The 57,671-nt window shown below is 46.0% G+C and carries 55 protein-coding genes and 1 pseudogene (1 of these 56 running past the window's edge); 22 read left to right on the top strand and 34 right to left on the bottom strand.

The genetic code is table 11. From position 1 onward, the window contains the following. Positions 1-441: 441 nt before the first annotated feature. Positions 442-1,041, bottom strand: a complete 600-nt coding sequence (locus ABLV17_RS15820; RefSeq protein WP_348854359.1) for a hypothetical protein — start codon at positions 1,039-1,041, stop codon at positions 442-444. Positions 1,042-1,640: 599 nt separating this feature from the next. Between ABLV17_RS15820 and ABLV17_RS15825 the strand changes: the two genes are divergently transcribed. The 3 genes from ABLV17_RS15825 (at position 1,641) to ABLV17_RS15835 (ending at position 3,866) form a co-directional block, all read left to right on the top strand. Continuing rightward, complete coding sequence (locus tag ABLV17_RS15825; protein ID WP_053065117.1) at positions 1,641-1,982, top strand: hypothetical protein; 342 nt, start codon at positions 1,641-1,643, stop codon at positions 1,980-1,982. 132 nt (positions 1,983-2,114) lie between these two features. Further along, complete coding sequence (locus ABLV17_RS15830) at positions 2,115-2,654, top strand: type II toxin-antitoxin system RelB/DinJ family antitoxin (protein WP_053065116.1); 540 nt, start codon at positions 2,115-2,117, stop codon at positions 2,652-2,654. Between the two features lie 294 nt (positions 2,655-2,948). After that, positions 2,949-3,866, top strand: coding sequence for a hypothetical protein (locus ABLV17_RS15835; protein ID WP_053065115.1), 918 nt, complete (start codon positions 2,949-2,951; stop codon positions 3,864-3,866). A 58-nt stretch (positions 3,867-3,924) separates the two neighbouring features. On the opposite strand, the gene ABLV17_RS15840 is transcribed toward ABLV17_RS15835, so the two are convergent. From ABLV17_RS15840 to ABLV17_RS15860, 5 genes are all read right to left on the bottom strand, one after another. After that, a complete protein-coding gene (locus tag ABLV17_RS15840; protein ID WP_053065114.1) occupies positions 3,925-4,671 on the bottom strand; it encodes a hypothetical protein in 747 nt (248 codons plus the stop codon). Positions 4,672-4,736: 65 nt separating this feature from the next. Beyond that, a complete protein-coding gene (locus tag ABLV17_RS15845) occupies positions 4,737-5,495 on the bottom strand; it encodes a hypothetical protein (protein ID WP_053065113.1) in 759 nt (252 codons plus the stop codon). 243 nt (positions 5,496-5,738) lie between these two features. Further along, on the bottom strand, positions 5,739-6,467 hold the full coding sequence (locus ABLV17_RS15850) for a plasmid SOS inhibition protein A (RefSeq protein WP_053065112.1): 729 nt from the start codon (positions 6,465-6,467) through the stop codon (positions 5,739-5,741). Between the two features lie 508 nt (positions 6,468-6,975). Beyond that, positions 6,976-7,845, bottom strand: a complete 870-nt coding sequence (locus ABLV17_RS15855) for a hypothetical protein (RefSeq protein WP_148674114.1) — start codon at positions 7,843-7,845, stop codon at positions 6,976-6,978. Positions 7,846-8,659: 814 nt separating this feature from the next. Continuing rightward, positions 8,660-9,931 carry a DUF1173 family protein gene (locus ABLV17_RS15860; RefSeq protein WP_348854361.1) on the bottom strand — a complete coding sequence of 424 codons (1,272 nt, stop codon included), beginning with the start codon at positions 9,929-9,931 and terminating at the stop codon, positions 8,660-8,662. A 169-nt stretch (positions 9,932-10,100) separates the two neighbouring features. On the opposite strand from ABLV17_RS15860, the gene ABLV17_RS15865 reads away from it, so the two are divergent. After that, positions 10,101-10,598: a thermonuclease family protein gene (locus tag ABLV17_RS15865; protein WP_348854362.1), complete on the top strand. Its 498-nt coding sequence runs from the start codon at positions 10,101-10,103 to the stop codon at positions 10,596-10,598. A 167-nt stretch (positions 10,599-10,765) separates the two neighbouring features. On the opposite strand, the gene ABLV17_RS15870 is transcribed toward ABLV17_RS15865, so the two are convergent. Next, positions 10,766-11,338 carry a YceI family protein gene (locus ABLV17_RS15870; protein WP_348854363.1) on the bottom strand — a complete coding sequence of 191 codons (573 nt, stop codon included), beginning with the start codon at positions 11,336-11,338 and terminating at the stop codon, positions 10,766-10,768. After that, positions 11,335-11,907 (bottom strand): cytochrome b, encoded by a 573-nt coding sequence (locus tag ABLV17_RS15875; RefSeq protein WP_348854364.1) that lies wholly within the window; start codon positions 11,905-11,907, stop codon positions 11,335-11,337. Before ABLV17_RS15875 ends, ABLV17_RS15870 begins: the two co-directional genes overlap by 4 nt. 583 nt (positions 11,908-12,490) lie before the next feature. Between ABLV17_RS15875 and ABLV17_RS15880 the strand changes: the two genes are divergently transcribed. The 4 genes from ABLV17_RS15880 to ABLV17_RS15895 all read left to right on the top strand — a co-directional run bounded on the left by ABLV17_RS15880 (position 12,491) and on the right by ABLV17_RS15895 (position 16,000). After that, a complete protein-coding gene (locus ABLV17_RS15880; protein ID WP_348854365.1) occupies positions 12,491-12,895 on the top strand; it encodes an H-NS family nucleoid-associated regulatory protein in 405 nt (134 codons plus the stop codon). A 259-nt stretch (positions 12,896-13,154) separates the two neighbouring features. Then, positions 13,155-13,760, top strand: coding sequence for a DUF2913 family protein (locus ABLV17_RS15885; protein WP_348854366.1), 606 nt, complete (start codon positions 13,155-13,157; stop codon positions 13,758-13,760). Positions 13,761-14,501: 741 nt separating this feature from the next. After that, positions 14,502-14,825 carry a hypothetical protein gene (locus ABLV17_RS15890; RefSeq protein ID WP_069476631.1) on the top strand — a complete coding sequence of 108 codons (324 nt, stop codon included), beginning with the start codon at positions 14,502-14,504 and terminating at the stop codon, positions 14,823-14,825. 500 nt (positions 14,826-15,325) lie between these two features. Continuing rightward, a complete protein-coding gene (locus ABLV17_RS15895) occupies positions 15,326-16,000 on the top strand; it encodes a hypothetical protein (RefSeq protein WP_085551649.1) in 675 nt (224 codons plus the stop codon). 341 nt (positions 16,001-16,341) lie between these two features. Here the strand turns inward: ABLV17_RS15895 and ABLV17_RS15900 are convergent, their stop codons facing one another. From ABLV17_RS15900 to ABLV17_RS15930, 7 genes are all read right to left on the bottom strand, one after another. Next, positions 16,342-17,976 carry a Na+/H+ antiporter gene (locus ABLV17_RS15900; RefSeq protein WP_085551648.1) on the bottom strand — a complete coding sequence of 545 codons (1,635 nt, stop codon included), beginning with the start codon at positions 17,974-17,976 and terminating at the stop codon, positions 16,342-16,344. A 241-nt stretch (positions 17,977-18,217) separates the two neighbouring features. Then, on the bottom strand, positions 18,218-18,820 hold the full coding sequence (locus tag ABLV17_RS15905) for an HAD domain-containing protein (protein ID WP_348854367.1): 603 nt from the start codon (positions 18,818-18,820) through the stop codon (positions 18,218-18,220). Then, positions 18,817-19,338 carry a hypothetical protein gene (locus ABLV17_RS15910; RefSeq protein WP_085551672.1) on the bottom strand — a complete coding sequence of 174 codons (522 nt, stop codon included), beginning with the start codon at positions 19,336-19,338 and terminating at the stop codon, positions 18,817-18,819. The genes ABLV17_RS15905 and ABLV17_RS15910 overlap by 4 nt, the downstream gene beginning before the upstream one ends. 59 nt (positions 19,339-19,397) lie before the next feature. Further along, the gene (locus ABLV17_RS15915; RefSeq protein ID WP_348854369.1) at positions 19,398-20,354 is read right to left on the bottom strand and encodes a DsbA family protein; all 957 of its coding nucleotides are present in this window, start codon (positions 20,352-20,354) and stop codon (positions 19,398-19,400) included. A gap of 60 nt (positions 20,355-20,414) precedes the next feature. Continuing rightward, positions 20,415-20,756, bottom strand: a complete 342-nt coding sequence (locus tag ABLV17_RS15920; RefSeq protein ID WP_348854370.1) for a hypothetical protein — start codon at positions 20,754-20,756, stop codon at positions 20,415-20,417. A 13-nt stretch (positions 20,757-20,769) separates the two neighbouring features. Further along, the gene (locus ABLV17_RS15925; RefSeq protein WP_085551645.1) at positions 20,770-21,087 is read right to left on the bottom strand and encodes a hypothetical protein; all 318 of its coding nucleotides are present in this window, start codon (positions 21,085-21,087) and stop codon (positions 20,770-20,772) included. Between the two features lie 16 nt (positions 21,088-21,103). Continuing rightward, positions 21,104-21,832 (bottom strand): thioredoxin fold domain-containing protein, encoded by a 729-nt coding sequence (locus ABLV17_RS15930; protein ID WP_085551644.1) that lies wholly within the window; start codon positions 21,830-21,832, stop codon positions 21,104-21,106. Positions 21,833-21,965: 133 nt separating this feature from the next. On the opposite strand from ABLV17_RS15930, the gene ABLV17_RS15935 reads away from it, so the two are divergent. Further along, positions 21,966-22,565 carry a lytic transglycosylase domain-containing protein gene (locus ABLV17_RS15935; RefSeq protein ID WP_085551643.1) on the top strand — a complete coding sequence of 200 codons (600 nt, stop codon included), beginning with the start codon at positions 21,966-21,968 and terminating at the stop codon, positions 22,563-22,565. Between the two features lie 136 nt (positions 22,566-22,701). Here the strand turns inward: ABLV17_RS15935 and ABLV17_RS15940 are convergent, their stop codons facing one another. Beyond that, a complete protein-coding gene (locus ABLV17_RS15940) occupies positions 22,702-26,055 on the bottom strand; it encodes an AAA domain-containing protein (protein ID WP_348854371.1) in 3,354 nt (1,117 codons plus the stop codon). A gap of 311 nt (positions 26,056-26,366) precedes the next feature. Between ABLV17_RS15940 and ABLV17_RS15945 the strand changes: the two genes are divergently transcribed. Further along, positions 26,367-26,639, top strand: coding sequence for a hypothetical protein (locus ABLV17_RS15945; RefSeq protein ID WP_071532273.1), 273 nt, complete (start codon positions 26,367-26,369; stop codon positions 26,637-26,639). 296 nt (positions 26,640-26,935) lie between these two features. Here the strand turns inward: ABLV17_RS15945 and ABLV17_RS15950 are convergent, their stop codons facing one another. From ABLV17_RS15950 to ABLV17_RS15975, 6 genes are all read right to left on the bottom strand, one after another. Next, positions 26,936-30,862, bottom strand: coding sequence for a conjugal transfer protein TraG N-terminal domain-containing protein (locus ABLV17_RS15950; protein ID WP_348854372.1), 3,927 nt, complete (start codon positions 30,860-30,862; stop codon positions 26,936-26,938). A 1-nt stretch (position 30,863) separates the two neighbouring features. Further along, complete coding sequence (locus tag ABLV17_RS15955; protein WP_348854374.1) at positions 30,864-32,273, bottom strand: conjugal transfer protein TraH; 1,410 nt, start codon at positions 32,271-32,273, stop codon at positions 30,864-30,866. Next, positions 32,257-33,300: a conjugal transfer protein TraF gene (gene traF, locus ABLV17_RS15960; protein ID WP_069476643.1), complete on the bottom strand. Its 1,044-nt coding sequence runs from the start codon at positions 33,298-33,300 to the stop codon at positions 32,257-32,259. The genes ABLV17_RS15955 and traF overlap by 17 nt, the downstream gene beginning before the upstream one ends. Positions 33,301-33,714: 414 nt before the next feature. Further along, entirely contained in the window at positions 33,715-34,248 is a 534-nt protein-coding gene (locus ABLV17_RS15965; RefSeq protein WP_348854375.1) for a hypothetical protein, read from the bottom strand. Positions 34,249-34,258: 10 nt separating this feature from the next. After that, on the bottom strand, positions 34,259-34,789 hold the full coding sequence (locus ABLV17_RS15970) for a hypothetical protein (RefSeq protein ID WP_042927821.1): 531 nt from the start codon (positions 34,787-34,789) through the stop codon (positions 34,259-34,261). Positions 34,790-34,981: 192 nt separating this feature from the next. Further along, positions 34,982-35,647: a hypothetical protein gene (locus ABLV17_RS15975; RefSeq protein WP_009653235.1), complete on the bottom strand. Its 666-nt coding sequence runs from the start codon at positions 35,645-35,647 to the stop codon at positions 34,982-34,984. A gap of 712 nt (positions 35,648-36,359) precedes the next feature. Here ABLV17_RS15975 and mobI point away from each other — a divergent pair. The 8 genes from mobI to ABLV17_RS16015 are packed head-to-tail and all read left to right on the top strand — an operon-like array spanning position 36,360 to position 46,403. After that, positions 36,360-36,824, top strand: a complete 465-nt coding sequence (mobI, locus tag ABLV17_RS15980) for a conjugative transfer protein MobI(A/C) (RefSeq protein ID WP_348854376.1) — start codon at positions 36,360-36,362, stop codon at positions 36,822-36,824. Then, the gene (locus tag ABLV17_RS15985) at positions 36,824-37,666 is read left to right on the top strand and encodes a hypothetical protein (protein ID WP_348854377.1); all 843 of its coding nucleotides are present in this window, start codon (positions 36,824-36,826) and stop codon (positions 37,664-37,666) included. Before mobI ends, ABLV17_RS15985 begins: the two co-directional genes overlap by 1 nt. 15 nt (positions 37,667-37,681) lie before the next feature. After that, entirely contained in the window at positions 37,682-40,570 is a 2,889-nt protein-coding gene (gene mobH / locus ABLV17_RS15990) for a MobH family relaxase (RefSeq protein WP_348854378.1), read from the top strand. Then, entirely contained in the window at positions 40,567-42,693 is a 2,127-nt protein-coding gene (traD, locus tag ABLV17_RS15995; RefSeq protein WP_348854379.1) for a conjugative transfer system coupling protein TraD, read from the top strand. Before mobH ends, traD begins: the two co-directional genes overlap by 4 nt. Positions 42,694-42,695: 2 nt before the next feature. Further along, positions 42,696-43,784: a hypothetical protein gene (locus ABLV17_RS16000; protein WP_348854381.1), complete on the top strand. Its 1,089-nt coding sequence runs from the start codon at positions 42,696-42,698 to the stop codon at positions 43,782-43,784. 23 nt (positions 43,785-43,807) lie between these two features. Then, on the top strand, positions 43,808-44,482 hold the full coding sequence (locus ABLV17_RS16005; protein ID WP_081331530.1) for a DUF4400 domain-containing protein: 675 nt from the start codon (positions 43,808-43,810) through the stop codon (positions 44,480-44,482). Positions 44,483-44,490: 8 nt separating this feature from the next. Beyond that, a complete protein-coding gene (locus tag ABLV17_RS16010) occupies positions 44,491-45,627 on the top strand; it encodes a S49 family peptidase (RefSeq protein WP_348854382.1) in 1,137 nt (378 codons plus the stop codon). A gap of 2 nt (positions 45,628-45,629) precedes the next feature. Beyond that, the gene (locus ABLV17_RS16015) at positions 45,630-46,403 is read left to right on the top strand and encodes a nuclease-related domain-containing protein (protein WP_348854383.1); all 774 of its coding nucleotides are present in this window, start codon (positions 45,630-45,632) and stop codon (positions 46,401-46,403) included. Positions 46,404-46,453: 50 nt separating this feature from the next. Here the strand turns inward: ABLV17_RS16015 and ABLV17_RS16020 are convergent, their stop codons facing one another. The 5 genes from ABLV17_RS16020 to ABLV17_RS16040 form a co-directional block, all read right to left on the bottom strand. Next, positions 46,454-46,732, bottom strand: a complete 279-nt coding sequence (locus ABLV17_RS16020; RefSeq protein ID WP_348854384.1) for a hypothetical protein — start codon at positions 46,730-46,732, stop codon at positions 46,454-46,456. 660 nt (positions 46,733-47,392) lie between these two features. Further along, the gene (locus ABLV17_RS16025) at positions 47,393-47,797 is read right to left on the bottom strand and encodes a hypothetical protein (RefSeq protein ID WP_348854385.1); all 405 of its coding nucleotides are present in this window, start codon (positions 47,795-47,797) and stop codon (positions 47,393-47,395) included. A gap of 179 nt (positions 47,798-47,976) precedes the next feature. Next, positions 47,977-48,264, bottom strand: coding sequence for a hypothetical protein (locus tag ABLV17_RS16030; protein WP_348854386.1), 288 nt, complete (start codon positions 48,262-48,264; stop codon positions 47,977-47,979). Between the two features lie 108 nt (positions 48,265-48,372). Further along, positions 48,373-49,296, bottom strand: a complete 924-nt coding sequence (locus tag ABLV17_RS16035; protein ID WP_348854387.1) for an SPFH domain-containing protein — start codon at positions 49,294-49,296, stop codon at positions 48,373-48,375. Positions 49,297-49,313: 17 nt separating this feature from the next. Beyond that, positions 49,314-49,772 carry an NfeD family protein gene (locus ABLV17_RS16040; protein ID WP_348854388.1) on the bottom strand — a complete coding sequence of 153 codons (459 nt, stop codon included), beginning with the start codon at positions 49,770-49,772 and terminating at the stop codon, positions 49,314-49,316. 666 nt (positions 49,773-50,438) lie between these two features. Here ABLV17_RS16040 and ABLV17_RS16045 point away from each other — a divergent pair. Further along, entirely contained in the window at positions 50,439-50,816 is a 378-nt protein-coding gene (locus tag ABLV17_RS16045) for a phosphonate ABC transporter substrate-binding protein (RefSeq protein WP_348854389.1), read from the top strand. A gap of 363 nt (positions 50,817-51,179) precedes the next feature. On the opposite strand, the gene ABLV17_RS16050 is transcribed toward ABLV17_RS16045, so the two are convergent. Then, on the bottom strand, positions 51,180-52,151 hold the full coding sequence (locus ABLV17_RS16050; RefSeq protein WP_348854390.1) for a Hok/Gef family protein: 972 nt from the start codon (positions 52,149-52,151) through the stop codon (positions 51,180-51,182). Between the two features lie 542 nt (positions 52,152-52,693). Between ABLV17_RS16050 and ABLV17_RS16055 the strand changes: the two genes are divergently transcribed. After that, the gene (locus ABLV17_RS16055) at positions 52,694-52,954 is read left to right on the top strand and encodes a hypothetical protein (protein WP_085551625.1); all 261 of its coding nucleotides are present in this window, start codon (positions 52,694-52,696) and stop codon (positions 52,952-52,954) included. A gap of 209 nt (positions 52,955-53,163) precedes the next feature. Here the strand turns inward: ABLV17_RS16055 and ABLV17_RS16060 are convergent, their stop codons facing one another. Both ABLV17_RS16060 and ABLV17_RS16065 read right to left on the bottom strand, forming a co-directional pair. Then, a complete protein-coding gene (locus tag ABLV17_RS16060; RefSeq protein ID WP_085842394.1) occupies positions 53,164-53,286 on the bottom strand; it encodes a Hok/Gef family protein in 123 nt (40 codons plus the stop codon). Further along, positions 53,231-53,383 (bottom strand): annotated as a pseudogene (locus ABLV17_RS16065) (DUF5431 family protein); the annotation flags it as partial. The pseudogene ABLV17_RS16065 and the gene ABLV17_RS16060, both read right to left, overlap by 56 nt. A gap of 656 nt (positions 53,384-54,039) precedes the next feature. Here ABLV17_RS16065 and ABLV17_RS16070 point away from each other — a divergent pair. Then, positions 54,040-54,300: a hypothetical protein gene (locus ABLV17_RS16070; protein WP_004026352.1), complete on the top strand. Its 261-nt coding sequence runs from the start codon at positions 54,040-54,042 to the stop codon at positions 54,298-54,300. A 110-nt stretch (positions 54,301-54,410) separates the two neighbouring features. Here ABLV17_RS16070 and ABLV17_RS16075 read toward each other — a convergent pair whose 3' ends face one another. The 4 genes from ABLV17_RS16075 to umuD all read right to left on the bottom strand — a co-directional run bounded on the left by ABLV17_RS16075 (position 54,411) and on the right by umuD (position 57,114). Next, positions 54,411-54,881, bottom strand: coding sequence for an RES family NAD+ phosphorylase (locus tag ABLV17_RS16075; protein ID WP_085551624.1), 471 nt, complete (start codon positions 54,879-54,881; stop codon positions 54,411-54,413). After that, a complete protein-coding gene (locus ABLV17_RS16080; RefSeq protein WP_004026357.1) occupies positions 54,878-55,321 on the bottom strand; it encodes an antitoxin Xre/MbcA/ParS toxin-binding domain-containing protein in 444 nt (147 codons plus the stop codon). The genes ABLV17_RS16075 and ABLV17_RS16080 overlap by 4 nt, the downstream gene beginning before the upstream one ends. Before the next feature lie 99 nt (positions 55,322-55,420). Then, on the bottom strand, positions 55,421-56,692 hold the full coding sequence (gene umuC, locus ABLV17_RS16085; RefSeq protein ID WP_348854391.1) for a translesion error-prone DNA polymerase V subunit UmuC: 1,272 nt from the start codon (positions 56,690-56,692) through the stop codon (positions 55,421-55,423). Then, positions 56,692-57,114 carry a translesion error-prone DNA polymerase V autoproteolytic subunit gene (umuD, locus tag ABLV17_RS16090; RefSeq protein WP_348854392.1) on the bottom strand — a complete coding sequence of 141 codons (423 nt, stop codon included), beginning with the start codon at positions 57,112-57,114 and terminating at the stop codon, positions 56,692-56,694. The genes umuC and umuD overlap by 1 nt, the downstream gene beginning before the upstream one ends. A gap of 299 nt (positions 57,115-57,413) precedes the next feature. Between umuD and ABLV17_RS16095 the strand changes: the two genes are divergently transcribed. Further along, positions 57,414-57,671 carry the 5' portion of a hypothetical protein gene (locus ABLV17_RS16095; RefSeq protein WP_348854394.1) on the top strand. Its footprint extends 156 nt past the window's final position, so 258 of the gene's 414 nt are visible here — the first part of the coding sequence; the start codon lies at positions 57,414-57,416; the stop codon falls past the right edge of the window.

Genomic DNA, 57,671 nt, shown 5'->3' on the forward strand with positions numbered 1-57,671 from the left:
GGCGGCGTCCCGGCAGCTGGCCGCAGCAGGGGAAAATGTCTACTGTAGTCGACGCGGTGATGACGCCCCGGCAGCTGGCCGCAGTCGGGGAAATGTCTACTGTAGTCGACGTGGTGATGACGCCCCGGCAGATGGCCGCAGCTGGGTAAATGTCTACTGTAGTCGACGCGGTGATGACGTCCCGGCAGCTGGCCGCAGCATGGGAAAATGTCTACTGTAGTCGACGCCGGTGACGACGCCCCGGCAGCTGGCCGCAGCAGGGGAAAATGTCTACTGTAGTCGACGCCGGTGACGACGCCCTGGCAGCTGGCCGAAGTCTGGGAAATGTTTACTGTAGTCGATGCCGGTAGCGGGGAACCCGGCGCTGTCCGAAGCAGAGGAGATATCTACTTTAGCCGACAGCAAAAACGTGGATCACACCGGCGAAATATCTTCAGATGGTTATCCCCTGATGGTGAGTAATCGTCTTAATGCATCATCAGCCCACACTTCAAGGTCATCGTAAGTTCTGAACGTTTTACTGAACACCGAACCGGTTGTGGCTGATGTACCAAACAAACTGAAACCTAACTTGCTGCCGGGCGCTATTTGAAAATCGTCTACAGCCCGGCCATTTAACAGCCACCACAGGTAATGGAAAAAGTCTGGTTTTGATAAGCCCGCTGTACCTAAAGCTGCTTTTCTTGCCAGGTCCTCCCCCCGGTAAATTTTCGGTTTAGGAGGCTCCCCGAGACCACTGCAACTCGGAAGGACAGAATCCCGACAAACACTGTCCTGGTAAATGGTGTAACGGGTATCAAGCGAATCCTTAACAATACGTCCCCACATGATGAAGTGACATGCTTTGTGCCAGCGACGGATCTTAGAGCTCCTCTGTAATCCATTGCAGAGAAGGCAGACAGCAGGTTTTTTGGCTTCATCACGAACATTTCGGTTGTATGATTTCATCTCGACCAGAAAGAACCGGTCGCACACACCAAACAGAGCATCAGCATTTATATCCCGGTCGCTGCCGTTCAGCGAGGCGATGAGATCACTCATTCCGTGTTCACGGCACGCAACCTGCACCTGAGATTTAAACACATCGGTAACGCTGTCTTCTCTGCCTCTGTTACTCACACAAACCTCGCTCAGTTAGAAATTTCGCCGTGACGGCGGGCCACCAGCGGTGAATGTTAAAGCGGGAGGTCAGGCGAAACAATCACCGAAAACGGGAGGGACGGACAACCATACCCAAACGTAAGACAACATACCTCATAGCCCTGCAAAGCCTTTGCCCCGGAGCGTCACGCTCTGCGTGAGTTACGACTGTGCACATTTTCGGCATATTCTTTTTTTCTTTTTTTTTCATTTTTCTCTTTTTTTCACACGCGCGGCGAGGGGCGGGCCGGGCACGGTAAAGGTCCAAAGACTTTGAGGTATGTTGTCTTACGTTTGCTATTTTATCGACTGATCGTCGTGCCGGCATTCAGAAATTATGGAGATGGCCATCTCCGTGTTTGCTCACCTTGTCGCATACAGTAGACACCTCTCCGGGGTCAGGTGCCGGTACCCACCGGACTATTCTGCCCGGAGCTGCTGGTCGTTACGGCTCTGAACTGTTACCCTGGATAATGACTGCATATCGGGGGAGATAGGACATGGGCAAAGTCCAGGGGATTTTTGTTGGTCACCGAAAGTTTGCTGTAGACAGCGACTGGAAAAGACGGGAAGAAGAGCGACGGTATCAGCTGCGTTGCCAGAAATTTGATGCATGGTCAGAAAAATGGATCACGGTCTACAGGCTAAAGAACTCCCGTCTGTGGACTGACGCCGCCATACGCCGCTGGCTTGGCGTGCCCCAGCAGCAGGGCAAATATAAGGTTTTCTCTGTAGAAGCCGTCAGGATTGCGGAAACACGCCCGGATTTTCAGGCGTGGCTACAGACTCGAATCGATAAAAAACGCACCATGGATAAATTCTCAGAGATCCCGTCTCTCTGAATGTGAATACCCGGCTTATTCCTACGCTTCTCTTTATCCGATTGTGCTGAAATGCCAAGGTGTGTAGCATAATTGCTACACAAATATCACTGTGATATGTTGTATAGCAAACTCACTACACGGGAAGTGTGTATGGCACTGTCACAGATCAGCGTTCGCATTGATGAAGAACTCAAACAACGCACGGATGAAACAATGAAACTGCTGGGAACAAACCCCACGCAGGCCATTACTTTGCTCTATCAGTATATTGCTGAAAACGGAAAACTCCCCTTTACGGTCAGGTCCCGGCTTTTTAGCTCAGAGGAATACACTCGGAGGTTAATCACCACTGCCCGATCTGTGTTTGAATACTGGCGTGTGCTTACTGAAACATCGTCAACACCCAGAACGAAAAATGGAATGGCGTACTCAATGACGATCGCAGGACATATTTCAACGCTGCATAACGATCTGATATATGACTGCGGTACCCTGAGCGGTGAAGAGGTCGCGTCATTGATGGACGTTATGGAGGCCATTCTCTCTACTCCTCCGTCTTTTTATAACGGAGAAGCGGGAGGCCAGGAATTGCAGGATAAAGTACACGCCGCCGACCAGACAATTCTGACGATTCAGAAAAATCATGGTATGGAAGTTCAGCGTCGGGAAGATTTTGACTTTCTCAAATGAAAGCGGTGACGATGCGATGGCCCCGAAAAGGAGCTTTTTGGTGTTGTGACGTTCTGCGGGCCGTTCGGCAAAAAATGCGCCCTGATTGTCGTCAAATCGCAGCTTCGTTCCCACTGAGCCGCACAGCGCGTGATGACATTATCAGCTGGATACAACTTTATAAGTCCTGATGATGCATGATGATACAACGCGGCCCGTGTTTCTAACCGACGAAAGCGTGCCAGATTCGTATAGCGTTTCAATATGCAAAGACGATATTCAGTCTGGAGTTTCGTTTAGCGGAGTGATTGTATTTTGGAAAAGATTCAGGCAACTGCTGTTAAATATATCAAGCTGGGAGAGGGAGGCGAATGGGAACGTGAGTGCCTGACATCTGGCATTATTAGGTTTGGTTACGACAAAACACCCCATCAGATGTGTCTTGAGGGAAAGTGGGAAGATGTCAATAAAGTCTGGTTAGAAGAGAGGAAATATAACCAGTCCACTGCCACCAGTGATGTCAGGCAGATAAGGACATTTTACACAGCCACCCCCGATATAGTGTTCATAACTTTCAGCCAGGGATTATTGTATTGGTGCCAGCCTTCCGGGGAAGTCACAGAACTGGATGATGGCAGCAGGATCCGCCCCACTGTGAACGGATGGCACAGCCATAGTCTGGCCGGAAAGCTTCTCTCCCACAGCGTCCTGAGCGGTGCTTTACTCGCTACACAGAATTACCGGGGCACCATCTGCGATGTGCGTTTGGCCGATTATGCCCTCCGGAAAATTAACGATGAGCAATCGCCGGAAATCGTAGACGCGGATATTGCTGAAGATCAGTACCTGAAGGCTATTTCAAGGTTGTGTAGTTTACTTACCTGGCAGGACTTTGAGTTGCTGGTAGATCTGATTTTTTCCGCCAGCGGATGGAAAAGAACCGGGAGCCTTGGGAGGACACAGAAGACGGTCGACATAGAGCTTGAACTGCCCACCACCGGCGAACGGGCATTTGTGCAAGTGAAGTCTGTTGCTGACCAGTCTGTATTCTCTGAGTATCTGTCACTGTTCCAGAGCAGTGACAGCTATGATCGAATGTTCTTTGTCTGGCATCGAGGAACATTGAGTGAGGATCATCGTGCTGAAGGCGTCACGATGATTGGCCCTATCAGACTTGCAGAACTCATACTGGACACCGGACTGGCACGATGGCTTAGAAATAAGGTTTCGTAGCTGCCTGGCACCTAATCCCGTGGAACCGGCTGTAGCTCTACACGGGATTATGTTGAAATTAGGTTCGGACAAGCAGAGATGCATTGTCATAGTAGGCATAACGATCGGGTTCAGCACTGCCAATCTGCACCCCTGAATGGTCCGGCGTCAGAATCAGCCCACCCTGTGCAACATGTATATGCAGGAGATTATCACCTCCGGCCACGTTAAGGTGTAGCGCAGGGACACCGTGATTAATTTCGAGTCGTAAGCCAAAAGATGACTCTCCAGCCGAGTCCACCAGCTCCAGTGATGTCTGGTTCGCTATATGGAGGGTCGCGGTGTAAGGGCGCCCGTCGTCTTCTAGCAGCAGCTCACTGTCTTCCGCAATTCGCCAGTCTACCATTTGGAGCTGTAACTGCTGTTCGATACCCAGTGTCAGACCGGCATTACTTAAAATCCCCTGTATACCCGCTCGTTGTGATTTCACTGATACAGGGACAGATACTGCCTCAATATCATCACCTTCTTGCCAGCCCTCTATATGATAGTTAGCCCAGACATTGTGGTCCGGTGACGGTAGGCGGTCATCTGCTTCAATATGCAGACAGGGTGTGCAGTCGACATCAGAGAGATAGGGTCTCGATATAGCTCCGTCAGTAACCCCGTTAACGGCACCCCCGCAGAAATCGGCGACAACACATCCGATGGCCTTCATGAACTCCTGGTGAGCTACACGTGTGTCCAGTTCGCCCAGCAGCTCAGGTTTAACCAGAAGAGCCGTTACAATTTCGGCCAGTTCTGCAGGGAAAATTTGTTTTGTCATATTGTCTCCGGTGTAACTTAATCAGGTGCGGTTAACGAAACAGGAAGGTTTATTGCTATCGGAAGTCAGATAACCGTCAGGAACTGCTTCAACACCCGATATTCATCAGGAGTGAGCGTTTTCAGGTCGGTTTTTTTTATAGAGGAGCCAGAAACAAAATTGATGACTCCATCGGTATCTTTTTCACCGCCTGTGCGATAGTTAAGCAGTATGTCATCGAAGCGATGCTCTGCGTTTACGTTAGCCGGGCAGCGAAGAATAAATTTCTCTGGAAATTCCAGTTCATCGTGGATCTCGGTAAAAGAACAGAAGTAATAGTGCATACTTTCTGTAAATGAGGTTCGCTCAGCTTCAAGGAACTCGTGGTTACCAGTCCAGCGAATAAAGTCACGGGAAACGACACAAGCAGCGCCGCCATAGCCATCGGTGCGTCTGAAGTTATTGGAGGTGTGTGATATCTGAAACTCGATAAGTTCATTTCGTTCAAAGGCAATGAGTGATGCCTGAGCAAAAAGCGCTGCATGCTCTGAATTGAAATTACCGCAATCACTGTGAACAAGGAAACCCTCAGAACATATTTCACCATCAAATGACCAGTCGCAGTCATCAATAACTTCATCAACAGTTCTGTCCGGATGATTCAGCACACAGTGACGCACAACACGTTCCATTTCAGACAGGTTTTCAGTGCTCGGACAGGAGATGAGCTTAGCAATGAAGTTGTCGTCAGGCTCAAATAACTCATTCATTGCTTCCAGTAGAACTTCGCTCTGAACGGGGGTAGTATTAATAACAAATGCAGAAAGCGAATAATAGTCAGCCATTTTAATCTCCATGTAATATTTAAGTATAAAGAGGCAAGGGAGTATTAATACGCTCATCATAACAAATAGAATTAGCTCATCAAGAGGGTATTTTTAAAAGCTTCAAACTCATAATTCAGGAAAAATTTATCTGAATGTTTATAGGTTGTCGCCACTAGAAACACTACCAAACTTTAGATGAGAGGCAATTAAAAGTAAGATAAAATGAGTTTATCCGCCCTGGTTGCTGGATGAAATTAGCAATCACATTGCAAATGTAATACTCAATGGCAATGCTGAAACACACAAATTGTATTCCCATAAAGTAATTGAGCTAAGAACATAATCAATTTCATCTAGCAACTCATGTAACGAGTTGCACCAGATATAGTCACTTCGATATTTAGTAATCCAGAATCTTGACCACCAAGTTCTGAGCATCATGAAAATATCACTATCACGTAGACACTGACCATGGATCTCATCGTGCCAGTCCCTGAGCCATTGTTTGTGCTCCCCAGGACGGCAGAAATTGAGGCGCTGGCTTGAAATGGCCTTATCGGTATGAAACGAGATTTCTTTTGATTGCGAATGGCTGGTGGTCTTGCGCTTGTCCCGCAGTTCCATAATCATTTCACGGTGATCGCGGCGCTGTGTTACCCGGTTCTGTAAGCCTGGAAACATCGCTACGGCCACAGACCATGAGAGCGGCAGGGTAAAGGCTTCTCCACGGGTATCAATCAGGAGATCGATAGCACGGATGTAATCCATTTTTGTAGCCTCGCCACGTACTGACGGGTCATAAGAAGCATCGACCTGACGGACATCACTCGATGTAATTTGAGCCTTACCTGTTAATGCTCTGAAAAAAGCTTTTGCATAGGCCAGCTCCCCCAGATTCCTGCCCATGGATCGACGGCGCTCGACGTAAGCAACAGAAGCCATTGCACAGTGTTGATATAAGCCAAGAGGAACGAGTTCTGTACCTGCCATGAAATTAAACCCTCATTTAAAAGCTGGTGTAGTTGACATGATTATCCTACCAGGTTTTATTTGTTCCGTAAGGGGTGTTTTAAATAGTGAAATCACAGGAAGAAAAAAACCATGATAAACACTGGAAGTCTATGAAATGGGGCAGGGAATTAAAAACATTCTATTTTAAAACTTCAGTGTTAAATTATTTCGTGAATTACTATGAGATAACTACCTTTTCACGTATGACGATGCGTTTTATAATTTCCTGATATTAAATTTATATCATTTACTTTAGTGATGCCGGGATATCCGGCTTGATGGAAAATATGAAAGATGGAGTAGAGATGTGACTGATTTGAAATCTACTAGCAGCATGTTTATATGTGGCATATAAAACCTGGATAGATTACAAAAGTGATTAAATTACGTTACCTTAAAATTAACATCTGCAATTTCATCACGTTCAAATAAATACCACAAATAGACAATGGAAGCCCTTTAAGATGTTAAGGCTTCCCCATCCGAATTACCTGATAATGTTTTCAATTAAAGAAAAAATATAGTCTCTGTCAGCATGGCAACCCGTTAGTGTTACAGGATCGAAAACGATATTGTCTGAATCAACATAACGGAGACGTAGGTAAACTTCCTTTCGCAATTCATTCTTCCTGTTTTCCATCAGGACCGGAGAATAATCCCTTGGAGCCATTAGCATTATACATAATGCAGCGACAATACCTATTGTCATATAAAAGTAAAACGAACTTTCAAATAAATCTACAGCTGTCTTTGACAACTCAAATCCAGTGAGCATGAAAATTCCATATGCACCATAAGTGAGAATGTTCAATGCGATGAATCCCACAACCAGGTACATTAACAGCTCATGCATTCTCGATAAATCCGGTTCAGCTGTTTTGCCCTGAGGAGGTGCAAAAATAGCCGATCGTCCCGTCTGATTTGTTTCGCTACCAGAGTAACCGCCACCACCCAGAACTACGCCGGACTGAGATAGTCCACCGCCTAAAAGTGTGCCGGATTTTTGTGTAGTTGTCGTCTCTCGCAGATATAAACCACTAATAGATACTCCCTCAGTGGGGCCGTAGCTGACCTCAATAATTTTCATAAAATCATCCGTTTGTTCAGGTGACAACCATCTTAGCAACCGCAGTTCCCGGTGTTTTTCTACAGAGAGCGGAAAAGTGCATTTAACCAAAAATTTTCTATGGGCCTGATAACTGAACATAAAAATGGCGAGCCTAACTGAACACAACTTGATAGCTAAATGGTATTCTTCTTGAAAACCGGCAAAGGATTCAACTAACCAGGGGTGGTTTGTTGAATGTGGAGCATTCGCCCCTTTGCCGGTTTGACTCTTCCTGCCTGAAGCCGACACCTCTGAATCTGCAGGCTTTCTTATTAAGTTCTGACCATTTCCTTAAACACGACAGAGCTGCCGAATTTCTGTTCAATTCCATGATTATTGCGTGACAGTGTCACTTAGTAGATTCAATTTGATTAGAATCATGCCGTGATGGTTACAGGTGAAACAGCTAGCTTGCTAACATTATATCTATGCTTTGCTTGTGTATTAATGAAAAGGGGTTTCATTAATATCATCGAGCTGAGATCGGAAACATAAATTCAGATTTGCAGGATTTTGGAGATCGGATATCGGTTTGACTGAAATTCGCCCATTTTTTAACACTTCGAATAATAACGTTTATTCCATGTGTTAAAGAAATGTAACTTCACAAGGGGGAGGGTAACCGGCTTTTTAATCAGTGCAAAAATTACTTTTGGAGTGGTTTTCACACAGGTTACGCTACGTGAAATCTGGAAAAAATCGGAGGGGTGAGTACGTCAGATTTTACGCAGCGCACGGCGATGAAAAACACATTTTTGGATGATTTCTGGCCGGTTTACGGATCATTCTCGAAACCACAGGGTCAAGGACAACAGGGTTGAAGCCCATTATGCTGAAAAGTTACTTTTGTGCTTTGTGGGGGAAGAACGGTCAGGGGATCGGTGTCGTCCAACATTAAAAGCAAAAGTATAGTTAATAGGATTGAAGTACGGTGTAAATGATACTGACAAATGAATGAGAGGGTTAAAGTATTAGGTTTTCCTGGATTAGAAATCAACAATAACAGTAGAGAAGTGAAAAAGGGGAAAAAGGAAAGGGCCGAAGCCCTTATAGTATGTCGCCGTTAACTTCTGGCTTTAGCTGGCAGTTGCGGGAGGGGGCCAGCCGGTGCAATCCATGATGCCCAACCGTTCTTTCCATATCGTTCATTATAGTAACTTTCTTTAATCGCCTTTCGCGCCAGATATGAAGCTGTATCCATGCCAAATACCTCAATAGGAAATAGTTCATGACTACCTGTATCCGTAAGGCAGAAATCAGGAAAGACATCATTATTCGAGGCATCATATCTTAGTGGCTTGATGAACGCTCTCTCCTGGTTATGAAGATAATTAAGCATAGTAAGTTCATAGCTCGAATCTGCAGGGATCCAGTTATCATCAACGTTCATCAGGGCTATCTGGAGGGGCTTAAGATAGGACGTATCTTTACCCTTAAATTTACCTGGTTCGCCTATAGCAATACAGATTACATTGCCTCCTGCTCTCCAGTTTGCTATTTCAGAGGGGAATCTCTTCTCCAGTAACGTCCAGTCATCTGTATTCATCAGCACGACCGGTACACCAGAAAAATACCTTACCGGGAGGCGCTTCGATACATTCGAATGTTTTTCAGAGTTATATTTAGACAGTGCATTGAGGCAAATTAGACGTTCCTTGCTCAGCATAACCGCATCTACCATTTTTATATTTTTGGTTTCCTGAGGAGTCGAAGGATATGCACCAACCAGTAAATGCGTGGATAGTGGATGTGATGCGATTTTAATTTTTTCCGATGAGCTGGTAATAAGGTTGAATACCTTTCCTGGATTACGTTTACCGGTCATTTTCGGATACCAGCGATTCAGGCCGCTGTCATCCCAAAGGAACTGGAGCAAACCTAGCAGCGACATACTAGTTTGCGAAACTCCACCAGGTGAGTTCCTGTTATCTACCGGAACGATCGAGGTAGGTTCCGAGTCAGATGAGGCTAATGCAACGTCGAGTCTGATGCCGAAGCCACCATCTTTAAGATCTTTGACCACACCATGTGTATAGCATTTTAAACCGGAATTATCTTTATCCAGCGTGAAAAAAATACAATCAGGAGAATGCTGTCCACCCGTATTCGGATACCGGGCAAGGAAATAGGTGTCACCGCCTGTACTATATTTTACGGCAAGGAACTTAGTTCCTTTTCCTTTACATGTACAAGATACCTTTGCTTCAACAGATGCATGTGCTCTCGACAAAACGGCATACCAGCTTTTCTTAAACTCCTCTTTTGTCTGAAAATCTCGTGTATACCTTTTGCTCTCAGGCCCATATGATATAAGCACATCATTTATTGTAGACATAAGTCCTCCTTTTTTCAGCGGCCATGTGATTTTCTAGCATCTGAAAGTTAATATCATACAGATTGACACAAAAGCACGATATTAATAAAGTAATATATACGTCGAAAGTAACTTTCCACTTTCATTTTGCTCTTTACGTGACCTCGGTGACCTTATCACCCAGAGAAATATGATGCTTAAACTCCCTCTATTGAAAGTTACGTTCTACCCCTTTATCACTCTTATATTTTTGGGTCCCCTGATATCTTATGCGGACAGCTTTTCTGCAAAAGTCGTCCGTGTTATTGATGGAGATACAGTCGTGGTATATGACGGTACTCAACAAACAAAAATCAGGCTGTATGGTATTGATGCCCCAGAGAGTAATCAGGCATTTGGTCAGAAGTCTAAGAATTTTATGATCCAACTTGCAGCAAACCGGGTTGTTGATATTGAGGAACATGGTCAAGACGTTTATGGCCGCACGCTCGGCACTCTTTTTCTGGAAAACCAGGATCTGAATGGCTTAATGGTATACGAAGGCATGGCATGGGCATATCGATACCAGGGTCGTTTAATCGTCCCTGAGTATGGTGCTCTTGAACAGGATGCCCGTAACACCCAGAGGGGGCTGTGGGCAGATCCACACGCCATTGAACCACGACAGTGGCGACATAAAAATGATTAACTGATGACTGTGTAGTGCCTTATACGATACAGGACCTTACTTCCTTTTTTGAAAGTAACTTTCTACCTGATTGATTCAATTTGAAACGGTTTTTCTGTAGATTTAAGAAAATTTCATCTATCTAAGGTTTCAAATTAAAAACCCCGGGGAATACCCGGGGTTATGATTTATTGCTTAATTCCTTCGACAGATATAATAAGCTCAACATCCTGTGATGCTGGTCCCAGGTCGCTCTTTATATTAAAGTCTTTCAGGCGGATATTACCTTTAGCTTCAAAACCTGCACGCTGACCACCCCATGGGTCTGCCCCTTTACCAATCAGTTTCGCATCAAGAGTTACAGGGCGTGTCACACCATTAAGTGTCAGGTCACCGTTAATATCAAAGTTTTCGCCATTTTGTTTAACTGACGTTGACACGAAAGTCGCTTCAGGAAATTTTGTAGTATTCAGAAAGTCTGCACTACGAAGATGTTTATCACGTTCAGCGTGGTTCGTATCAAGACTACCGGTTGCAATCTTCACACTAACCTTATCGGCTTCAGGGTTAACCTCATCGTATGAGAAAGTCCCGTCAAAATCTTTGAAGGTGCCGTATAACCAGCTATAACCAAGGTGTTTGATCTTAAAATTGATAAATGCGTGCTGACCTTCTTTATCAATTTTGTAATCAGCTGCAACAGCTGATCCAGAGGCAAAGAGCACAGCAATTAGTGAAAGACCCAGCAGGTGTTTTTTCATTCTTCTACTCCAGTTTGTGACGACGATTTACCTATCATTCTGAGAAGTGTTTCGTCTTTATCGATAAAATGGTGTTTTACGGCCATCAGTCCATGCATCACAGAAGCAATAACAATTCCCCATGCAACCCATAGATGGATTATGCCTGCGACGTCAGCTTGAACTGCTGCATCGGTTAATGTTGCCGGTACCTCAAATAAATCAAAAACATTTATTGGTTTACCATCCGCAGTTGATATTAGATACCCACTAACCACAATAGTTATAAGCCCTGAATACAGAAGTAAATGAGCTGAAGCAGCACATATTCGTGTCAGTCTCGAATAGCTCTTTAAAGGCGCTGGGGGAGGGGAAACAACTCGCCATACAATCCTGATGAGTAATCCCATCATAAGCAGGATACCGACCCCTTTATGTATATCTGGTGCTTTATGATACCAGACATCGTAATAACCTAATGTGACCATCCATAAACCCAGAGCAAACATCACATAGACTGTCACTGCTGTTAACCAGTGCATGGTTATAGATATAAAACCAAACGCGGTTTTTGAATTTCCCAAGTGCATATGTATCAAGCTCTTTCTTGTTACAAAATTCTAAAATGAACACATTCCATTAATAAATCAATCATTAAATAGCAGTAAAAGTGAAATTTGGTTCTGATTCAAATAAATTGTCTGACTTGTATATCTCTTGCGCTAACATTTAGTTCATTGATACATCCGTAAACCTCAGCTATATATATTTACGTAAATCTGGCTTACATAAACTTAATGTTCATTCTTCCATTTCGATCTTTAGCGTTTCGGCCGTTGTGTTGTTTACAGCCCAACCTGTTTGTACATCCTAATGTTAATTGATTTAACAACCCCTGACTATTCAGTCGCATAGCGGTCTATGGCCTAAGAAAAGTGATTAAGAAATAGCCTGCACAAAATTCTATAATCAGAATTACTCTCTTAACCTAACCATTAACGAATCTCACTCTGTCATTAAAATATAGACTTACAAATACATCGTTGCAGGAATCAGTCCATTTAATGTGCGCATACATAATACTTTATAAAGAAAGCTTGCCGAATTATGTGTACTTAATATATTGTATGTCCAGCACCGAAGAGACACAAACAATCAAAACACGAGGTCAAAATGAGCGAGGCACTACAGGTTCTAAACAATATTCGTACACTTCGCGCTCAGACACGGGAAGTGGCTTTAGAGGCGCTCGAAGATATTCTTGAAAAATTAACGGTCATCGTTAGTGAGCGTCGTGAAGAAGAAAAAGCAAATGAAGAAGCTAACCGGGTGCATTTAGAAAAACTCAGTCAATATCGTGAAATGCTGATTGCTGATGGTATTGATCCGAGTGAACTAATGTCTGCAGCCGGTATCGTAAAAGAACGGAAGCAGCGTAAATCTCGTCCTGCGAAATATGTGTACACCGACGATGCCGGTGTGGAAAAAACCTGGACAGGCCAGGGACGTACACCGGGTCCAATTCAGGCCCAGCTCAATACAGGCAAATCACTTGAAGATTTCCTAATCGAAAAGTAAATTTCGAAACGATATGAAGCCACCATTCTAAGGTGGCTTTTTTCTTTTACTCAATAGCCGTTTAACCACTTTTTGATGTTTTCAACCCACTACGATTGTCAAAGTAACTCAAAGACCGTAGTACGAGCTTCTGACCCATTACATCTCGTCCTTCACCGCTGTACTGGATGATCTAGTATTAACGACTGAAGTACGCCAGTGACCTCTCTTGTGGTATTCTCCTTCTTTCACCAGTAGCTGCACTACCCCGGAGATTTCTTTGACTGTTCTACCTACCAAACGGCCAGATACAGAACTGGCTCACTTTTCATGGTGTATCCTTATCGCTGTTGCGCTTGCTCGCAGGGAAGGAAAGATACAGTCTTCGCTACAAACCCATATGTTTATTATGCAATGGTTGTCTACTGCACAGAAACGTAAACTGTTTCCCAGATCATTAGCACAGGATATTATCTGGTTACAGGAACAGGGTAAGCATAAGGGCCCGTCTGCACGCCTGTATAATAAGGTTGAATATTTATGGCTGGCGAGTTCAGGTGAGTTAACCAAACAGAGTACCTTATTCAGGTTCACCTGTATGATTGACACACTTCGAACTATGGGGTGGCAGGATTATCTGCTCTCGGATACAGACTGGCAGAATGGATGGACATCTGGCCCCGGAAAACCTTCTATCTATACGCAGAAATCAACGCTTAAAGATTTATTTACTCAATCTGGAATGCTCATCAAGCCCCTTAGCATACGCTTGTCCGGATGTACTGACGGTATATATCCCTTGCTAGAGCAGTGTAGGCTTAGTTACGTGTCTCAACCTGCAACCCAAGGGTTTTCCGTTCTGCAGTTAAATGCTGATACGAAATGATGAGCACGTTATCTTCTTCAGTAAGAAAGCACTGACGCACTGAAGTTGAATGAATAACTGGCTGAATACCAATTCGCCTGAGAACGAGAACCCGCTAAATGCAAAATAATATGATAGTTTCATTTATCGATCCTTTTATAGAGTACAAAGGGTTAATAACTATCTGTTTGGTTATTTTCCTGGTTTTCTTGCTTTGGTTAACACTAAGGCATCTCGCGACCTATTATGTCGCCATTAAAATACAGACAACCCATAAGAAAGGACTCGCTAATGATGACCATCCTGAGGTCACCCAATGGCTCAAGAACAAGAGTATTACGTTCTTCTGGTTGCATCTTGCAGCACTGGTCGTCATATCATACAGCGCAATTCGTCTTTACTCGCAGATCTATCCGTAACCACGGTTGTCATAGCATTTACTACAGAACAAGCAGACTACAGGGCTATCAATAAGGATGTTTGCTGGCCGACTGCAACGAAGAAAACCGGGAAGACTTTGCGTTGCTGCAAACCAATTCCCCAGACTAACTGACAAACATGAATATGCTGGCCGGGTATGGACATTTCTATATAGCCAGACTGCACCTGAAAAAGACGCACCAATAAATTACTTTAAATTCAATAACTTAGGTGCGCATAATGTACGTTATGTGAAATGCTCGGGAAGAAGTCGAAAATCATTGAAAATGATGCTACGCTGATGAATCATACCTACCCCCTTTTCGCCAACAGGATTGAACCATGGATAAAGATGACGTCCCCGCCGGTCATAAACGATGCAAAAAATGCCATCTGGTCAAGCCATTTGATTCATTCGGCAAAGAGACCAAAGGTAAGGATGGGCTGAAAAGCCGTTGTCGTCTATGCATTAGCAGTAAGAACAAAGAGTATGCAATCGGTTCCGGTGCCGAAGTCAAAAAGTCGAGTAACCAGCAGTACCGAGATGCTAACTCTGAAGTGTTAAAAGAGAATAAACGGCTGGCTCGACTCAAGCTCAAATATGGTGAACTATATAATGAATACCTTGCCCATGAAGAGATACGTAAAAATCTAAAGGATGAGTAAAAGGACAACAAATATGACGGTGACTCACATTCCATGTTTCCGCACACGACTTAATGCAGATATAGATAATATAATCAGCGTCTTTGATAAATTGATGACTGAATGTGAAGGTAAGATAATCCCCATAAAATCCATACATGTCCATGGTTTATCTCTGTTTGAGGATATGTACGTACGCTCACGCTGCGGATCGTTATCCCTCCTGTGTAAGCCTGTACTTGTTGTTTCCTCTGTATCGGTACTATTTCAAAAACAAGGATGCTTCAGCACCCTCCTTTCTCGTTTAAAATCACATTGCATGACTCATGGTTATTTATTGAAAATTGAGAGCGTAATAGCACCAGAACTAAGGGCTTACCTTATCAGGCAGATGTTTGTTTTCCCTGGAGAAGAATGCCAATGTGGTTCCGGGTATTGGGTGCATCACGATGATCCTGCTTACTATTTATTAACCACGCTTCCCAGCTAATAATCAGCACCTCTGTTGAGGCCTTTAACTTATGCAAACCATACATCTCATCACTACATGTGCTAAAAGCAAAAGTGGTCCAATAAAGGACACAATTTTCCCATACCAGACACCTGATACAGAACTTTCTTACCAAATATGGAAGGAACGCGTTGAATACCGTTACGCATCAGGGTGTGACATAAAAGAAACGAAAGACATCTACCGTGGTGCTCACTGGAATTCGGCTAAGTCCATTGCAGCCTCACATTCCCGTATATCCCTTTGGGTTATTTCTGCAGGCTTGGGCCTGCGGCACAGCTCTGACCCCGCGATCCCTTATGAAGCGACGTTTTCTCAGCTTGGAAAAAAGAGCGCCAGCATCTGGGGAATGCTGACCTCCGACCCTGTTCTTCCGGGAAAAGTAACTTCTCTTGCGGAGCTGTTAAGCTTGTACCGGCATGATGTCTTTGTCATCGCCGCCTCTCCCGTCTATCTGAACGCTGTAGAGGACGATCTCATTCACGGAGTGGCTTATCTCACCTGTCCGAGAGAACAGCTTAAAATCGCTTCCAGCGCTTCCTACAACGGTAGATTAAGGGAGTATGTGCGATACGGTGGAAGTCCTATGATGAAAGACCTTAATTCAAACATGACGACACTGAACATAAAACACGCTGGTATGCTGATCCATGAGATGGGGATCATGCCAGACAAACTATGTTGAATATTCTTTCGTACGTTTACGTGAACCGGATTTCTCCCAACATACCGACAGAAAAATCACGGTCCCCGGATTTCCCCTGACCACAACATCACCAGAGCCTGTCACACTGGCCTGCAGCGATACACAGGCCCAAGTGTGTAGTTGCATTCATTTGACTACCCGATTGCATTTTCTTGACTATCGCAAACAAAAAATCGCCACCGATGGTTACAGAGGTATAAAACAATATTTTCAGACATGCATAATTCCCTAGGCACAATAATTGATAATGAGTGTTGAATTAACAAAGCCTTCAGCCTCCCCACTCATCGCAGAACAGAGAGGACTGATACGGACACCTGTTAATGAAGACTCTCTTCTTTGAGGTCGATCGCCCTGAGCGTCTGATGGAATGCGGTATCGCTGATGGTACGGGCCTTTCGCATACGGAAAAGCTCATTACGTTGCGCGATAATAGCCTCACGTTGCATAAACTTCTCAAGCCTGGTGCGTTTCATCAACTCCAGTCCGACGTCGGTTTGTTCATCGCTGTAGTTGTAGTGAAGCCGCCGCTGGTATGTCTCAAGGAGCATATTTCCGGCATCAGCTCGTAATGCCTGCTCATCGGGATCATCGACAGGCTGGCTAAGCAAATCGCTCAGTCGGTTGATGGCCGCTTCAGTCAATGCTGCACCGATATTGCCGCTACCGGCGTCATGAGGCAAATCCTCTCCGAGAGAGCGTGTCATGAAGGGAAGTCCTACAGCTGCCACAATAAGTGATAACAGGATCACCGCCATTGAGAGAAATATAAGCAACTCTCTGCCCGGGAACGGTGACCCGTCATCCAGTACGGCCGGAAGCGTCAGTATCCCCGCCAGAGTGACTGAACCCTTCACACCCGCGAGAGCCATCACGGCCATCGCAGTGAACCGGGGGCGGGCAGTCGTGACCTTACCCCGACGTTTCTGACGAAATACCGTCAGGGTTATGGACAGCCATACCCAGATGAAACGCATCACGCCAAGGGCTAGTGTGATAACCACAGCATACAGCAGTAAGTACCACGGGGATGAAGCGCCTGCCTGTTGTGCCACATCTGGCAGAGTCAGTAACATACGTGGCAACTGCTCGCCCAGCATCAGGAAAATCATCCCGTTTAGCGTGGTCTGAAGCATATTCCACACGGCACTGCTTTTCATGCGTGTGGCCGGTAAACGAGGCCCCGACAGCTGCTCATAGTGCATAGCGATGCCTGCGGCTACGGCAGCCAAGATCCCCGAGACATGGAATGCCTCAGCGAGAATATACGCCGCAAACGGGATAAGGAGGCTAATCAGTATCTGAATGGCCGGTTCTTCGCGTGTCCGTTTCACCAGAAAATTATTGCACTTACCGGTTACCCAGACGACCACAAGACCGCTCAGAATGCCACCGAAGGCCATCAGGAAGAATTTGGTAACCGCCTCTCCCGGGGAGAAGGTACCGGTGAGTACTGCAGCAATCGCAAAATTAAATGCCACAAGGCCGGATGCATCGTTTAGGAGGGATTCGCCTTCGAGGATATGCGCCATTCGTGAGGGCAGCGGAGAGTTTGCAGTCATGGCAGAGACGGCCACCGGGTCAGTTGGTGACAGAATCGCAGCGAGCGCAAATCCGGCGGCCACCGTAACCGCTGGGATAAGCCAGTGAATAAACCAGCCAATGCCAATAATGGTGACCAGAACGAGTCCAATCGCCAGTGACAGGATGGGTTTCAGATCACTGAAAAACGCATCCTTTGGTATTCGCCAGCCATCCAGAAACAACAGAGGGGGAATGAACAACAGCAGGAAGATATGCGGATCGAAATCAACCTGAAAGCCTCCGGCAGCGAGACCAGCCCCCGCAGCTATTTGGATCAAAGGTAATGGAATTTTTACGGGCAACAAATGAGATAGAAACACAGTAACAACTATCGCTATCATGAATACAAGGACAATGGTAATCAGCGACATATTGCCCCTCCTCTTCTCATGGCAAACTCTTCAGGCATGTATGTTCATCCTTATCAGCAGGTGACTCTAATAGAGCGTTTATTCTAGGGGGGACGGGGATCGCTGGACAATATGTGTTGCTGTTTATTCTGTTAAACCTTCCCGATAATCCGTGGATGCCAGCTCCTTACCCCTGGTGTAACTTTCTTCGTTTCATAATCGGCGTTTATTTCATCGCATTCAGAATATGAAACGCGCGCCTTCAGGAGAAATACTGACGATACTTCATGATGACTTCGGATACTGTTTCGTCAGTCATCCCCTCTCTATATTTTGTTGATACCAGATTTTTACACCCAGGTGGAAAACGGTGCGACTCATCATCAATAATAATAAAATTACTGATACCCAGATGTTGGGAATTTGAAAGACATTCCCTGTACCGGATATATTCAATATCCGGTACATCCTGAAGTGAAGGTGTAACGCCAATGATTCTGTTCTGGTATGATACCGGGAAAAGATGCTTTAGCGCCTCTAAAGACATCGTCTCCCTCCAGCTGCTGGAGACCACGATGAGGATTTCTGGACATTGAGTTAAAATTTCTTCAAGCAGGGGCATTCTTTCAAAGGACTCATTCATCCTTCTATGCAGGACGCCGTCAAAATCAAGATAGAGCAGAACAGTGCCGTCTGGATGAATGGCAGTTGTTACTTCAGGCGATGCTGTAAATTCATATGATTGTGTATTTTTAACACGACTTTTATTTAGACAGTCGTATAGCATAGCACTGAGAATGAGAATAATCACAGAGGCGGCAAACGCCACCCCACCAGCTGAAAGTGAAAACAAAGCCCCTGTCATCTCTCCCCCTTTTGCTCTTCATACTTGATTTTAAGAGTGGAAAATCCATCAAACTCTTTACTTTCAAGATTAAATTCATCCGCTATTAATTTCAGCCCACCCAATGAAGAAAACGGCGGCACTGATAATTTAATATCTTTGATTACATCTGTATTATTAACTACTGTATCTATGTCTTTCATGGCTTTGTTCAACCAAAAATGGCTTTCCGACATAAGTGAAAAAACATACTGAACGTCATCTTCTCTTTCACAGATTATGCTTCGGCCATCAAACTTAACCGTCTCCTGGTTGAAGTAATCTGCCAAAAACTTCAAATGCGTATTGCTTAAAGATAAGTTTCTGTAAGCGTCTTTCATGCCGCCGTTGTACTCTGAGTCAGCCAGATGAAAAGCCTTATAGACTTCCTCGTACCGCTTATTCAATCTTTTTTTTGACTTAATGCTTTTATAAAGCATGTACGATAAGAAAATAATCAAAAGTAACATACTGTAGAAAATATTATTTTGTTCGAACATAAAAATCACCCTGTAAATTATTGCCATTTATAAAACAACAAAAACAGAACCCTTACAATTTAATTACCGGCAGCAAGGTCTATGGCTTTTTGAAGCCTGTAAAGTTCGGGAGCACCAGGCATTACTGTGGTCGTTTTGTTTTGCGGATTCTTAATGTTCATGACGATGAATACCGGAGTACCACTATAATTGAGCTTATCAGCCAGCATCATGTTCGCATCAAGCACATTCTGGAGCTGGTCACGTAGCTCTGCAGCCAGAAGGAAGTTACCGTGTTCGTCAAGAATATCTTTATAGCCCAGCCCATGAACCAGCGTTGCCAGGTTTTTCGGTGAATAATCCTTTCTGGCCTGAAGCGCTATTCCGGTCTCGTTCATTAATTTATTATGAAACTCATAATATTTATCCTGACCGTATGTCCTGTAAATATAAAGACCAATTTTCGCGCCCATACCTGATATCGGAGTACGGTCTGCGAAGATTGTGAAATCTTTAAAGAACGTGCGCACATTTTTGTTCGCGCTAATGGCTTTCTCAAGAACCGGGCTGGATTGCTGGCAGAAATGGCACATGTAATCGAAGAATTCGATCACGGCTACATCCGCACTCTCAGGACCGTAGTTTGGCGTGTAGGTCGATTCCAGGAGAACGTCCTTAGTATTCACTACATTAGACATTTTCTCACCATCGCGGTTAGACTCCAGGCGTTTACCTGCTTCTACCAGGTTTTCAGGATGGTCGATCAAATATTGAGCCGCTGTCTTTCCAATCAGCTCTTTGTCCTGTTCTGTCAGGACTAAACCGGCTGGCTGATTCGCCTGATGCTCTGTAAGTTTTAACGTATTGAGACTATTAACCTGTTCGATGAGTTGGTTGTTGACTAACTCATTGGTACGATCATTCAATTTCATCAGGTTACTGCCAGGTCCCCAGATCACCGAACCGGCTACAAAGCCACCAACCACCAGGGCAATATTAATCAAAGTACGTTTTTTAGAGCTTTGTTTATTTTCCATGATTTATCTCTGGGCGTTATTTAATTTTACGCGATGCACCTGATGCATCCGACAGACATTTTATTTACTGGATTTTCGGCTGTTGCTGTCAAGTTCATCCACAGCATCCTGAATAACTTTCTGGATATCGATATTTCCGGCCGTCATGACGACATCATTGACTGAACCCCGGATATCAGGCGTATCATCCAGTAATGCGGACATTCGCTCAGGAAGGCCGCTGTTTTTCAGTGAGGCGTAATGGTCACTCAGCCCTGATGATTTCATCAGGTTATTGCTGGTGATTGATGAAGGTAACTCCGCATCCGGGAATGAAATATTTTCAAGGCTGTCTTTTGTTTGTGAATAGGCAAAGATGCCGCCGATGATACCCACATAAACCACAGTTCTTATTAATCCCATGACAGGCTCCGTATTATGCGCTGTAGATAGTCATCGGGCTTAACACCCTGTTAATTTGCACTGGTGACGATTTGTCTGAATGCCCTGATACTGATATTGATGAGTTCATTTCGGTCTGTATTTTCTTACCGGTAGTGTTTACATCATCAAACACCCGGCCCATAGAACTCTTCGTCGGAGTACCCGCAGCATCAAGCAGCATGATCGGTTTTTCGGTACCGTCGACATCGACATCAACAAAAGTAACTTTGCAGCCACTCTGACCACAAAAACTGGACTGGGCTGAAAATGACACAACCACGACCGCTGCAATTGCCATAAATTTCTTCATCGTCTCTCCCGGAGAGCTATTTTTTCTGATTGGCCGTTTTCAGGCTATTAAGCATTTGGTCCGGATCTCGTAAACCCGCAAATACCATGGGCTCACCTTTCAGGCTTAAACCCGCTGGCGTACCAGATAGTCTGAACATGTTCCCTGCATTAAACTGCTCCTGAACCGAATCCATGCAGGCTTTTGTAGGCTGCTTATCCGGTAAACCATCCCCTTTCATTGCTTTAGTCAACGCTGCCGGTTTATCTTCAGTACACCAGACTGAAGCCATGTTCCGCGCAATCATGGAGTTCATACCGGCGCGAGGATAAGCGATGTATTTTATGGTGATCCCTTTATCCAGATAGGACTGAAGGTCGTTATGTAACTTCTGGCAAAAACCACAGGTGATATCAGTGAATATCCCAATGACATATTTTTCATCAGGCGCTTTGTAGGTAATGGTGTCGAGTTTTTCAATGTAGGCTCTCATCCCTTTACTGATAAACTCATCAGTTGTGTTTTCGACATCTGCCCCTTTCACCCTGAATAAATTACCGGTGAATATGTAAGCACCGTCAGAAGTGACATAACTGGTACCTTCTTTAGAGAAAACCGAATAAACCCCCTCCACCGGAGATTTTTCAGCGATTACAGCATCAATACCGAGGGCTTCAAGTTTTGCTTTTACTTCAGTGGGTAATTCAACGTCGGCATACGCTGGTATGGATAATAATGTCAGTGCAATAACAACAGGTTTTATCATTTCCTACCTCCTGAATTACTGTACCAAACAAGAAAAAATATTTTTCTGACCAGGAGGTGTTTTTACCCCGAGTGAGAAAAAAATCTTTTTGAGGTCGTGTAACCTGTAAAAGTTACTTTTGAGGAGCGGGTTGATGTCAAAATATTTATTGGGCGCAGTGTTGTTCGCAACGTTCACAGTCAATGCCAGTACCACATTCAATCCGCCCCAGGATCGCCCGAGGCCCCAAAACGTACCGGAGGCGGTAAAGAACCAGTGTTTAACGGATGCTGCCCGTTTTTTTGGTATCGACAGTGACCTTGTTTTCACTCTGTTTGATAATGAAGGCGGGAAGATTGGTTCATTTGTACTCAACACCAATGGATCATGGGATATTGGCCCGATGCAGATCAATTCATCAAATCTGGCCGAGGTAAAATCTCACTTCCCCGCGATAACCTGGCGCGAGCTTGCTTACGATCCCTGTGCTTCTTTCTGGGTGGGTACATGGTGGCTGCACCGGAAAATTATCGACCGGAAGGGGAATGTTTTTGAAGGGATTGCAGACTACAACAGCAGAACCCCACGTGTCAGAGCCAACTATATTTTCAAATTCATGGAACGATATAACCGGCGTCTGCAGCGTAACGGGAAAATGATGCAACTCAATGCATGGACAGGGCTTGATCGCGTAAAACAACTAACGCCAGAGATATCGGGTAAGCTCGCGAATAACTCACCGCCACAACCCTGAACGATGCAATCAGTAAAAGTCACTTTTATCTCACCGTTGCAGGTTGTGCCGTTACCGGCGTGTCGCCATGTCTGGATGCCCCATTCCTTCCAGGGCAGGGGCCCGGTACCCTTATAGACATCGTCAAATGTTCAAATCAGCGCTCAGTCACAGCATCCTGATGCATATCTTCCTGCAGTGGCCCTAACTCTCGTGAAAGCGATGAGAAGTAGGCATGTTTCTCCCACAGTGCACGCTCCCCAATAACATACAACCGCTGTCTGGCCCTGCTCACGGCCACATTCAGGAGGTTAGGTTTGCTGGCCGCCCAGGCCTTTGCCCCATTTTTCTGAATGTTTCCCCCCAGCACAAGCACGACCACGGCCGCTTCCTTACCCTGTGTCGTGTGCACGGTCCCCGTTCGGTTGGAACGGAAACCGGTCCGGGAAGCGAGTTTTCTGAGCTTCATGGCGCAGTCCTTGAATGGCGAAATCAGGAATACGTCGTCAGGTGCTATGCTGTATCGCTCTTTCAGTGTCAAAAGTAACTTTTCTACTGCAGTGCCTTCCTCAGCGATCCAGTTTCCTTCACATGATTTACCTTTAACATCCAGCCAGCCACTGTCAGGCAAACACGACGTGCTTTGCTTTTTCCCATGCACCATGAGCCCGCCGTAGGCGATATTATTGCTGATACTGAACATGGGATCGTCACAACGCCGGTGTACTCGTAAAGGACAGCCTACCCATACCTGCCCTTTTTCAACATCCGGTAGCCAGGTTCCCAGCTCCATCGTTTGATCAGCAAGCACCTGTGCCGATATTTTACCCGGCCACCAGCTGGCTGGAATATCATAGGATTGTGCAAGTGCCCCTTCGACAGAGGAAGGAATACCACTCACCGGCTCCAGTTGCTTTGGATCGCCCACGACAACCGTTCGTTTTGCCCGCCATACTGCTCCTGCTGCCTGCTGCGGAAGGGCCTGCCCTGCTTCATCAATCAGTAACCACCCAATGGCTTCTTTGCCGATTTTTTTAAACATGCGCGGAACAGACGCAAACGTTGTGGAGATAACGGGGACAACCAGACTCAGTGAATCAAGGGCAAGCGCTGCCTGTTTATCTGGTATCTCCTTACCATTAAGCCAGTCACTCACCAGATTCAGGTTTGCTGACATTTCAACGGGGTGAGCTTCAATAAATGCGCGGTGAACATCCAGTGCCGCAAGAAACACCCTCTCCCGCGCATCCCGCCATCTCTTACAAAGCCATGGTGCTGACAGTTCTCTTTGCTCATCCGTTGCGTTACGGTCCGGCCAGGCATCCCCCATCATGGTCCTGGCCTCAGCCAGTTCCGAGATATCCCGGGCAACCTTTTCCCTGATTGCTGTCTCTCTGCTGACAGAAAGCGCCAGCTCCGATTTAAGCGCCTCAGTCTGACTGTGCGCCTCATCACGGAGGGCTTGCGAGCTCGTCAACGCCTTAATATGTTCGGCGAGTGTTGTACGCAGTGAATCCATTTCATCGGTCAGTCGCTGATAACGCCCCCACCACTCTCGCGGTATTTTACCCAGTGAGAAAATCGCCATCAGTATGCCTGGTTTATTCGCCTCATGCTGGTGGACGCGTTTATCGGCTTCCGCCAGTTCCCGGTGTAACCGGGTACCAGCTTCTTCCTGTCCGGCAACATCAGAGGAAAGCGCCAGGTATATTCCGTTCTGTTCTGACAGAGCGGCATTAATCGAGGCCCGGCTCTCCCCGCACTGGATGAGTGCCTGCTCCTGATTTTTTATCTGTTCTTCAAGTTCTGAATACCTGACGAGCTCCTGACGAGCTTCATCTTCGATGACTGTAGCTTTCTGATAACGAATAACAGCCTCTGACCAGGACATTGCGGGTTTACGGGCTCCCTGCGTCGGCTTCAGTAAATTAAGATGGTAATGCAACCCTTCACCCCGGGCGGGTGAGAATGTCTCCGGAGGCACTGTCGATTTTTGATTCCGCTCATCGGGCTTTTTCCACCAGAAAGTATTCAGGAAATTTTCCCGGTTTTCTTTATTACCCAGTTTTGCGGCCAGAAGCCCCCATGCTGGTTTACCCATCAGGTGCGAAGCCAGTTCGCTGAAATATTCTGACTGTTTTGGTACCCATTCAGGTACAGCGTCAATACCCGGGAGTTCGAGCGAGATGTTTTCTACTGCGCCGTTATTGGCAGAGGCAACGATGATGGATGTCCCTGCAATGGAATCGTGAAGCGGAAAGAAGGGGATGGTTTTCTTATCGCATGTAAAAGTGCCTTTGTTTAAGAAAACCCTGTTCTTGTGCTCAATCAGTTTACCGGCACGCGCGGTGACGACTGCGGCCACCACATCACGAAGGAGTGTTGTTTTTCCTGTGCCGGGTGGCCCATTGACAGCAAAAATACCGGGTGTCTCAGCATTTTTACGCCACAGCTCATTAACGGCTAACTGCTGGCTGAACGCTAACGGATATAGAGAGGGCCATGTGCCGACCGGCGGTTGCGTGGGACGCAGTCTGTCAAATGCAGCATCTAACCCCTCCCCGGTTCGAACATCCGTTACCTGCCTGTTCTCCCGGGACACGGACGTCATGTAGTCAAAGAAACCTCTGCCAACATTTTTCTTTTTCCAGTGTCCTTCGAGCGCCTCCATCTCATGAATGTAAAAGCTGTTTATCAGATCATCCGGTACAGCACTTTTGGTTTTTTCCTTTCCTTTCCCCTCTGTTCTGCTGCTGGCTGAGTTCGTTTTGGTACTCTCAACGGAGAGATTCACCTCATGGCTATTCTGTGAGATCCTGACTGTGGCGCACTTAACAAGGCAGATAGCATGCTGCTCCATTGCCTCATAAGGGAAACCGGTCTTCTCCAGTACCAGTTCGCCAAGCGTCTTAATCCAGGCAACATCAGCTGCCAGCTCGTCACGCTGTAAACGGACAGCTTCAGCATCAATCCATTGCATAATATGCAGGGTCAGCTGATCAAATTCAGGGAATCCGCTGTCCATCATCGGGAGTGTATCTGACAGCGCGGGAAGCCCCGTCAAGTCCGGACTGACGGGTGTTTTCAACGCTTTCACACCTTGGTCATGATTTAACACCTGTGAAGCAGCCCATGCGGGCATTGACAACATGAATGATGTGGCCTGGGGGATACCTTTATTGCTGAAACTGACATCGAACAACCGGCTTTTGCCAGTGTTCCGACTTTCAGCGACGTCATCATGGGCACCAAGCTTTTCTTCAAGCTGATCGGCAACGACCGAAATATTGTAGATCCCGCATTGAGCGGAGTAACGCCAGACCTTGCCGGAGGGGACGGGTTTTCGAACATGCTCTGTATCCGTCCAGGGAAGCAGCCCGTCGAATGTCACCATGTACGCTGGATTATCTATGTCACGAGCATTTTCTTTATCAATACTTTGTGGCGTCAGTGCCTCAATAGCTTTCCAGAAGCGGAAGACATGTTGCACCTTTTGTAAGCTTTCCTTCACTGAAACCTCATTCATCTGTCCAGGCTTATGTAGGGACGCGATCCCTGTGTCATAAAGCAGATATATACCGCATTAACTCAACCCGCCCTCACGCATGCTGGCTGAAAAGTAACTTTCCGGGGCTATGCCAGGTTACCCCTGCCCTTAATGGAGAAAAAACGGTTCTGTATCAACGGATACACCATGGGATATGGGCTGTAAAGCCCCCTTTTGAGATAACGCGGCATTCGGACTTGATGAAAATAGGGGGTTGGAGGAGAGTTTAAATAGTTTATAATCTAATCAAATGAGAGATAACAGAGGGCTACCCAATGATGTACGAACTGTTTGGATTTGAGCTTTCCGACTTCAAAGGGCTCTTCTATGTCTTTTGCCTAGCAGTGCTTGTATATCGTTACATCACTGTCGGACGCAAATACCCGCTCTTCGGTACCCGTGAGAAAGATACCGATAGGGTTGTCTCGGAATCGTCAAACAATACGTATCGTAATCCTGTTGAATATGATCAACATGATATTACAGATTTACGTTCGACTGAATACTGGTGTTATGAACAAGAACAAAATCAGAGACATGATGACTAGCCTTGATATTGTTGGACAGTTTTGTACTTAAGAACAAAGAGTCATCGCAAATCGTTATAAATAGCCATTTTTTCTCTTAACATTTTCCATGTCTACATCAGATAAACCATTCGCCAGAGTAAAAAAGAGTCTTTCAGTATGCCCTGTAGTGGAGCGTGTTTACGCCATACTTCGCTAATATTAAAACGAACGGTGCTCAGCACCGTTCAAATCACCTCGCCAAAATCAACCGAAATATGGTGTTTATTAGCGCTGAGTGTGTGATGGGGATCAGCGCTTTTAAACGGGCCTTTTAATTAGTTTTTTCGATGCTTATCCAAGAACTCTTTCGCAAAATCCTGGCCTTGTGTGGTTCCGATGCTTTCCGGTAAGCTTGCGATAAATGCAGGGTAAGCGGCTGCTGCTTCTGGCCCATATCTTGGGTTTTCAGCCAGTTTATTCTGGACAGTCCTCATTGCTGTGTCCTGCGCGTCCCGAAGCTGGGTTAATTTATCGTCCGTCATACCAGGTTTGTTTTCAGCTAAATTGCTGGCCTGTCTTAACTGCATATTGTTGCTCATGTTGCCGATGAGCGTTTGACCGGATGAACCGTTTTCTAGCTTCATTGAATCACCGACATAACGGTCTGAACCGGCTCCAGTAAACGTTTTTGCTACTGTTCGGTTGCTATCAAACACCTGTTCTCTGGCTGCCTGCCCTTTATCCCTCAGGTTCGGGCTTCTACTGTTACTGTCGCGCATATCTCCGCCCAGCTCGTAATCAGAGGACCCAGTCGGTACTCTGGTGGCCGTGGTGCCGGTATTGTTGACGGCATTATTCACAACATCCGAAAGCCCGTTTTCATAACCATTATTTTTCCCGTTCATAGCTAACCGGGAAACACGGTCAACATCGGATGATGAATAATTTTGACCTGATACCTGGTTGAATGTAGAACGCCATGCTTCAGCTTCTTTAAGGCTGTTTTCTCTGGCCTCACCAGTCTGATTGCGGGCAACTTCGGAGTGTAACGCCGCCTGGCTTAAGGCGTTTTTGGAGTCTTTCTCTTTATTCCCGGACGGGCTGAAAGTCTCCGCACTTCTCGGCATATCATGCGTTTGCATGTCTCTCATCGTTTGCTGAGTCGAGGCATTGATATCACTTGTTTCTGCATCACCCAGAACTGTACTTTGTGTGCCTGCAACTACGGATTGTAATGGACTATCGGTATCCGCTGCCTGTTTAGCCTTGTCTATGGTCTCATTGACGTTCCCCAAAGGTAACGTATCTTCGACCCTTTGAAGTTTTTGCGAATCTGCCTGAGTATGGACTTGCCCGTTATTTTCCCCACTGGTATTAGCTACGTGAGCTCTGCCATCGCCCTCATTAAGTGTGCCAGCTGTCATTCCACCAACTTCCGTTGTTGGTTGTGCTTTCGCAGCCTGTTCTCGCTGAGCGAGCCCACCGGTTACAGCACCCTGCTGATTAGAAACATTACCAGAAACTTGTCCTGCAGAAGGCACTGCGGACGTGTCCGGAGCTGTTTGTGCCTGTTCCTGCCCGCTGGCATAGTTGCCACCAGTACCCAGCCCTACAAACTGATCCAGTTTCTCTGTCGCAGGCGAGATAATCCCGGCATTGGCACCCATGATACTGACAGCATTTTTAAGCATTTGAGAGGCTTGTTTAATATCGCCCAGATTATGAGCAACAGTCTCACCAGAATCCATACGAGATAGTTTTTCGGCTTCGTTAAACATCATTTTAACAAATGCATCGTTGCCGTTTCTCGTGTCTCCCAGCGTGTTACTGCCATTTAATGTCCCTTTCATTTCGTTCCATTTACCCACTGCTGCTTCACGATTTAAACCTGAAGCCTGCGCCCAATCACCTACAGTTTGCGCTGTCGCTGGTTTACTCAGGGTGTCAGACACTTTGGCCCCGTCAATGTTCAGACTGCTATTCATTGAAAGTTGTGAAGCCTGTTCACCTGTTTTACTGAATGCATTGCTCTCTTTATTAGTGACAGCCTGGGCGTGTTCCTGCATCTTCTGTGCCGTTTTTTGGTAACTGTCAGAGTCAGAGAAACCATTCTGGATCACATTGGACTCCAGCTTAGCTATGTCCTTAGAAAAACCATCACCATTTTTCATGCTACTCATCAGATTGTCAGTGAGGGCTTTTTTCGCACCGTCAGATAATTGACTGTTTCCTTGAATTCGTGCTGCTATCTGCCCTAAAAGTTTTCCTGATAAACCTGCTCCCCCCTCTTCGCCACCGCCTTTCCCTGCACCACCTTTACCACCCAAATTTAAACCTAAGTCTGCCATTCCGCTAAGGATGGCAGAGGCCGCCATAGATTTAAGGGCATCTGCTGATACTCCAGTATCTTTTCCGAGATTTCTGGTCATCCCGGCCGCTACATCATCGACAAGTTTCATTCCGCCCTGGTTTGTTGAACCTGCTGTTTGTGTTCGATTACCTTGTGTTGCACTGGCCCAGGCTTCATTTAACGCCTGTTTTGAGCTGAGAGTGGAAGTCCTGTCGGTCCCTATCGAGTTCTGGCCTGATGCTCTGACTGTATCACTCAGCGATGCACCCAACCCAAGAGTTGGCATCATCCTAGTCTGAGAATCCAGAAGCCCTCCTGACGACATGCCACCACCTGTTGTAGTGGCTGCGGTGTGTGTCTGGTCACCAAAGGACTGTTTACCCGCATTCCCCGCCGACCAAACCTCTGGTGTGACGTGGCCGGTATTGTTTGGGGCATCAGGTGTGACATTTTTCAACGCTCCCATCATCGGGTGAATGCTGGTGGTCAACAGGAATAGAGTCAGCATCGGCACCATGCAATACAGAGCTGAGGCCACAGACAGGTAGCTGCCGTACGTCTCCTGAATGCTCCCCATATTTGCCCAGTTCATCGTGGTCTGAACCCCCAGCGATGTCCATGTGTCAAACTGTTGATTCAGTACCATCTTCACGTACGCATTTACCATGACTGCCGTTATCGGCCACATGTTAACGAATACAATTAGCTGCAGATACTTAGCGGCTGAAGCGATACCTTCCCCCCCTAAAAACAGGATCGCAATCAGAGCAAAAGGGGCGACCATGTAGCTGAACATTTCCAGGAACGATATTGCAGCGCCTGAAATGTTGAGCCAGAGCTGCCCTTGACTAACCATTGCATTCGTTCTTTTCATGCTCGCTTCGAAGAGCTGATAGTCTGCCGCTATACCTAGCGCCTTCCTGTACTGGAGAACGCCTTTGTCGACCTGATTAAGAACGAATGCAGCTGTTGTGATATTGTGAGCCTGACCAGCGCTTCCAAAAAGCGTGGTGGCCGCACCGCCGATAAAGTCAGTTTGTTGACCATTATCCTCTTGTTGCGGCGCAACAAACTGATTCATCTGCCCAAGATTTCTCATAATTGAAGCGCCTTGAGGCGAGGCGAATGCAGCTTTTACCGCCGCCCATGCATCCGTACACGACGCATACTGCAGTCCGGTAGATGTCACCATGGGGACGCTGGCCGTCTTCAGGCTGTTGGCCGTCATTGAGTCCATAACATTTATTACGGACCCAAGGTCTGTTGCATAGATTTCATTCAACGCCACGCCTCTGAGTGCTGTCTGAACCTCTGAATCCTGGGTCGTTTTTATACAGTCTCGGGCAATAGACTGAATGATTCTGCACACATCGAATGTCACGGGTTTTTCGCTTCCGCTCATCGTATTCGGGAATGCCTGACAGAACCCGCTCGACTCCCCGCCCCACTCCATATATTTGACCATTTTGGTCATTGGACCCAGTGTCAGGCTGTCATCCAGCGTATCACTGACCTGTCCTACCGGGGTGAGCGGGTCAAACGCTGCCCGCCAGTCTGTAATAAGACCATGTAATAACCCGGTAGTGAGCTCTCCCGAGGCAGCAATAAAAAGCGGGACATCATCGATATTTCTGACCTCGCCTGTTTTCACCGACTCCAGCGTGACATCGGCTTTAATGACGGCAATTGAATAGAACAACAGCCCCATAATCCATGAGAATATTGGGACATCAGTTTTACTCGGGGCGAGTACCCACTTCATTGATTTATAGAAGAGTCCAATAGCGGCTGCATAAGCCGCAAATTTGATCCATTCATTTGAGCCGTGGCTGGAAAAAATCAGTGCGATCCCATTAAAAGCCGTATAGACGAAATCAATTTCACCAATGGTGTATATCGTGAAATTACTCATATCAGCCCCCGTTCCCGCTATCACCATAAGTGCGTTTTTTAACGAATGCCATATCCCAGTAGGCCAGAACTGTTTTTTCCTCTGTGTTCTGAATGGACTGCACTTCAGAGGCACTGCGGATTTGGTTTCTGAATGTCTGATTTATTTTTTCAAGTTGGTCTTTAAATGATGTCATCGCCTCAGAAGGAAGCGTCATATTAGTCATTTTATTTTGGACATTACTAAGCAGCTCGATCGTGAAATTTTTCGCCGCTATCGTACTGATATCATTGATGTACTGAACGCCCTCAGCAGCTGACAACGTCTGTAGGGTTGGTATGATATTATTTATTCCCAACATACCGATTAATCGACGTTGATCTTGTGACAATTCAGTGTCATTTCTCACAGCACGCTGAACTTCAAGTAATGTCTCTATAATGGTTTCAGAAAGGCCTTTGAATTGTGTAGAATCCTGACGCATTTCAAGACACTGGGCTTTCTTGTTGCTGCTTAAATCAGGTGCCGGGTTGCAGACATTTACTTTAACATTGCTTGAACCAGTGCCTTTTATGAAGTCTGAAGCTTTCATCGTTGGTGGGATCGGTGTTATCGCAGAGTTTTCACCGTTACTGTCCCAACTGACAATAAGCGTACCCGTCAGTGACATGATTTGTTCAGCTAATTTATAACCCGTTAATTCAGTCACACCACCTACATTCATATTGCCGTTATCAATACTCATGAAGCCCTGGTAGACAATGTTTCCCGCATATTTTTCTTTAAAGGCCTCTGGATCTTTTGCATAGTTCTTTTTGTTTACGTCACTGGCAGACTGACTCATGGTGCTACCGAAATCCGGGAAAAGACCGGACACCATAGAGTCAACAGCGCCGCCGCCGAGCCCAATATTCTGAGTAAACTCCTGCGGAGTACCCAGCCCGTTCTGTAGAAATTCGTACGTCGCGTTGCAACTGTCTTTGGCGAATTTGTTCAGCGCGGCGAGTTTGTCCTGAATGTTGGCAATAATAGCTGCGCAGTCGGCGCAAATTGCGGAGACCGCAGTGTTAAAGGCGTAGACGGCTGAGCCCTGCGCTATGCCACGCCCAATCTGCACGAGTTGGTCACCGTTGATCATACTGAAGCTGCCCAGAAAGATATCGATGCCGTTACAGCCGACACTAGCTTTAGGGAAACTCACATTTACGAGGTTAGTGTTGACTTGAGGCTGCCTGTAAGAAAAACTCCCCCCAACAGCCCCTACTCTCGATGCGGTTCGGACAGTTGCCGGATCTGTGGAGGCAACCATACCTTTGAATATGCCCTCCATGACGTTGGCAGAGTGGACCTCTTGCATGGAGAACACGCCAAAGAACATGGCCGATAAAAGTAACTTTTTGAGGAAAGTTACTTTTTTAATGTAAGTAGCCACTGTAGCCCCCTTCATTTGCAGTGATACCTGCATCAACCTTATCGGTCGTCGGCATGTCATATTCGCTGAGTTTTTTATCCATTATGTTCTGAAGAAGATAAGGATCCTGCTCATAACTCATCTTATTAACCGTCAGTACATCCCTGTCACCGAGGACATACTGTTTTTTAATATCGAGGGTATTCTGGAATGATGCTTCGTCCAACAGGTTCATTCCTCTTGCGGCCAGGATAATCGTGTTCTTTAACTCTTCTGCTGAGACCAGACCTGTACTTACTCTTGTTGCCTGGGATCCGTCATTTGACATCAGATAAACGGTAGGAACTTCCGTAATGGCATACTGTTTGATCATCTCCATAGTGGCACGACCATAACGAGGAAATATGCCGTTATGTAAAGGACGTCCATCAATACTAACTGGCATAATATCGATGTGATAATAGTTCTGCATGAAATTGAGAATCTGACTTTGTTCATGACAGTACTGACAGGTGCTTTGGAAGAAGAAGAAAAGACCACTTTTCTGGAATATGGAAGAAAGCGCTTTTTGCTGATTTTCCTCAAGTCCAGCGCGATGCGCATTTAATGCAACGGTCTCGGTTGGTTGACGCCTTTTTTCTGACATCATGGGATTATTAATGAAATAGTCTCTGGTTCGGTCAGAGAAGCGAGTGGCAATATCCATCATGAGTCGGTTAGCAGTATAATAGCGGGACAGATTCTCATCGGTTGGATTGTCCATCGCCGCAAAACGAAGATTCAGCAGGTTTTCTTTGAGCCAGCGTGAATCAAGTTTTAGTTCTTCATTTTGGTTTTGGGAGGGAGAACCTGATAATGGTTGTTGGTCCTGTTGTTCTTCTTCCTCAACAGGTTCTTTGTCGTTATACCAGAAAAAGCCTTTTTTCAGTGACTGGCCTGAAACAAATGGTGTTGTTCCGGCATACTGAGTTTCGGCCACCGACGTTGTAGAAAGCACCAGCAATGAGCTAATGATGGTTTTCAGGATAAATTTTTTTGTGATCTGCATATGCTACCCCTTGATGGATAGCATTATCATCCCATAAAAAAAAATCAGTTTTCCTAGATAACAGGGGTCTTTTTAAAAAGGAATGATTTTTCTTTCATGTTGTTCCCTGCTCACACATTAGGATGTTGCCGGAACTTTATGGCGCACCACAGGAGGCGGGAGGAAACTGACTTTTTGCAACATCTCATAGTAACCACTTAATCCCCTCTCACATCAGTTCCAAAAGACTTTTATCACTTCTGATTTGTCGCGAAAAATTGAACTGAGAAATTTTGATTTTAGTGGGGGATATTCATTCTCTGTATCAGGCATGGGCAGTGCATCCTGAAGTTGAAGAATAACGAAAAATCTTAAATGATAAAACACACATATGATTTATCAATGATAAGTATATCGTTAGCACGATTACAGGGGTCAGGTTTTTTTAGCCAACGCAATCCGTGACACCGTTTCCTCTGCCTGTATAAGAAGAGTTAACTGGTGAGATAAATTGCAATTTCTTGTCGTGAGGATTTCCTCTATACGGGTCTTGCGGTCAGGATTTTTTATCATGCGTAAAAAGCGGGAAGGGCTTGAAAGATATTCTGCTAAACGAATACTGACAGCTGCGGAACTGGAAGAAAACAAGGCATCAAGCTCTTTATCGAACCTGATTTTCCCCGATGGACAGGTTGCTCTTTTTAATGGTGTGAGCTCGTGAACGAGCTGGATGGTACTATCAGGAAAATATTTTTTTAGATCTTCTGCTCTTAATGCCGTATGGACTACTGGCAGATATAAATAGGAAGCACAACGGACATTCAAATCTGGTGATAGTGTTCGTAACCGATTATGGATGCAATCAGACATATGATAAAAGCCCCGAGCATCTGAAGGTGTTGTAATTCCAGTTGCCGAGAAAGATATATGACAGATTGTGCTTGCAGTGTGTAAAAGTTGATTTTCCATGACCTCATCATCACTTTTCATCAAAGGGAACAACAGACTGTGAATAACGCATGATAGCGACTTTGCATTTTTTAGCACTACATGTCGGACAGGAGTCAAAACCGGATGGTGAATGGATGTAGGGCTTGTTGCAGACAAGACAGAAATCTTTATAGTCTGCTTCAGACATCCCATTAAGAACATCGACGATTTTGTTGATTTTTAGTGGGTAGATATCAGGTGAATAACCCGTATCAATTAACAAATCAATTAATGCGTTGAAATCCATTTCTTTCGTTGATTCATCGGGTCTTTGTGGATCATAACCGAAAATATGAATAGCGTGATTGACGACGACATTAGAAAGTAGCATGGCATACTTATCTCCAAGCCATGATCCAACTCCCCGTCTTGAACTGGCCGTTCTGGAATACTCCAGCCTGTCCGCAATTTTACGACCATAGAGATGCGCTATTGTGTACTTATTGGCATCGAATTCTACTAATTTATACGCGCTTGCGATCTGGTTCAGGTAACTGACTTCATTTTTCTTTATAGCCATTATCCGCAATCTCCTAACATTGCTCCTGAGTTGGCACAATGGCACGGTGAAGTTCCATACCCTGGCGGTTCTGAAAAGTTACTTTTTAACGATATTCTGTTTAACGCTTATCAATTCTTCTGCGAATGAACCGACCGTGCTTTGACATATCCTGGCGCACAACCTGTAAAGTCGACCTGATTCGTATAATCTTTAAAATGTTTTTAGCTTCTCAATTGATTCTTTTAAGCTAAATTCAATGCGCAGATTCTCAATATTTTCACGAGGTATAAAACCATCCAGAACATCAGACATTATCTCGTAGGCCCAGGCAAAGACTTTAACATCACGACGGCCAGAATCGTATTGAATGAAACGTGGAAACAAAACAACGTTTGTCACCTCAACAAAGGCGTTCATCTCTGTATCGGCCAGCATCTGAAAGGCGTCATTCGATAACGATAGATAGGCGCGAACAAATGCCGGATTGAACCTAACGAGGTTCCACAGATTGACAAGAAAATTCATCTGTATTGAGACGATGTTTTTTCTAAACAACTCCAGATCCGCAGGTTTATAGACATACTGCTTTCCGCTAAATAATTCGCATGACGCATTTGGTTTAAGCTCTGAACTGTCAAAAGGCCTGCCGTATGTTTCAAACTTCAGGTACTGAGAGTCGTCTCGAATTTGTTTTATCAGGTTATTCCAGGAAACTTGCTGTCCGTTTACTCGTGGTATTAACAGGCTGCCAGGACGCTCCTCTGATTGCGCAATACGATTAAGTCGAGAATCCGTAGTCGGATGAAAAAAACGCCCGAGAAGGATCTCTGGAATATAGCGATAGTCTGATGCCAGTTCACGTGGTAACACGGACATCAGTTTTTGCTGACTCCGTATTAACTGTAACTCCGAACGGAGAAAAGCTTTTACGACCGTGTCAGTCTGTACGTTGGGTTGTATGACCATACGCTCTCCGGGCTCTTTCCAAGCATCTATATCTGCTATAGCGGTATGTGTTTTCCGTAAACACTATGATTATATCATAGCTATCCAGGCTAGAGAACAACAAAACTGGTACTAATATTATTAGATACTATCCATGATAAAGCCTCAAGGCAAGATAGAACGAATTGGCACTTATAACATTGAGCACTTTTTTTTAGAAATGACTTAAAAAATCGACTTTTCATTAGTACCTTTTGGTGGAAAAGGTACTAATGAAAAAACTATGTCATTAGTACTTTTTTGTGGGAAAAGTACTAATGAAGCTCTGAAAAAGGTTTATGGCTCATGAGTACTTTTTGTCAAAATAGTTACTTATGTATAAGGGATACTATCAACACTCAGTTAAAAGTTACTTTTTCCCTCAGCGTGCTCTGAAAACCTCCTGATTCAGGTCATCTCGTCACAATGGAAACGTTCTGAGTGCCTTCATTTTGACGGCATCCTTCCCTGAGGGGCCAAAAGTTACTTTTTTTTTGGCTCAGCCTGCATGGAAAATTTTTTTTTAAAAAACTGATAACAGGCTTGTTAGTTCAGAAAATCCGTTCCTGATTCCTGTATCTTTTTGGGCAGGAGGGAACTACGCATGAATTCAGAAATTATCGCTCACCAGGAAACCGTCATTGGTAACGCTGTGCTCTATATCGAATTGCTGAAACAGGAAGCCGCCCTTGTCCTGGATCAGTACTGGAATGTATGGAAAGCCAGGAACCAGTTGATATCAGAGACAACCTACGCGAATGGAGGAAAATTTAATCCAGGCAGATTTGCACCTGTGATCAGGAAAGTGGGTTCATCCCAAAAAGTTACTATTTCTTGGAAAGATTTCTCCCCCAGGTTTAAAAATCGAATTGAACACTACGGGGTTATCGTTAAACCTAAACTCGGCGGTTACAGTGTTAGCTGTTTCCCTAAAGCTCTGGACTGGGAGCTGGAGATGATTCAGGAAACAGAGAAGAAAATTAAACCCATCCGCGAATTATTGCATGAGTACCATGAGCGCAGACTTGCGGACATCAAGCGTCTTGAAAAACTGAAGAGGTTATTATAATGGCTGAAAATACATCACAGAGAAACACTCCACGAACTCAGCGAAATGTGGGCAATAATCGCGCTTTGGGCATGGTCATCACTAAACTCAAACCGCTATCCAGCGTGTTTTATTTGCATTTTCATGAAAAGAACCGCGCCCGCCTTCGCCAGTTCAACGCGATCTCGAATGCAATTTATAATATCTTTCGCCTGGTCGAATCAGACCCTACGACCGGCACAAAAGTTAATAAGTGGTTGACAGGCATCTACACTGAATTGTCAGGTAATGTAAACACCTATAAAGTGCAGATTGATAAAAGCCTTTCGAAAATTCCGGTGCAGGATTCGTCGTTTGACGGGTACAACTACGAGGAATTTGAAATTCGCTGGAATCATCCGCTGACCTACAAGTTACTGGATATTATCTCAACTATTAATGTCATGACGCGCCAGGCACACCAGTTGTGGTTATTCGGTGAAATCACCCAGCAGGTGCATGACCGTATTATCCTGCAGCTTTTAAGCTCCCTGCAGGCAGCCATGGATTCAATTACCAAAATACTTGACGCGGAGAACCGTGCTTCCGGTAAATACGATGCACTGCCATTCATCAAAAACATCAAACGTTTTAAATCTGTTGAGCTGTATATCGCCAGCCTCGAAACCAAAGTTCCGGATAATCCATCATCCGAAGCCATCACGAAGGGTCCTGAACCAGAACTACCTGATGATCAGATGAATTCTGGTGTTGATGCAAGCAAAGCTGCGGTAAAAACGGAACAGACTGAAATCGCGTCAGTCAGCCCGGAAAAGGCGGCTGGTAAAACAGGACCTTCCGTTGCTCCTGTCCCGGCACAATAAAGCAAACAGGTTGATATGAGTATTATATCCAGTTTATTCATGAAAATTAGGGTCGCCCTCTTCGGAGGGCCTGACTATGAAATTGTCTATGATACGGATGATGAGTATGACATACCGCACACGCCTAATAAGGACGTGCAAAACTACCTCGACTATCCAAGTAAGCCAACGGGTATAACACTCTATTCAGAACGTGAGATTCTGTCTGTCCATGCTAACCGGTTGCAGGAAATCAATATGTATATCGGTCTTCCTAATTCTGACCTGAGCGATGAAGCATATACATTCACGAACCTGATTATCAAACCACTGATGGAATTTACTCGCTGGATCCACCTTCTACCCGCCTCAGAGAATCATCACCATGCAGGTACGGGGGGGTTATTAACACACAGTCTGGAGACAGCTTTTCTGGCTTTAAAATTCGCGTACAGTACTGAACTTAGCCCTATTGGTTTACAGGATGAAGAGCAGGTACGTAAACGGCGGTACCTTTATGCTGCGTTTATTTGTGGTCTGTTACATGACGCAGGAAAAATATTTGACGTTGACGTTATTTCTTCAACTCCAGGGGTGAACAGTACGTGGCGTCCACTTTCAGCCAGCCTGATGGACTGGGCTAATACGAATCGTATTATGTCTTATGAAGTCATATGGCGCAAAAGAACTGCGAATGACCACTCTGTACGGGCTCCCGTTTTTTTAGAACGTTGCCTGAACGATACCTGCCTGAATTACCTGAGTGACGTCGTCAAAGAACGAATGTACGATAAAATGCTTGCCTCCCTAGGTAATTATACTACCAGCGATGATTTTATATCCCGTTGCATGAGGACCGCCGACTGGCATTCTACCGGTACCGACACAAGTTATCGTTATGATAAGCAGTCCGGCATTCGTGCATCCGATACCGCAGCTCGTGCCATTTCAATTATAAAAGATAATATTAGTGCGCTTAACATCAACGGCTTCGATTCATCACCTACACTCGCCGGGCAGAATGGTCCCTCTCCCGTTCATATTATGATTATCGGAGGGGCTGTTTACATCAATGAACACACGGCCCTTGATTACATCCTGAATCAGTTCAAAAAACTGGGTGTTAATTTCCCGGACGGCGAGATTGGTCGGAAATCACTGACGGATTTATTAGTGAATGGCGGCTATATAGAACCATACGGAGAGCAACGCATTGCTCATTTTTTCCATCGCGGTGAATTTACTGAGATGGACATTCAACGAATGTTTAGTGACGGCATCAAAGGCCTGAGCTGGTACTCGCTTTTAAAAATAAAATGGGTAGGTTTCCTGTTTAAATACGATGTCATCCCAGAGAATCTTCCGGGGATATTTAGTATCAATGACACGAACGATTATGTGTATGTCGACCGTAAAGGTAATGACACGATTTACACTCGCCCGATCTCAATGGGTATCAAATCAATTCGGCTTGGTAATGGTAATCTTACTGATGAGCCTGTTACACCGGATGATGCACCACAACCTGATTCAAAACCAGCTGAACAATCTGAGAATGCGCAGGAAATGGCAGTCAGCATTGATCAAGATAATTCCGTCTCTGACGAAGAGAACGGCACTAACCCTCAGGTTTCAAGTGAGAAAGTGGAAACTCAGCAGAAAGAAAACAAACAAAAAAACACCAGAAAGAAACAGAAGAAGAAGGAAGCAATTACAAAGGAAGAATACATAACCCGTCTACAGCATCAGTTTAATAACAATGCGATTACGCCGTCTGAAATGGCACTAATTGATGGTCTGCTGCACGTCTCCGACAGTTACATTCGGTCTATTGCCCCCCTTGATGATACTCAGTTAATGGAGTCTGATCTCTTTACACTCTCGCTCAGAATCGGGAGTATTAATGAAGAATTTAGTGTCCCGGCCAATGACGGAAAACGATATACCCAGCTCAGTAATGAGGTTTCGCTTATCCAGCTACGTCATCAACCCGATGTAAAAACTGTTGAGATGCTGCCGCTGCTTTCCTCAGATTTATTTGGTGGTGTGACACCGGATGAGACTGCATCAGAATTTAATTTATCGGTATTAAAAACCGATGTTTATTCTGAGCCACTTCCTCCTGAACGTTATGAAAAAGAGCTGTCCGTGGCTACAGATAATCAATTTGAGCCGTCTGATATACCACCATCTGAATACCCTGACATTCAGACAGATGACGCGGGCCAGTCATGGGGGGATTACGATATGTACTCACAGGATGACAGCGCTATTCAGATGAGTGGGGAACTGCCTGATGTGTCAACTGACATCCATGGAGCGGGTGAACTTACGAAAATCCGGCATCTCATTGAATCTGTACCGGGTAATTCTACGGATTCCACGGTTGTTGATGCGGCCGATGAGCAGGAACAGGAAGGCTTCAGTGAAATCAATCGTGGTTTTGAAGAGCTGTTTGCACGACAGGATCATATTATTACGGACCCGGCGATTGTCATTACAGAAAATATTGAGGAAGCTGAATTACTTACATTGCCAACAGATGAGGTTGCTGGTGCAACTGACAGCGATACCCTTCAATCTGATATTGATACGATCATCACACTCCTAAATAAAATCAGACTGAATAACTCCTCAATTACGGTCAGACAATTGCTGCTTACTGTCGTGGTGACCGATATCAACTTTTGCCTCCGGCTTCGAATCACTGAAGATATTGCTTCATGGGGGTTTGATCAGGATGAGTTAGCAAAACTCCGCTCTGCTTTTTCTCAATTCCCTATTGCTAAGGTAAAGGTGGGAATTGGTAGACCTATCCGACACTACATGATCCGCCTGAAAGACATTCAACAGGGCGCACAGCGCAACAATATCTTTTATGACGAATTTATTGCTTTCTTTAATCACCAGGAGGAAGGGTTATGAAACGCCGGAGTCGCAATAATTTACACACTCAGGAGATGCTCTACCGTCCTGCGCTGGAGTTTCGCTCTGCCGTGATATTGGTCTTTTTTTCCATCTATGTGCTTATTGATTCATGGAGTCAGACATATGGCATCAGCGAGATCCCCTTCTATTGCGCCCTAGGGTTGATTGCCTTTGCCAGCTGGCGGATATGGCATGGTATACCTGTTTTCCGGGCACACTGGCGTTTATTTCATCGTTCAATGGACTTCCTGTCTCTTGAAGATTTTCGAATGATTAACAACGCACATTACTTTGCCGATGACCGGAAATACCAGAAGCTGGTGACCCTTCAGGAGACCGGGGGCGCTCCCGCGAAGAATCCGGTGAACCGGCTTTTACGCAGGAAAGAAAAGGTGGAGCTACCCCAGCGTACAACCTTTTTATGCAACGGTTTCAAATGGGGACCGGAACACTCAGAACGGACCTACCAGGTTCATAACCTCTCCAGTGATTTACATGAAGTTCAGTTACCTTTTGTGCTGAATCCTGTAACCCGTCATTATCGAAAACTCGCGACTGACCTCGGCGGGAACTATTCAATTTTCGGCGTTGATAAAAAGGTTCCGATTTTCGTCAATGAAGAGAATTTCTTTGGGCATACCCTTATCACAGGTAACGTTGGTACCGGTAAAACCGTGCTTCAGCGTCTTTTGTCCAGCTCGATGCTTCATCTCGGGCATATCGTTCTTGTTGTTGACCCAAAGAATGATTATCAGTGGCAGGATGGGTTAAAAGAGGAGTGCGAGAGCCTGGGTAAACCCTACATGCACTTCCATGCAGGTAACCCCTCTAAATCTGTCTCCTATGATATCAGCGCCAACTACGTCAAGGATACGGACCTGTCAGCCCGTATTATGAGTATTATTGCCGGTACTGAAGGTGGCGAGGATCCCTTCCTCCGCATTGCTGAAGGTCTGGTAACCACATCTATTGGCGCGTTGAAACTCGGCGGGAAAAAGCCAACCATTCAGAATATCTATTATTCGATTCGTTCCAAACAGGACCTGATCGTCACCACGCGTAATGCGCTCCGGGGTTTCTATGAGTACCACCTCGGTCCGGAATGGAACTTAACTCTGCAGGTATCGCCGAATCTGGACCTGGCTAACGAAATACAGAATCTGCAGGGATATTTTTATGCTAATTACTTTCAGGATAACTCGCCAAAAGTCATGTATGGCATGGATACCGTTCTCGAATGTTTCAAGTATATAGCCGGTGATGAAACCCACTATTACAAAATCACAGCCAGCCTTATGCCTATGCTCAAACGCCTGTCGCAAAGCCCAATGGATATCTTGCTTTCGGCTAATGACGTTGAAAACCCGGACCGTAATATCGTTAACAGCCACGGGCTCTTCAACAGCGGCGGTGTGCTCTATATTTCGCTGGATGGTCTGTCTGATCCGGCAACGGCTCGCGACCTCTCACAGCTGATTACCTCTGATATCGCCGCAGAAGCGGGTAGCCGCTATAACACAGCCTCTGATTTATCGACCGCGCCCCGGGTATCCATTTTTATTGACGAGGCGCATCAGGCTATCAACATGCAGATGATTAACCTGCTTGCCCAGGGCCGAGCAGCCAAACTGGCATTATTCATCTCAACACAGACCATATCAGACTTCGTTTCAGCCACCAGCGCCGATACAGCTGACCGTCTGACAGGCCTTTGCAACAACTACATTTGTACACGTGTGACAGATGCTAAAACACAGGAGCTTGTCCTGACGAAAGTGGGCCAGGCCAACGTATCAATGAACCAGGTCACCTATACCACCAGCGCAGGCACCAAACAGTCACATACCGATTTCAATGGTTCAATTTCCGAACGAAAGTCCACCACAATGGTGAGTGCAATTCCGCAGGAGTTGCTTTCAATGATACCAACTCTTCATTTTATAGCCTGTCTTCAGGACGGACGAAAAATCGTGGGCCAGATGCCGATAACCATACCGGGCAAGGCAATGCGCAAATCAACCGGATTAGTCGAAATGGTGATGAAATCGCCCTATAAACTGAAAATGAGACGCAATCTCAATGTTGATGAAATCCTGAGTAAATCACAAAAGGTGGTCTGATTATGGAGCGAAAACAGGTTTCCCGGGCATCTTTGCTCAGTATGAATTCAACTCAACCCAAATATATATCACGCGCCAATAAGGCGCTGAAACAGTACGGCATTGATGTTGACGATGAGGCCCTTCCGGAAATACTGTCACGGTATGCACAGAAGCTTACCGGTGATCTTTATAAGGTGTATGCCCATGACACCATTGAGAGTCTGGATGTGCTGGCCCGGACACTGTCTGAATTTTTTGTCATACGGTATGCCGTCACCATCGTTACGCACGACGATAAGGAAGTGTCTTACAACTGGTCAGTCTCGCAGGGTCCTTTCACCGACTGGCTCAGTCAGCTGCTGGCCGCCAGCATGGCTAAGAGCCACAGGGTTGACGTCCAGATAGATACCAATCAGGAACGCATGGCGTTTATCCAGGTTAACTCAGAGCGGCTGGGATGGTACCTGTTACCCGCGTTTGTCGATATCTCAGGATTACTTTCCCTTTTCCTTGACATGCCTGAAAAGGTTGAATATCAGGTGATGCGCCGTAAACGAAACGGAAAGGTGCCCGACATCCACCAGCATGACCTTGGCATTTTCGAAGAGGATGCCCTTATCTCCGGCCTGAAAGAAAAGTTACTTTTATGGAGCGGGAACCTGTGCGATCCATCTGATGAATACACCTCTCTTTTCAACCGGGTCATTGACCTTTCAATCCTGGGCAACCGCCACCAGCCATCGATGTACCGCAAGAGCTGTATTATTCAGTCGGTTCTCGATGAGTTCTCTGCGTCGGTGTTGTCCCTCCCCGTCCGGTTTAATGGAAATGCATTAAGCGCAGTGTGGACCCCATGGTCTGAGCCGTTTAGCCAGTTCTCTCGTTTACGTCCAGTAGATGAAGATACGGTGTATATGCCATCCCCAGGCCAGGTGCGCTGGAAAAATGCAGACGTACACCGAAAAGTAACTTTCTCTCTGATATCCAGGTTGATCGCATCGGATGACCTTGCCTGTTCGGGCATTCTTCATGGCTGGAAGAATCACTACCTCGACAGAGCAACGAACATCCGTCTGGCTACCATCTGGACCAGACTGTTTTCCGATTAATAACAAACCTGCAGGTGAATCTAATGGCTGAAAAAGATATGGCGGCGCAGCGCATGACGATGCTGCGCTTTGGGTTAGGGCTGGGTCTGTTGATTTATTTTCTGTTCAACGTTTATCTGGAGGACACTAATACCCTTTATAAAGATATCAGAGCGGAGGTGAACGCCAGCAAATCGCTTATGGATGTCAACAGATGGCAGAAAGTGACCCAGAATACGGAAAAGACGTTTAATTATCTCTTTGTAGAATTAAATCTCACAAGTTACATAAATAAAGTCCTTTTACCCGAGGATGATAAAACAAAACCGGCGAAGGGGATGAACCTTGCGGTAAACAAATTCATGAGTCCGAGCTATACCGCAGCCCGAAACATCCCGCTAATGATGTACCAGGCCATTTACCGCTGGCATCTGCTGGTAGGCTGGTTTTTCACATTCCTGCCCCTGATGATAGCCTTAGCGCTGGATGGTTATTACCAGTGGAAAATGAAGAGATTTGTTTTTGGTGATGTTACAATTCAGCTTTACCGCCTCTGGTTCCGCTCGCTGACGATAATCGGCGTGTTGTTATTTGCGTATCTGGTCGTCCCTAACCTGAATTTATTCTACGGGCTGACACAGTATTTCCCGCCGCTTGCTCTGGCGTTGCTTGCTATTGCCATTAACCGGCTTCTTGCGCATTACCAAAAACTCATGTGAGGAAATATATGTTAAAAAAAAGGCCACCTCAACCTGAAACAGGTTCTGTTCAGGATGTGGTATCACGTGAAAGTAAGAAATTTTTCCGTTTGTATAAATCGCATGTGTTATCAAAAATGGTCCTGACAATAATTGGTATTGGTTTTGCTGGTTATAGTGGCTGGTCCATGTATCAGGATAAACAGAAGAACGGGAAAGGCGCGGACCATATTGCGGTTATCCGTATTCATGGTGAAATGGGAACAGGCACCCCTACAGGTGACGGGGTTATTATTGCCCGTGCGTTACGCGAAGCGTGGGATAATCCCCACGCCAAAGCGATTCTCATCGATGCCGAATCGGGTGGTGGCGGCCCGTCTGACGCCATCAATATTTACAGGGAAATAAATGCGCTGAGGGCATCCCTTCATGGAGCTCCGGGGCTCACTATAGATATTTCAGGGCAGATTGAGTCATCGAATAAAAATGACACACCACCAGCGCCAGCCGACGACGTTAAACAGGCACTCCTTAAAGCATTGGGGACCGGAAATGGAAAATTACCAGCAACAGCCCGTGACGTCAGACCGATAATCGTCAGCATTAAAAATATGTGCGCCTCTGCCTGTTATTACGCCGCCTCATCGGCAGATGCCATTTATGCAGATCCTAACGCCATTATCGGCTCCATCGGCGTACGTATGGACCACTGGGATGTGTCCAGGATTATGGATCGCCTTGGTGTGGCTAACGAACCGTTAACGGCCGGTGCCTATAAAGCATCCCTTGACCCATGGCGTCCCATTGATGACGAAACCAAAGCATTTCTGCACAGTGAGTTGCTCGACAAAATGCATGAACAGTTTATTCATGATGTCGAATCTGGTCGCAAAGGAAAGTTACTTTCCCGTGAACAGGCGGATAAAGAACTGCTCTACACAGGGCGTTTCTGGCTGGGTGACAGGGCGAAGCAGTTTGGCCTTATCGATGATACAGCCACCAGCACAGAGGTGCGTGAACGGCTTAGCATCGTCTATGGCACGACACGTTTTCGGGACTATAACGCACCAAAAGCCACGTTAAGCAGCATGCTGGGGCTGTCCCTGGACGTTAATCTGAAAGAGACGCTGTCCGGTGCGTTGAATACCACCAGCCCGGTGAGGTGACGATGGACCTGACCACGTTATCGACCATCTTTCTGGTGTTCGTCATGCTTATTCTGTCATGCATTATTCTGTGCGTCTGGCCGCTTGTCAGTAACATGTTCAGTGAACAGCGTACGCGTAATGCCCTGAAAGGTCTATTGGCTGATCTGGAGGGAAGACTCATATCAGATGTTACTCTTCCGCTGAATTCATCGCAGACGACACAGATTGACCATATATTTATCAGCACGAAAGGGATCTTCATTATCGAAGAGAAGCATTATGCCGGTGACATTTACGGTGCCCTCGACGATAAATCATGGACGGTGGTGTACGGCTACGGTAAAGCGAAACACAGGATGTTGAATCCGTTCCTCCAGAATAAAACGCACATATCAGGCGTATGTCGGGCTATTAAGAGGGATGATAAGCACATCATCAACGTCGTGTTGCTGACCGGGCGCAGTAAGTTCATGGCGGACCCCGTACCGGAGTGGTTATGCTCCAATTGTGATGACCTTGGGAGCAAGTTCACCTCGTACGAGGCAGAGCCGGTTTTTAGTGTGGAGGAAACTGGCTGGATCGAAAATGACCTGCGTAAAGCTATGCTTCCCCAGACGCTGCTGACCGACCTCGGGCACGTCTATTCACTGAAACTGAAACACCGGCAACCCATATCCGTACCGCACAGAGTGACCTATTTTACGTTACTGACAACCACCCTGTTCTTCCGTGCGCTGAAAAAGTTATTTTCACGTAAACGGTCTGAAGTCATCCATAAACAGTACCGCGAATAGCGCTACCCGTTTCATCATCTGATATAAATAGGGCCACCAGCGGGCCCTGTTTAATTTATATAGTCAGATGCTGGTGGGTTAAGGTGAGGCACCGACTGCCAGGCGTGGATCATGTTGACCATTTGCTCGGCGATCCCCATTGACTGGTTTAGCCGGTATGCCGTCCGGGCCACCATCCTTTTCTGATGTTCATCAGATTTCACATCCACCAGCCTGAAGCGCCACAATTCCTTGCCGCAGTGAATGACACAGATATCAAACTCGGCATTGACCACTGGCAGGTAGTGACGGAGATTCAGATCCTGCAGAAGTGAATACGCCTGAGGCATATACCGTCCATCGAATGAGCCCGCCCAACGATACGTTGCGATGAATGGCGGTGAGTCCAGAGATTTAAGAAATGTCATGTCAGGTCCACCAGCAGATTTACCAGTCTCTTATTATAAAGATTCAAACGCCTCCTCAAAGCCCCCTTTTTCACCCGGGCAATAAAGTGACTTTTGCCCGCTCCGGTAAAAATCACTTTTATCGACATCGTAACCAAGTCTGGTTCCATATTTAGTGCGAGTTTTTGATTCTGGTATTTTGGGTTGGTGTTTAGCGACAGGAATAAGGTGATCGGGTAATCATAAACAACCAGAAATTGTGGGGCACTGTTCCCGGTGGTTAAAAGTGACTTTTGTGGTGAATATCGACCGGTGGGATGGTGGGATAATAGTTTTCTGCCGGGCCCTGTTTGAATGGCGACTCAATGTCAGTTTTATCTGATGATTTACGGTTGACCCTGCAGTAGCGAGTCATTCCCCTTCTGGAGCCTGCGCTACAGCATGATTCCGGCGAGAATGAGCCATGGCAACAGCGGTAGCCCAACAATGCAGGCAGTTAGCCTGATATTATCAAATGAAGCACGTTTTGAGATAAAGTGGGAACAGTAGGTGCGACATCAGGAGTTCCGCACCAACCTGCTTAATGACGCCTGGGAGGCCTACTCACCACGGTGAGTCTTTCACAAACCGGCTGACTGATATCATCGCGTTATTCTCTACATACCAGTCCACCAGCTGTTTGTCGTTCATCCCCTCTGGAGTTTGCACAACAGCATTGTTGGGGCCTGAATGGACCTCTGCTACCAGTATCAAGCCTATCGTACCAGCAATGTCCCTGAGTTCGGTAAAGCGGTGTGCAGACTCCACGTCAAGGTCAGCGAAGCGTACGCCGTTCAGTGAAGTTATAGACGGTAAGAATGACAGATTGCTTTTCCGCCCCGCTCCAGACACTGGGGCATCTGGTAATGCAGCTATCTGTTCGAGTGATAGTGAAATCAGGTCCCGATTGCTGTGGCTTAAGGGCAAAACCAAACATCCATTATTTTCTGATTGCTGTTCATTTTTCATGTTGCCTGCCTTTCTTTGTAGTCTGAGAAAATGCTCCCGATCCAATACGTATTCGTTAATTTCCATTCAATAAGACGATCACCCAGTCCATCCACCAGCAGCAGCAAGGCAAAGGTTTATATCCATGACTCAGAAAGTAACTTTTTCCTTATGAGTACGGTGCCCTGAAGCTTATGTCCCTAGAAAAATTCGTCTGAATTCATCGACACCTTAACACCAAGCCAGAGCACGTTTGCTTGTAATGCATAGGCGGATAGCTTAATGAGCATCCCCTCCTGAAAAATCCCCTTCAACGGTATATTGTTCATATCACAATACAGAGTGACCACCAGCAATACATAGAAGGATGCTAAAGGAAACGTTTTGAAAAAATATACTGTCATTGCCGCAAGCCCACGAATTACGTAGAGCGTACTCATGACAAAGGTTTGTCTGTCATCTCTGAAATCATGAAATTTAATGCCCATATTTGACTCCTGAAAAAAATAAGTAATCATGAAAAACGCGAATGACTGTCTTTCAGCATTACTCACCGAATGGGGGCTAGTAGCCCCCATCAGCGTCACCATGCAGGCTTATTTGGCAACTTCACTACCGGCACCCAGCGCAACACCAGAACCGATTAAGCCGCCCATAGCTTTAGTTAGATCAGCAGGCAAAGCAATAACCTTCGCGTTTTCACTTTCTCCCAGCGCACTCAGGGCTTCAATGTAACGAGTGGTTAACTGGAACTGCATTGCTTTTTCCCCGCCTTCACCCGCCATAGATTCGGCAAGCAAAGTGTTTGCGTCTTTGATACCTTCCGCTTCGGATACTCGGGCCTTTGCGTGCAGAATAGCGGCTTCCTGATCAGCCTGAGCACGGAGAATAGTAGACTCCTTCACCCCCTGAGCTTCGAGGATAGTGGCCTGCTTATTACCGGTAGCCAGTGTTTCAATAGCCTTACGTTTACGTTCTGCTGCGGCTTGTTCTTCCATCGACGCCTGCATAGAATCAGACGGGTTGATGTCCTGAATCTCAATTGAGCGCAACGACAAACCCCAGTCTGTCATTTGCTCAGCCATAGATTTCAGCAGGGTTGCTTTAATCTCATCTCGCTGTGACAGGCTCTCGTCCAGATCCAGTTTACCGATTGCCGCACGAAGGGATGTCATCGCCAGATTTACGGTCGCAATCTGATAGTTTTCTACACCGTATGCCGCTTTTTGAGGGTCAACGACTTTTACGTAACAGATAGCATTGACCGACAGCACGGCGTTATCTTTGGAGATAACTTCTTGTGACGGAATTTTCATGATTTGGTCTTTCGTGGAGAGACGATATGCAACACTGTCCACGAATGGGATAACGATATTCAGGCCAGCTTCGAGCTGGCTGTGATAGCGCCCAAGGCGTTCCACCAGCCACTGTTGCCCTTGTGGTACAATACGCACGCATTTAAACAGCGTTAACAGCACAACGGCCAGAATGATAATGATAGCAATTAATCCAATTGGCATATTTTATAACCTTCCTTTCAGGAATTAGACGATTTAGAGATAACCACGCGTAAAACATCGTGGTTCACTTTTTCTGTTACAACGACCCGACTGTCTGGCGCGATCTCGTCATCAGAGATGCATTTCCAATCGGTCCGACCTTCAACCGGTTTTTGAAGGATCAGGACTCCTTGCTTTTCGCTGGCGCTGCCTCGGGAGAGAATGCCGATTTGCCCGATAACCGTGTCCTGAATGGACTTATTCGGGTTATTGCGTTTGCTGATACGTACCCAGAGGAACGCACAGACGAGCATGGATATGATCCAAATGCCGATTTGCCATCCGAGATGCATATCAGGGATCAGAAAAGAGAGGACTGCCGGGAACACTGCGGCAATAGCCATCCATAAGCCGAAAAACGTTGAGGTGAGCAACTCAATTAGCAGGAACACCGCACCCACGATGACCCACCCCCACCAAACAACATTTCCATCCATAAAACCCCCTATTGCGTTAAATCTGAGTTAATGACCCGTAAATGCAATAAATAGTCCCCAAGAGAGATATTTCTCCTAACGTCACCATCACTGCAAGAATCCAATCACGTCGAACTTTGTAATTCTGTTTGTCGGCTTTATGCATAAGAACTATCATGCCGTTCACCCCCAGAGGATAAACGTTAAAATAATACATAAAGCCCCTATATTTACGCTGATACTTTAATGTTGAGACATGTAGCCATTATACATAATCATATTGTCTGTCGTAGCCACTGGTTAGAGCATTCAGCTCATTTCAGTTTATTTATATCATCGCCCATTCATAATCACCCAGGCATTTCAGGGTTAGTATCCGGCGATAGGTAAAAGTTACTTTTCTCTGAATGCCTGCCCCTGGTGACTGCCAACATCCACCAGCGACAAAAGTTACTTTCTTCGCCTGAAGATTCATTATTGCTGTGTACCCGATAACCCGTAATTTACCAGGCATTATGCAAACTCATACCGGCCCAATGATGCCGGTCATAAATAGCTTTTCCTCTGATTGTGTTTTGTTTACCCCAGTCATCCTTTCCGGCCACTGACATTATCAGGGATGGTTGGCATTATGTTTCTGTGTCATATTTCGGCCCGGTGTAAAATAATCGGTAAGTGGAGCTGCCCATGATGAAGTTTTTAAAAGTAGCAGGGATATCTGTTTTAGCGCTGGCCGTGTTTATAGCAGTGCTTATAGCGTGGTACTGGCTGGACGCCCGTGCGTCTCTCCTGGCGGATATACGCGCCTGCCCTTCAGTGACGACAGAGCAGGCCACAGCCGCCGTTTTGAAGAATGTACTGTTAAATGGCGAACGGCTGTTTTCGAAGCCCCATTTAACTCAAAAGGATGTGATCATTGATGTACGAGAGGTGCAGGTAGGACACACCGGCACGCTGGTACCGTTCAGGATTGACGGCGTAACTGACCGGCGTTACTTCGGTATGACAGGTTGCGCATCGCTGGATGCGGTTGAATACGCCACGGAATATTTTACAGAGCCCTGACAGCGGTATGGCGTCTCACGCCCGCTCTGCTCGTCATAATTGCGTCAGGTCCTTCTGGTAATGTGCGGGGTGCCTGCCAGTGTGAGCGAAAGTATCTTTTCCTCTGATTGCCTTCATCACTTCTTTCAGAAAACAGTACATGACAATTGAGCAACCTGCATCAGTACAAGGGAAAGGATCGGATACGTGCGGTCAGCCACTCCCCCCTTAACCCCCTCTGTGCCCGCGAACACTTTTGGTCGTTTGGAAAAATTGCAATCAGAAGAAAGGTTCCGGGGTTTATTGGTGATCGGCGTGCCCCAGTTGGCCCGCCAGGTGCTTTAGCGGGTTTGAATTGTACATGCTTGCCCCACCAGCTGACCGTCATTCTATCCCCATGTCCTCGTCCGCGTTAAAGGCGATCGCCTCTTCATCCATGAACGCCGGATAATTAAACTCCTCCACTGCTTTAATAACGTCCGGGTGGTTGCGCCAGTATTCATCCACAATACCGACGGATAACTGTTCTGCTTCCTGTCGCAACTGACGAGCGGTCTCATAGTTGTCCCAGCCGCTTTCGTAGCTGGCTTTCTCGTAGAGTGCCTTCTGTTGCTCTTCAATTCGGCGGATTTCCTCCAGACTAGCAACGTGCCCGTACCATTCCAGGTTGCAGGCATTACCGGCAACCACTAGCCGTTCATTTTCATCCCGGATTTCGATCGTTCTTTCATAAAAGCTGACCGGTCCGCAGTCTCTGCACATCCACGGATCATAACTATCCTCTTCCTCCCCACGTTCGTTCCATTCACCACGCATAGCGGCTTCCTTTGCCCGTTCCAGCGCGTCTGCCACGGTCTGGGCTTTACCCAGCAGGAATGTCCCGTCTGTGATGTAGGTGCCTTGCATCGGGTTATCTTCAGGGTATTCCACACGCCCTGTTACATAGACACTGAACCGATACTGTTTCTCTTTCTGATTGACCAGGTAGCTTTCGCGTTTTGCTGTCGCCTCGTCCTGATAAAATGCCAGGGATTTTAACGGAAATGGCATATCCCTCAGCCATTCATCTCGGGCAAGCCGTAGAGCCAGACGCTCGACGTTCGACGCAAGGTCGTACACTGCTTTACTTGTGATAGCCCCGCAGCGCCTGAGTAAGCGGACACATTGTGCAGCGGATTGCCTGTGACCCCCAATCATGCTGTAAAATGTATCTTCGTCGATATCGATTTCCGCCCGACAGATGGCGTCATTCAACATGAAATCTCCCTCGTGTTTTGCCAACTCCACCAGCGTGGTCATAATATTGGTAAACACATCTTCATTCTCTGCAGCAGTGATTAATTGTGTTGTAGTCATTTTATTGTCCCTGTCTTTAACGTTGCGGCGCTCCCTTAAGAACACTCCGCTGGCAGATAACCAGGATAGCAATTAAAATCAATGCATCAAGACCCAAAATAATTAACGAATAATACCGTTCAAGGGGGTCCGATGAAGGTTTTAATATTGAGGAACTATGTCTGTGTGATGACCTCAGCCTAAAAAGTTACTTTCCTGTTTATCTCACGCCATAATTTTGCACTGTTTATGGAATGTGTTATTTCATCGAACAGTTATCTATACTAATAAACTTTCAGTGTCTATATGCCCAGCAATTATTTTGCCCCCAGATAATAATGACCAGTCTCGCCGGGTGGCAGTGGTCGGATATTTATTTTCCTGATTGCAGTTTTTTGAATGATAAATTAACATAACGGAAATTGACGCATAGATGCATTGATTTAATCATTTATCACCCTGAATATTATTGTTAATATCGGGGTTCAGGGCAGTTTAATAAATTTCAACTATACCCATAGAAATGTGTTATTACTAACGTTATTACTTATGAGGGGTCCGGCATGACACTTACAGCATATTACCAGTTAAAAAACACAAAAAATGCAGGGCTCGGTATCGAATTGCTGGATAGTGAAGCTGCTGCCTTTATTGTTCTGGAAGAATGCAGTTATGAAAAACCGAATGAAATTGCCCGCTACGGACACAACGGTACAGCTGGCGATCGCTCGAACGCCTTCAGTTGCGCGATGAATAAAGCGCGAAGCTCTCAGAATTACAGCGGCGCAATGTGTGATTACAACGTTTACGAAGAAACCGCCTGAATCTTCCTGTAGTAGCTGTGTGTAGTCTTTGCCCGCCACTGGTGGGCTTTTTTTTTGATTTTCCCCGCCGGTCGTGCGGTTTTTTAATTGGTATCCGGGCAGGAAAAAGGGGCTACCAGCGCGAACCGGTAACCCCTTCATAAAGCGCTTCAGGCATGTCAGATCAACCCAGCTCCTGAAAAGGCGGGGTTTCCCCCGCCTCCAGGTTGCTACTTACCGTTGGATTCGTAAGCCAGGCTTGCCGCGACCTCCCTGTTCCCGTCCTTTAGCCGGACTTCGCATAAGCGGTTCCGGGTCAGGCATGTGAATATCAAGAGCGTTAAACACACGATTAATACGCACCAGACTAGGGCGTTTCGCGGTAGCTTCATGGCTTTCTTCTCCTTGCAAATTGCACGGTAAGAGGCCATACTGGTGTTGACTAGACATTCAGTGGGCCTCGTGGGTTAATGAAAATTACCTACGGGGCTTTCTGCCTTCTGCCACACAACATCCAAACCACTCAAACGTTATGAGGCAAAAAGCCTCAAGCGCCGACACCATTATACCGTGTTTACTCCCATCCTCCCAGGCTAATAAGCTGGTAATCCAATAATTTTTAAGATGGTTTCTGCCGTGTTTCTGCCCTGCATCCTGGCATCTGCTGGAGTTCAGTCATGAATTTTCCCCTCTGTCGGTATGCTCCGGTTACCACTTCTGTGCCGTCCAGTGTAACGGCTCTGTGCAGACGCAATGCAGTGCCAGGACAACCCCCTTGTTCGCCAGCTGCATCCATGTCTGATATTCGCGAAATGACTCAGCCACCTGTTTGAAGATTTACGCCAAAATATAGGTGTACGCCTATGACAAAATTATCCAGGCAATATCAGATATCAGTAGCGTCATGTTTGAAAGAGATTTTTAAAGTCACTTTTCCTGATTGTATTTCTTTCAAAATTTAATGAAGGTAAGGTTATTTAGCCAATTGACGCGCCACTTGAATAAGTTATTATTACTTACAAGCACTCAGAACCATCAGCAATTTTACAGGCTCAACAATACCTGTAGAAATATCTTTGTATCGGTATTATTTTAAGGAATCAATTATGACACTCACTGCATATTACCAGTTAAGGAATACAAAGGCCGCAGGTCTTGGTTTCGAATTGCTGACCAGTGAACCGGGAGCATTTATTGTGCTGGAAGAATGCAGTTATGAGAAACCGTATGAAATTGCCCGCTATGGGCATAATGGGAGTGCAGGCGATCGTTCGAATGCGTTCAGTTGCGCGATGAATAAAGCCCGTAGCCTGCAGAATTACAGTGGAGCAAAGCTGGATTACAACGTTTACGAAGAAACTGCCTGAATCATCCTGTAATAGCTGTGTGTAGTCTTTGCCCGCCGCTGGCGGGTTTTTTTTATGTGACACCGGACAGGAGCGCCAGGCATCATGACAGCACCCTCTCCTCCTTTGCTTCACTTCCTGTCAGGTTTAAGACGACTATCAAACCGAAACGGTATCTGTTGAGCCTTCTGCACGATCCCGTAAAACTCAGGGTGCTCAGGATTTAACAGATAATTGAACTCTACCGGCGATAAGGCTGAGGGAACACGCAGTGCAACCGAGCTCCTGGTATATGACCAGGCATCGCCGTAATCAGCCAGTTCCTGAGGCGCATCCTCATCAGCCCAGTTGCCCGGTAATTCATCCATGTTTGCGCTTTGGATCAGTTCATCAGGCACATCGATACTCAGTAGCGTGAAAGAGTCCATTATCTGTGCCGCATGCAGGTGTACCAGCGTCTCCAGCATCGTTAGTGATGCCGTTTCGGAGACATATACCATTGACACCCCCACGCTATTCCAGCGCCCACCAGCCTCTTTCGCACCATATCCGGTCCAGGCCGTAGAAAGATATTTTGTTTTCGTCAGCCTGTAGAGGATCACGAGTACACCCCATGCTCCAGACGCGTAATCAGCTTAATGACCTCATAGGCTCCCGTTTCGGATGCCATCAGGTCTGCTGGCACTTTCCAGCTCAATGCCCGGTTAGGTTCGTTCAACCACTTCTGTGCGGCTTCCTTGTCGCCTTCAAACAAATCTACCGCCCGATCAATGACGCGGATAATACGTACCAGACGTTCACTTTGTTCCGGGTTAAAACGTGCCTTCACACTGCGGCTAAATGTGGTTGACGGGATACCGGACATTTTTCTCAGGTCATTCTGGGTTATTCTGGCCCAGTCAGTTATCCGGTTCGCCACCTTCCCGTCCAGACCTTCATTGATTTGGCCCAGAAGCGCTACGCCATCAGCATTATTTAACCCGGCAACCTGCCAGAGGCGCTGTGGTCTGGCTGGAGTTGAGGACAAACTAAATGTTTTCATAGCAAACCTCCATTTGGTCTTTGCATTATACCCAAATGGTAATAATAGAGCAAATATCAACCACCAGCAGACGGAAGGAATTTTTCCTGATTGCGATACTCAGAGTGTAGCGATCGGTATCGAGTCCCACCTCGTTGTGTAGGCCGGAGAGAGCATGTCTCTCTTCATTGTCCACGCCGGTGCGATGCCTCGACCTGCAAACCATACTTTGCCTTTGCCTGAATTGTTGATCGTATCCAGTACGTTCATGAGTGCATCACTGTTCGCATAAGGCTTCCCTTCATCAAACAGCGAGAGCTGAGTCACGCCAGCAGGTTTGAAATCGTTCAGCATGACGCCTGCCTTGGCGTAGTTATGTCCCTCTTTCCAGATCTTATCCAGAGCACGGCCAGCAGCTGCAATAAGGTCTCTTGTATCACGTGATGGGATGCTGAGTCGCTCGCTTGCAATTTTGCTGTAATACGGTTCATTTTTGGAAAAAGGAGACGTTTTAATGAAAACAGACAGGTGGCCGCAGTACTGACGTTCCTGCCGCAGCTTTTCCGCAGCACGTTCAGCATACTGGCAAATTGCCTGCCGCATGGATTCATACGTTGTAATACGCTGTCCAAAGCTCCTGCTGCATACGATCTGTTGTTTTGGCGGAGGGGCATCTTCCAGATTAATACAACTTTCCCCTCTGAGTTCTCTTACGGTACGCTCAAGGACTACAGTGAAGTTTCTTCGTATGAATGCAGGGTTTGCCCTAGCCAGCTCCAGCGCAGTGGTTATGCCCATTGCATGAAGCTTACTCGTGGTTCGTCCACCAACCCCCCACACCTCCTCTACCGGCATCAGAGAAAGCATCTTATCGATCCGATTACGCTGGCCTGCAGTCAGCGCGAGTACCCCTCCGAACTGGGGCCAGGTCTTGCTGGAATACTGGCAGGCTTTCGCAAGGGTTTTGGTCGGAGCTAACCCCACACCAATAGTCAGTCCAGTACAGCGGAAAACATGATCGCGCAGCTGATGTCCGTATTCCTCAAACGTCATGCAGCTATCAATACCACCAGCTAAAATAAAGGATTCATCGATGGAATACTCTTCGACCCGGGATGATAATTCTTCCAGACAGAAATGCACCCTGGCGCTCATGCTGGCGTAGAGCTCGTAGTTACTGGAGAAGGCCATAACCGGTTCCGGGAACTTCTGTTCCCGCAATTTGAACCATGGCAATCCCATAGGGATGCCCAATTTTTTGGCTTCAATTGACCTAGCGATTACGCAGCCGTCATTATTGCTTAAAACAATCAAAGGCTTATATCGAAGGTCTGGGCGAAAGACCTTTTCGCAGCTTGCATAAAAGCTATTTACATCAGCCAGTGCATACATTAGAGATTACCCCTGGCACGGTGAACCCAATGTGTCACCACGCCGAAAATAGTAAGCTCATCAGGATTAGGGTAAATAGGCGAATAGGCATTGTTCATGGGTAGAAGGGCCAGTCTGGGAGTAGTCTGGAGCTGTTTAACTGTGAAGCCTCCGTCTACTTCGGCGATCACAATATCTCGGTTCTGAGGGCGTAGTGAACGGTCGACCACCAGCAAATCTCCATCCCGCATCCCTACATCCTGCATGCTGTTCCCCTGTGCCCTGACAAAATAGGTTGCAGAGGGATGCCTTATGCAATAATCGTTCAGGTCTAACTCACTGGAGGTATAGTCTTGGGCCGGGCTTGGAAAACCAGCGGGGCATAACTCAAGAAACAGTGGAATGTTAAGTTGCACCAGATTTTCTTTAGGAACCAATAACATATAGCTAACCTCACCACAAAATACAACTGTATAAATAAACAGTATAAGTTATCTTTCAGGCGGTGCCCAGCCCATCAGGTAACAGGTTAGCGACGTCATTCGTAAATCCATAATTACTGGCTGTTTTTCATCTGGGCAAATCCAAACACAAGCATCAAGGCGTCTACCATCTGATATCAACTGATGAATCTGACCACTCCATTTTGATTGCATAAGCCCTTTAATTCACATTTGAGACTAATTAAATAATGATTAAATCTTCGACAGGTGATAAATTTAAAAAAAGGAGAACATCGCAAATGAAAATGAAACTTATCACTCTAACAATAATGTCAGGCTTATTGCTTACTGGTTGCGATCAAGTTAAAGACTCAGTTGATATTTATATAAAGCAGATTTTCTTAGAGGGAGCGTTTAAGTTACCATCCATAGCTATTTCTCCTGGTTGGAAAATTAACGATCACGGAAGTGTTGCAGAAGTATATGGAAATAAAGATTGTCCTACCTCATCTGACGATGACATTCGGTCGGGATGCATTGTCATCGATCAGGAAGAT

Origin of the sequence: Klebsiella sp. CN_Kp091, assembly GCF_040065095.1 — a bacterium.
In the GTDB taxonomy this organism is placed as follows: domain Bacteria; phylum Pseudomonadota; class Gammaproteobacteria; order Enterobacterales; family Enterobacteriaceae; genus Klebsiella; species Klebsiella aerogenes.

Bases quoted from the DNA above. Each gene is read 5' to 3' on its own strand.
- ABLV17_RS16000 (WP_348854381.1), top strand. From the start codon at position 42,696: ATGGAGCGAAAACAGGTTTCCCGGGCATCTTTGCTCAGTATGAATTCA.
- ABLV17_RS16010 (WP_348854382.1), top strand. From the start codon at position 44,491: ATGTTAAAAAAAAGGCCACCTCAACCTGAAACAGGTTCTGTTCAGGAT.
- ABLV17_RS15895 (WP_085551649.1), top strand. From the start codon at position 15,326: ATGCAAACCATACATCTCATCACTACATGTGCTAAAAGCAAAAGTGGT.
- ABLV17_RS15825 (WP_053065117.1), top strand. From the start codon at position 1,641: ATGGGCAAAGTCCAGGGGATTTTTGTTGGTCACCGAAAGTTTGCTGTA.
- ABLV17_RS16045 (WP_348854389.1), top strand. From the start codon at position 50,439: ATGATGAAGTTTTTAAAAGTAGCAGGGATATCTGTTTTAGCGCTGGCC.
- ABLV17_RS16080 (WP_004026357.1), bottom strand. From the start codon at position 55,321: ATGAAAACATTTAGTTTGTCCTCAACTCCAGCCAGACCACAGCGCCTC.
- ABLV17_RS16030 (WP_348854386.1), bottom strand. From the start codon at position 48,264: ATGGGCATTAAATTTCATGATTTCAGAGATGACAGACAAACCTTTGTC.
- ABLV17_RS15880 (WP_348854365.1), top strand. From the start codon at position 12,491: ATGAGCGAGGCACTACAGGTTCTAAACAATATTCGTACACTTCGCGCT.
- ABLV17_RS15910 (WP_085551672.1), bottom strand. From the start codon at position 19,338: ATGTTCGAACAAAATAATATTTTCTACAGTATGTTACTTTTGATTATT.
- ABLV17_RS15845 (WP_053065113.1), bottom strand. From the start codon at position 5,495: ATGGCTGACTATTATTCGCTTTCTGCATTTGTTATTAATACTACCCCC.
- ABLV17_RS15865 (WP_348854362.1), top strand. From the start codon at position 10,101: ATGATGCTTAAACTCCCTCTATTGAAAGTTACGTTCTACCCCTTTATC.
- ABLV17_RS15975 (WP_009653235.1), bottom strand. From the start codon at position 35,647: ATGTCCGTGTTACCACGTGAACTGGCATCAGACTATCGCTATATTCCA.
- traF (WP_069476643.1), bottom strand. From the start codon at position 33,300: ATGCAGATCACAAAAAAATTTATCCTGAAAACCATCATTAGCTCATTG.
- ABLV17_RS15930 (WP_085551644.1), bottom strand. From the start codon at position 21,832: ATGATAAAACCTGTTGTTATTGCACTGACATTATTATCCATACCAGCG.
- traD (WP_348854379.1), top strand. From the start codon at position 40,567: ATGAAACGCCGGAGTCGCAATAATTTACACACTCAGGAGATGCTCTAC.
- ABLV17_RS15840 (WP_053065114.1), bottom strand. From the start codon at position 4,671: ATGACAAAACAAATTTTCCCTGCAGAACTGGCCGAAATTGTAACGGCT.
- ABLV17_RS16015 (WP_348854383.1), top strand. From the start codon at position 45,630: ATGGACCTGACCACGTTATCGACCATCTTTCTGGTGTTCGTCATGCTT.
- ABLV17_RS16020 (WP_348854384.1), bottom strand. From the start codon at position 46,732: ATGCCTCAGGCGTATTCACTTCTGCAGGATCTGAATCTCCGTCACTAC.
- ABLV17_RS16040 (WP_348854388.1), bottom strand. From the start codon at position 49,772: ATGGATGGAAATGTTGTTTGGTGGGGGTGGGTCATCGTGGGTGCGGTG.
- ABLV17_RS16070 (WP_004026352.1), top strand. From the start codon at position 54,040: ATGACACTCACTGCATATTACCAGTTAAGGAATACAAAGGCCGCAGGT.
- ABLV17_RS15965 (WP_348854375.1), bottom strand. From the start codon at position 34,248: ATGGAAAATCAACTTTTACACACTGCAAGCACAATCTGTCATATATCT.
- ABLV17_RS15830 (WP_053065116.1), top strand. From the start codon at position 2,115: ATGGCACTGTCACAGATCAGCGTTCGCATTGATGAAGAACTCAAACAA.
- umuC (WP_348854391.1), bottom strand. From the start codon at position 56,692: ATGTATGCACTGGCTGATGTAAATAGCTTTTATGCAAGCTGCGAAAAG.
- ABLV17_RS16005 (WP_081331530.1), top strand. From the start codon at position 43,808: ATGGCTGAAAAAGATATGGCGGCGCAGCGCATGACGATGCTGCGCTTT.
- ABLV17_RS15970 (WP_042927821.1), bottom strand. From the start codon at position 34,789: ATGGCTATAAAGAAAAATGAAGTCAGTTACCTGAACCAGATCGCAAGC.
- ABLV17_RS15945 (WP_071532273.1), top strand. From the start codon at position 26,367: ATGATGTACGAACTGTTTGGATTTGAGCTTTCCGACTTCAAAGGGCTC.
- ABLV17_RS15915 (WP_348854369.1), bottom strand. From the start codon at position 20,354: ATGGAAAATAAACAAAGCTCTAAAAAACGTACTTTGATTAATATTGCC.
- ABLV17_RS15890 (WP_069476631.1), top strand. From the start codon at position 14,502: ATGGATAAAGATGACGTCCCCGCCGGTCATAAACGATGCAAAAAATGC.
- ABLV17_RS15935 (WP_085551643.1), top strand. From the start codon at position 21,966: ATGTCAAAATATTTATTGGGCGCAGTGTTGTTCGCAACGTTCACAGTC.
- ABLV17_RS15860 (WP_348854361.1), bottom strand. From the start codon at position 9,931: ATGTCTACAATAAATGATGTGCTTATATCATATGGGCCTGAGAGCAAA.
- ABLV17_RS15820 (WP_348854359.1), bottom strand. From the start codon at position 1,041: ATGAGTGATCTCATCGCCTCGCTGAACGGCAGCGACCGGGATATAAAT.
- ABLV17_RS15870 (WP_348854363.1), bottom strand. From the start codon at position 11,338: ATGAAAAAACACCTGCTGGGTCTTTCACTAATTGCTGTGCTCTTTGCC.
- ABLV17_RS16025 (WP_348854385.1), bottom strand. From the start codon at position 47,797: ATGAAAAATGAACAGCAATCAGAAAATAATGGATGTTTGGTTTTGCCC.
- mobI (WP_348854376.1), top strand. From the start codon at position 36,360: ATGAATTCAGAAATTATCGCTCACCAGGAAACCGTCATTGGTAACGCT.
- umuD (WP_348854392.1), bottom strand. From the start codon at position 57,114: ATGTTATTGGTTCCTAAAGAAAATCTGGTGCAACTTAACATTCCACTG.
- ABLV17_RS16055 (WP_085551625.1), top strand. From the start codon at position 52,694: ATGACACTTACAGCATATTACCAGTTAAAAAACACAAAAAATGCAGGG.
- ABLV17_RS16050 (WP_348854390.1), bottom strand. From the start codon at position 52,151: ATGACTACAACACAATTAATCACTGCTGCAGAGAATGAAGATGTGTTT.
- ABLV17_RS15985 (WP_348854377.1), top strand. From the start codon at position 36,824: ATGGCTGAAAATACATCACAGAGAAACACTCCACGAACTCAGCGAAAT.
- mobH (WP_348854378.1), top strand. From the start codon at position 37,682: ATGAGTATTATATCCAGTTTATTCATGAAAATTAGGGTCGCCCTCTTC.
- ABLV17_RS15850 (WP_053065112.1), bottom strand. From the start codon at position 6,467: ATGGCAGGTACAGAACTCGTTCCTCTTGGCTTATATCAACACTGTGCA.
- ABLV17_RS15925 (WP_085551645.1), bottom strand. From the start codon at position 21,087: ATGAAGAAATTTATGGCAATTGCAGCGGTCGTGGTTGTGTCATTTTCA.
- ABLV17_RS15950 (WP_348854372.1), bottom strand. From the start codon at position 30,862: ATGAGTAATTTCACGATATACACCATTGGTGAAATTGATTTCGTCTAT.
- ABLV17_RS15920 (WP_348854370.1), bottom strand. From the start codon at position 20,756: ATGGGATTAATAAGAACTGTGGTTTATGTGGGTATCATCGGCGGCATC.
- ABLV17_RS15905 (WP_348854367.1), bottom strand. From the start codon at position 18,820: ATGACAGGGGCTTTGTTTTCACTTTCAGCTGGTGGGGTGGCGTTTGCC.
- ABLV17_RS15875 (WP_348854364.1), bottom strand. From the start codon at position 11,907: ATGCACTTGGGAAATTCAAAAACCGCGTTTGGTTTTATATCTATAACC.
- ABLV17_RS16035 (WP_348854387.1), bottom strand. From the start codon at position 49,296: ATGCCAATTGGATTAATTGCTATCATTATCATTCTGGCCGTTGTGCTG.
- ABLV17_RS15900 (WP_085551648.1), bottom strand. From the start codon at position 17,976: ATGTCGCTGATTACCATTGTCCTTGTATTCATGATAGCGATAGTTGTT.